At 54.9% G+C, this 56,739-nt stretch carries 55 protein-coding genes and 3 riboswitches (2 of these 58 cut by a window edge); of the genes, 24 read left to right on the top strand and 31 right to left on the bottom strand.

From position 1 onward, the window contains the following. The 6 genes from QMQ05_RS01890 to QMQ05_RS01865 all read left to right on the top strand — a co-directional run. A protein-coding gene (locus QMQ05_RS01890) for a DNA polymerase III subunit gamma and tau (RefSeq protein WP_345472538.1) crosses the window boundary here: on the top strand, window positions 1-3,252 show its 3' portion. Its footprint begins 291 nt before the window's first position; the window shows 3,252 of its 3,543 coding nt (coding positions 292-3,543); the start codon falls outside the window, past its left edge; it ends in the stop codon at window positions 3,250-3,252. A gap of 90 nt (window positions 3,253-3,342) precedes the next feature. Then, on the top strand, window positions 3,343-4,140 hold the full coding sequence (gene recR, locus QMQ05_RS01885) for a recombination mediator RecR (RefSeq protein ID WP_345472536.1): 798 nt from the start codon (window positions 3,343-3,345) through the stop codon (window positions 4,138-4,140). Between the two features lie 173 nt (window positions 4,141-4,313). After that, the gene (locus QMQ05_RS01880; RefSeq protein WP_345472534.1) at window positions 4,314-6,014 is read left to right on the top strand and encodes an MFS transporter; all 1,701 of its coding nucleotides are present in this window, start codon (window positions 4,314-4,316) and stop codon (window positions 6,012-6,014) included. Between the two features lie 10 nt (window positions 6,015-6,024). Then, window positions 6,025-6,501 (top strand): MarR family winged helix-turn-helix transcriptional regulator, encoded by a 477-nt coding sequence (locus tag QMQ05_RS01875; RefSeq protein WP_058256175.1) that lies wholly within the window; start codon window positions 6,025-6,027, stop codon window positions 6,499-6,501. 103 nt (window positions 6,502-6,604) lie between these two features. Continuing rightward, window positions 6,605-7,156, top strand: a complete 552-nt coding sequence (locus QMQ05_RS01870) for a hypothetical protein (RefSeq protein ID WP_345472530.1) — start codon at window positions 6,605-6,607, stop codon at window positions 7,154-7,156. Between the two features lie 172 nt (window positions 7,157-7,328). Further along, complete coding sequence (locus tag QMQ05_RS01865; protein WP_334121124.1) at window positions 7,329-8,615, top strand: aspartate kinase; 1,287 nt, start codon at window positions 7,329-7,331, stop codon at window positions 8,613-8,615. Between the two features lie 384 nt (window positions 8,616-8,999). Here the strand turns inward: QMQ05_RS01865 and QMQ05_RS01860 are convergent, their stop codons facing one another. The 6 genes from QMQ05_RS01860 to QMQ05_RS01835 form a co-directional block, all read right to left on the bottom strand. Beyond that, a complete protein-coding gene (locus tag QMQ05_RS01860) occupies window positions 9,000-9,158 on the bottom strand; it encodes a hypothetical protein (RefSeq protein WP_334121123.1) in 159 nt (52 codons plus the stop codon). A 302-nt stretch (window positions 9,159-9,460) separates the two neighbouring features. After that, window positions 9,461-9,853: a hypothetical protein gene (locus QMQ05_RS01855; protein WP_345472527.1), complete on the bottom strand. Its 393-nt coding sequence runs from the start codon at window positions 9,851-9,853 to the stop codon at window positions 9,461-9,463. A 296-nt stretch (window positions 9,854-10,149) separates the two neighbouring features. Then, window positions 10,150-11,760 (bottom strand): alkaline phosphatase D family protein, encoded by a 1,611-nt coding sequence (locus QMQ05_RS01850; RefSeq protein ID WP_345472525.1) that lies wholly within the window; start codon window positions 11,758-11,760, stop codon window positions 10,150-10,152. 246 nt (window positions 11,761-12,006) lie between these two features. Further along, entirely contained in the window at window positions 12,007-12,468 is a 462-nt protein-coding gene (locus QMQ05_RS01845) for a GNAT family N-acetyltransferase (protein WP_345472523.1), read from the bottom strand. A gap of 83 nt (window positions 12,469-12,551) precedes the next feature. Further along, the gene (locus QMQ05_RS01840; RefSeq protein ID WP_345472521.1) at window positions 12,552-13,124 is read right to left on the bottom strand and encodes a hypothetical protein; all 573 of its coding nucleotides are present in this window, start codon (window positions 13,122-13,124) and stop codon (window positions 12,552-12,554) included. A gap of 13 nt (window positions 13,125-13,137) precedes the next feature. Next, window positions 13,138-13,530 (bottom strand): PadR family transcriptional regulator, encoded by a 393-nt coding sequence (locus QMQ05_RS01835; protein ID WP_345472519.1) that lies wholly within the window; start codon window positions 13,528-13,530, stop codon window positions 13,138-13,140. Window positions 13,531-13,941: 411 nt separating this feature from the next. Between QMQ05_RS01835 and QMQ05_RS01830 the strand changes: the two genes are divergently transcribed. Both QMQ05_RS01830 and QMQ05_RS01825 read left to right on the top strand, forming a co-directional pair. Further along, window positions 13,942-14,067: a hypothetical protein gene (locus tag QMQ05_RS01830; protein ID WP_345472517.1), complete on the top strand. Its 126-nt coding sequence runs from the start codon at window positions 13,942-13,944 to the stop codon at window positions 14,065-14,067. 163 nt (window positions 14,068-14,230) lie between these two features. After that, a complete protein-coding gene (locus QMQ05_RS01825; protein ID WP_345472515.1) occupies window positions 14,231-14,986 on the top strand; it encodes an aminoglycoside 3'-phosphotransferase in 756 nt (251 codons plus the stop codon). Window positions 14,987-14,996: 10 nt separating this feature from the next. On the opposite strand, the gene QMQ05_RS01820 is transcribed toward QMQ05_RS01825, so the two are convergent. Both QMQ05_RS01820 and QMQ05_RS01815 read right to left on the bottom strand, forming a co-directional pair. Then, window positions 14,997-15,668 (bottom strand): response regulator, encoded by a 672-nt coding sequence (locus tag QMQ05_RS01820; RefSeq protein ID WP_345472513.1) that lies wholly within the window; start codon window positions 15,666-15,668, stop codon window positions 14,997-14,999. Window positions 15,669-15,670: 2 nt separating this feature from the next. Further along, window positions 15,671-17,359 carry a sensor histidine kinase gene (locus QMQ05_RS01815; protein ID WP_345472511.1) on the bottom strand — a complete coding sequence of 563 codons (1,689 nt, stop codon included), beginning with the start codon at window positions 17,357-17,359 and terminating at the stop codon, window positions 15,671-15,673. A gap of 186 nt (window positions 17,360-17,545) precedes the next feature. On the opposite strand from QMQ05_RS01815, the gene QMQ05_RS01810 reads away from it, so the two are divergent. Continuing rightward, window positions 17,546-18,970, top strand: a complete 1,425-nt coding sequence (locus tag QMQ05_RS01810; protein WP_334121114.1) for a CitMHS family transporter — start codon at window positions 17,546-17,548, stop codon at window positions 18,968-18,970. A gap of 80 nt (window positions 18,971-19,050) precedes the next feature. Here the strand turns inward: QMQ05_RS01810 and QMQ05_RS01805 are convergent, their stop codons facing one another. Both QMQ05_RS01805 and QMQ05_RS01800 read right to left on the bottom strand, forming a co-directional pair. Further along, complete coding sequence (locus QMQ05_RS01805; protein WP_334121113.1) at window positions 19,051-19,602, bottom strand: DUF664 domain-containing protein; 552 nt, start codon at window positions 19,600-19,602, stop codon at window positions 19,051-19,053. Window positions 19,603-19,699: 97 nt separating this feature from the next. Further along, on the bottom strand, window positions 19,700-21,067 hold the full coding sequence (locus QMQ05_RS01800; RefSeq protein WP_345472508.1) for a TIGR01777 family oxidoreductase: 1,368 nt from the start codon (window positions 21,065-21,067) through the stop codon (window positions 19,700-19,702). Between the two features lie 176 nt (window positions 21,068-21,243). On the opposite strand from QMQ05_RS01800, the gene QMQ05_RS01795 reads away from it, so the two are divergent. From QMQ05_RS01795 to QMQ05_RS01785, 3 genes are read left to right on the top strand one after another with little or no spacing between them, the layout of a single operon-like run. Next, a complete protein-coding gene (locus QMQ05_RS01795) occupies window positions 21,244-22,143 on the top strand; it encodes a 3-methyladenine DNA glycosylase (protein ID WP_345472506.1) in 900 nt (299 codons plus the stop codon). 17 nt (window positions 22,144-22,160) lie between these two features. Further along, the gene (locus QMQ05_RS01790) at window positions 22,161-22,604 is read left to right on the top strand and encodes a hypothetical protein (RefSeq protein WP_345472504.1); all 444 of its coding nucleotides are present in this window, start codon (window positions 22,161-22,163) and stop codon (window positions 22,602-22,604) included. A gap of 50 nt (window positions 22,605-22,654) precedes the next feature. Further along, window positions 22,655-24,232, top strand: coding sequence for a cation:proton antiporter (locus QMQ05_RS01785; RefSeq protein ID WP_345474593.1), 1,578 nt, complete (start codon window positions 22,655-22,657; stop codon window positions 24,230-24,232). On the opposite strand, the gene rlmC is transcribed toward QMQ05_RS01785, so the two are convergent. Then, complete coding sequence (gene rlmC, locus QMQ05_RS01780; RefSeq protein ID WP_345472502.1) at window positions 24,229-25,359, bottom strand: 23S rRNA (uracil(747)-C(5))-methyltransferase RlmC; 1,131 nt, start codon at window positions 25,357-25,359, stop codon at window positions 24,229-24,231. The two genes, QMQ05_RS01785 and rlmC, sit on opposite strands and share 4 nt — an antisense overlap. A gap of 179 nt (window positions 25,360-25,538) precedes the next feature. On the opposite strand from rlmC, the gene QMQ05_RS01775 reads away from it, so the two are divergent. Next, window positions 25,539-26,516, top strand: a complete 978-nt coding sequence (locus tag QMQ05_RS01775) for an ankyrin repeat domain-containing protein (RefSeq protein WP_345472501.1) — start codon at window positions 25,539-25,541, stop codon at window positions 26,514-26,516. 3 nt (window positions 26,517-26,519) lie between these two features. On the opposite strand, the gene QMQ05_RS01770 is transcribed toward QMQ05_RS01775, so the two are convergent. Continuing rightward, entirely contained in the window at window positions 26,520-26,930 is a 411-nt protein-coding gene (locus tag QMQ05_RS01770; RefSeq protein ID WP_345472500.1) for a YchJ family protein, read from the bottom strand. Between the two features lie 220 nt (window positions 26,931-27,150). Here QMQ05_RS01770 and purS point away from each other — a divergent pair, with 220 nt between their 5' ends. The 5 genes from purS to QMQ05_RS01745 all read left to right on the top strand — a co-directional run bounded on the left by purS (window position 27,151) and on the right by QMQ05_RS01745 (window position 32,371). After that, window positions 27,151-27,402: a phosphoribosylformylglycinamidine synthase subunit PurS gene (gene purS / locus QMQ05_RS01765; RefSeq protein ID WP_058256161.1), complete on the top strand. Its 252-nt coding sequence runs from the start codon at window positions 27,151-27,153 to the stop codon at window positions 27,400-27,402. Further along, a complete protein-coding gene (purQ, locus tag QMQ05_RS01760; protein WP_058256160.1) occupies window positions 27,402-28,154 on the top strand; it encodes a phosphoribosylformylglycinamidine synthase subunit PurQ in 753 nt (250 codons plus the stop codon). Before purS ends, purQ begins: the two co-directional genes overlap by 1 nt. Then, the gene (purL, locus tag QMQ05_RS01755) at window positions 28,151-30,466 is read left to right on the top strand and encodes a phosphoribosylformylglycinamidine synthase subunit PurL (RefSeq protein WP_345472497.1); all 2,316 of its coding nucleotides are present in this window, start codon (window positions 28,151-28,153) and stop codon (window positions 30,464-30,466) included. The genes purQ and purL overlap by 4 nt, the downstream gene beginning before the upstream one ends. A gap of 175 nt (window positions 30,467-30,641) precedes the next feature. Then, complete coding sequence (locus QMQ05_RS01750; protein ID WP_345472495.1) at window positions 30,642-31,700, top strand: LLM class flavin-dependent oxidoreductase; 1,059 nt, start codon at window positions 30,642-30,644, stop codon at window positions 31,698-31,700. A gap of 20 nt (window positions 31,701-31,720) precedes the next feature. Next, a complete protein-coding gene (locus tag QMQ05_RS01745) occupies window positions 31,721-32,371 on the top strand; it encodes an NADPH-dependent F420 reductase (RefSeq protein ID WP_345472493.1) in 651 nt (216 codons plus the stop codon). On the opposite strand, the gene QMQ05_RS01740 is transcribed toward QMQ05_RS01745, so the two are convergent. The 3 genes from QMQ05_RS01740 to QMQ05_RS01730 form a co-directional block, all read right to left on the bottom strand. Then, complete coding sequence (locus QMQ05_RS01740) at window positions 32,368-32,499, bottom strand: hypothetical protein (RefSeq protein WP_334121103.1); 132 nt, start codon at window positions 32,497-32,499, stop codon at window positions 32,368-32,370. The genes QMQ05_RS01745 and QMQ05_RS01740 overlap by 4 nt on opposite strands. Before the next feature lie 48 nt (window positions 32,500-32,547). Next, on the bottom strand, window positions 32,548-33,930 hold the full coding sequence (locus QMQ05_RS01735; protein ID WP_345472491.1) for an FAD-dependent oxidoreductase: 1,383 nt from the start codon (window positions 33,928-33,930) through the stop codon (window positions 32,548-32,550). Between the two features lie 157 nt (window positions 33,931-34,087). Beyond that, entirely contained in the window at window positions 34,088-34,435 is a 348-nt protein-coding gene (locus QMQ05_RS01730; RefSeq protein ID WP_334121101.1) for a zinc ribbon domain-containing protein YjdM, read from the bottom strand. Window positions 34,436-34,641: 206 nt separating this feature from the next. On the opposite strand from QMQ05_RS01730, the gene QMQ05_RS01725 reads away from it, so the two are divergent. Next, entirely contained in the window at window positions 34,642-35,808 is a 1,167-nt protein-coding gene (locus tag QMQ05_RS01725) for a siderophore-interacting protein (RefSeq protein WP_345472488.1), read from the top strand. Window positions 35,809-36,023: 215 nt separating this feature from the next. Beyond that, entirely contained in the window at window positions 36,024-37,055 is a 1,032-nt protein-coding gene (fepB, locus tag QMQ05_RS01720; protein WP_345472487.1) for a Fe2+-enterobactin ABC transporter substrate-binding protein, read from the top strand. Here fepB and QMQ05_RS01715 read toward each other — a convergent pair. From QMQ05_RS01715 to QMQ05_RS01705, 3 genes are all read right to left on the bottom strand, one after another. Then, window positions 37,052-38,380, bottom strand: a complete 1,329-nt coding sequence (locus QMQ05_RS01715) for an LLM class flavin-dependent oxidoreductase (RefSeq protein WP_345472485.1) — start codon at window positions 38,378-38,380, stop codon at window positions 37,052-37,054. The two genes, fepB and QMQ05_RS01715, sit on opposite strands and share 4 nt — an antisense overlap. Continuing rightward, window positions 38,377-39,177 carry a 3-oxoacyl-ACP reductase gene (locus tag QMQ05_RS01710; RefSeq protein ID WP_345472484.1) on the bottom strand — a complete coding sequence of 267 codons (801 nt, stop codon included), beginning with the start codon at window positions 39,175-39,177 and terminating at the stop codon, window positions 38,377-38,379. The genes QMQ05_RS01715 and QMQ05_RS01710 overlap by 4 nt, the downstream gene beginning before the upstream one ends. Before the next feature lie 80 nt (window positions 39,178-39,257). Then, window positions 39,258-39,351, bottom strand: a riboswitch (TPP riboswitch). 23 nt (window positions 39,352-39,374) lie between these two features. Beyond that, window positions 39,375-39,959 (bottom strand): hypothetical protein, encoded by a 585-nt coding sequence (locus QMQ05_RS01705; RefSeq protein WP_345472483.1) that lies wholly within the window; start codon window positions 39,957-39,959, stop codon window positions 39,375-39,377. A gap of 252 nt (window positions 39,960-40,211) precedes the next feature. On the opposite strand from QMQ05_RS01705, the gene QMQ05_RS01700 reads away from it, so the two are divergent. From QMQ05_RS01700 to QMQ05_RS01690, 3 genes are all read left to right on the top strand, one after another. Next, a complete protein-coding gene (locus QMQ05_RS01700; protein WP_334121095.1) occupies window positions 40,212-40,919 on the top strand; it encodes an HNH endonuclease family protein in 708 nt (235 codons plus the stop codon). Window positions 40,920-41,059: 140 nt separating this feature from the next. Continuing rightward, entirely contained in the window at window positions 41,060-41,269 is a 210-nt protein-coding gene (locus QMQ05_RS01695) for a hypothetical protein (RefSeq protein ID WP_334121094.1), read from the top strand. Window positions 41,270-41,441: 172 nt separating this feature from the next. Next, window positions 41,442-43,745 carry a bifunctional metallophosphatase/5'-nucleotidase gene (locus tag QMQ05_RS01690; protein WP_345472480.1) on the top strand — a complete coding sequence of 768 codons (2,304 nt, stop codon included), beginning with the start codon at window positions 41,442-41,444 and terminating at the stop codon, window positions 43,743-43,745. A 72-nt stretch (window positions 43,746-43,817) separates the two neighbouring features. Here the strand turns inward: QMQ05_RS01690 and QMQ05_RS01685 are convergent, their stop codons facing one another. From QMQ05_RS01685 to QMQ05_RS01650, 8 genes are all read right to left on the bottom strand, one after another. Further along, window positions 43,818-44,141, bottom strand: coding sequence for a putative quinol monooxygenase (locus tag QMQ05_RS01685; protein WP_334121092.1), 324 nt, complete (start codon window positions 44,139-44,141; stop codon window positions 43,818-43,820). A 4-nt stretch (window positions 44,142-44,145) separates the two neighbouring features. Beyond that, window positions 44,146-44,565 carry an MmcQ/YjbR family DNA-binding protein gene (locus QMQ05_RS01680; protein ID WP_345472478.1) on the bottom strand — a complete coding sequence of 140 codons (420 nt, stop codon included), beginning with the start codon at window positions 44,563-44,565 and terminating at the stop codon, window positions 44,146-44,148. 11 nt (window positions 44,566-44,576) lie between these two features. Continuing rightward, on the bottom strand, window positions 44,577-44,993 hold the full coding sequence (locus QMQ05_RS01675) for a CoA-binding protein (protein WP_345472476.1): 417 nt from the start codon (window positions 44,991-44,993) through the stop codon (window positions 44,577-44,579). 105 nt (window positions 44,994-45,098) lie between these two features. Further along, entirely contained in the window at window positions 45,099-46,517 is a 1,419-nt protein-coding gene (locus QMQ05_RS01670) for an NtaA/DmoA family FMN-dependent monooxygenase (protein ID WP_345472474.1), read from the bottom strand. Between the two features lie 2 nt (window positions 46,518-46,519). Then, window positions 46,520-47,737 (bottom strand): acyl-CoA dehydrogenase family protein, encoded by a 1,218-nt coding sequence (locus QMQ05_RS01665; protein ID WP_345472472.1) that lies wholly within the window; start codon window positions 47,735-47,737, stop codon window positions 46,520-46,522. Between the two features lie 94 nt (window positions 47,738-47,831). Beyond that, entirely contained in the window at window positions 47,832-48,704 is an 873-nt protein-coding gene (locus tag QMQ05_RS01660) for a MetQ/NlpA family ABC transporter substrate-binding protein (protein ID WP_345472470.1), read from the bottom strand. A 48-nt stretch (window positions 48,705-48,752) separates the two neighbouring features. After that, a complete protein-coding gene (locus QMQ05_RS01655; protein WP_345472468.1) occupies window positions 48,753-49,469 on the bottom strand; it encodes a methionine ABC transporter permease in 717 nt (238 codons plus the stop codon). A gap of 16 nt (window positions 49,470-49,485) precedes the next feature. Beyond that, window positions 49,486-50,292 (bottom strand): methionine ABC transporter ATP-binding protein, encoded by an 807-nt coding sequence (locus tag QMQ05_RS01650; protein WP_345472466.1) that lies wholly within the window; start codon window positions 50,290-50,292, stop codon window positions 49,486-49,488. A gap of 85 nt (window positions 50,293-50,377) precedes the next feature. Then, window positions 50,378-50,467, bottom strand: a riboswitch (SAM riboswitch). A gap of 287 nt (window positions 50,468-50,754) precedes the next feature. Between QMQ05_RS01650 and QMQ05_RS01645 the strand changes: the two genes are divergently transcribed. After that, window positions 50,755-51,618 (top strand): SDR family oxidoreductase, encoded by an 864-nt coding sequence (locus tag QMQ05_RS01645; protein ID WP_345472464.1) that lies wholly within the window; start codon window positions 50,755-50,757, stop codon window positions 51,616-51,618. A 92-nt stretch (window positions 51,619-51,710) separates the two neighbouring features. On the opposite strand, the gene QMQ05_RS01640 is transcribed toward QMQ05_RS01645, so the two are convergent. The 5 genes from QMQ05_RS01640 to QMQ05_RS01620 form a co-directional block, all read right to left on the bottom strand. After that, entirely contained in the window at window positions 51,711-52,622 is a 912-nt protein-coding gene (locus QMQ05_RS01640) for a MetQ/NlpA family ABC transporter substrate-binding protein (RefSeq protein WP_345472462.1), read from the bottom strand. A gap of 26 nt (window positions 52,623-52,648) precedes the next feature. Further along, window positions 52,649-53,344: a methionine ABC transporter permease gene (locus QMQ05_RS01635; protein WP_345472460.1), complete on the bottom strand. Its 696-nt coding sequence runs from the start codon at window positions 53,342-53,344 to the stop codon at window positions 52,649-52,651. Next, window positions 53,341-54,345 carry a methionine ABC transporter ATP-binding protein gene (locus tag QMQ05_RS01630; protein ID WP_345472458.1) on the bottom strand — a complete coding sequence of 335 codons (1,005 nt, stop codon included), beginning with the start codon at window positions 54,343-54,345 and terminating at the stop codon, window positions 53,341-53,343. The genes QMQ05_RS01635 and QMQ05_RS01630 overlap by 4 nt, the downstream gene beginning before the upstream one ends. 126 nt (window positions 54,346-54,471) lie before the next feature. Further along, a riboswitch (SAM riboswitch) is annotated at window positions 54,472-54,561 on the bottom strand. A gap of 260 nt (window positions 54,562-54,821) precedes the next feature. After that, window positions 54,822-55,841 (bottom strand): WxL protein peptidoglycan domain-containing protein, encoded by a 1,020-nt coding sequence (locus QMQ05_RS01625; protein ID WP_345472456.1) that lies wholly within the window; start codon window positions 55,839-55,841, stop codon window positions 54,822-54,824. A 79-nt stretch (window positions 55,842-55,920) separates the two neighbouring features. After that, a protein-coding gene (locus tag QMQ05_RS01620) for a hypothetical protein (protein WP_345472454.1) crosses the window boundary here: on the bottom strand, window positions 55,921-56,739 show its 3' portion. It continues 591 nt past the right edge of the window; 819 of the gene's 1,410 nt are visible here — the last part of the coding sequence; the start codon falls outside the window, past its right edge; it ends in the stop codon at window positions 55,921-55,923.

The raw sequence follows: 56,739 nt of genomic DNA, 5'->3' as shown, positions 1-56,739 counted from the left end.
AGCCACGGTGGTGTGGATGACGCCCGCGATCTGCGTGAGCGTGCGACCTTCGCTCCAACGCGTGATCGCTACAAGATCTTCATCATCGATGAGGCACACATGGTGACCGCGGCAGGATTTAACGCCCTGCTGAAGATCGTTGAAGAACCACCGGCACATATCAAATTCATTTTCGCGACCACGGAGCCCGAAAAGGTTATCGGGACTATTCGTTCCCGTACCCATCACTATCCGTTCCGGCTGGTTCCACCCGAGGCACTACTGGCCTACTTGCAGGTTTTGTGCGAACGCGAAAATGTGGCGGTGGCCGAAGGTGTTCTTCCACTGGTCATTCGTGCCGGAGGTGGTTCGGTTCGCGACACCCTTTCGGTCCTGGACCAGCTCATGGCCGGTGCTCGTGAAGGAACCCTGGACTACGAAACTGCCATTGCGTTACTGGGATACACCCACTCAACGCTCTTGGATGAAGTGACGTTGTCTCTTCACGAGTCTGATGGGGCCGGACTATTTGGCGCCATTGACCGCATTATTCAGACCGGCTTGGATCCACGACGCTTTGTTGAAGATATTCTTGAACGCTTCCGTGATCTGATCATCGCCAAGGCTATGCCAGAAGGTCTGGAAAAGATTCTTCGTGGCGTTCCCGAAGACCAGTTGGAGGCATTGCGTCTTCAAGCTGGACTGGTTGGTGCTGGAGAGCTTTCTCGATGGGCCGATGTCACTAATAAGGCGTTGAGCGAGATGACTGGCGCCACTTCCCCACGTTTGCATCTGGAACTGTTGGCTGCTCGACTGATGCTGCCAGGTTCCGAGAACTCAGTATCTTCTTTTGCTGCCCGCTTGGATCGTCTGGAACGCCATGCGATGACCGGCGGCGAGCTTCCAGCTCTTGAGCAGGACGAAGCTGCAAGTTCCTCTGCGTCATTGGGGGCAACGCCAAATCCTGGTGCTGCACGTCAGGGTGCTGCCGCGGTACGTGAAGCACTGGCAGCGGCTAAGGCACGCCGTGAGGGTGTAGCGGCTCCGGCTCCGGTTCAACAGTCCCCTGTTGATGAAGTTCAGGAACCGGTAGAACAGCAACCCTCGCAAGGAGATGAGCAGGCACAGGTTGTGCAAGAACAGCGTTCTGAACAGCCTCAGCAGACTCAGCCGGAACCAGTTCGGCAGGAGCAACAACCAACGACTGACGATCCAAATGCGCCTCTAGATCCAGATGCACAGTCTTCACTGAATACTGGTGAAGCTGCCGATTGGGGCGCGACTTGGGGTCCGAAGGATGACAGCTACTCGGTAACCACCAAGGTTGAGCCTGGTCCAAGTGTGCCAGCCGCCCGGCCTGAGGGTGTTGCGCCATTTAGCTTGGTGCCGGATCCATCTAGCGGTGAAGACCTGTCATTTGGTACCGGCGTCTCCATCGATGATGTGAAGCAGAATCCTGCCATGGCGGAGTTCGCACGTAAGGCGGCCGCTTCGCGTACCCAGCAGCCATCGGCTCCTGCACCGCAGCAGCAAGCGCCCGCCGCACCTTCTGCACCATCGCCACAGCCGAATCAAGCAGAGATTGATGCGCAGCGTCAGTCCGCGCTGCAGGCTCGGGCCCAGCAGGAACGTGAGCAGCAAGAGCAGGCACAACGTGAAGCCCAAGAACGTGCCGCTCGTGAACAGGCTCAGCGCGAACAAGCCGAACAGCGCGAAGCGCAAGAACGTGCCGCACGCGAGCAGGCCCAACGTGAAGCTCAAGAACGAGCTGCACGCGAACAAGCACAACGCGAACAAGCCGAACAGCGCGAAGCACAAGAACGAGCTGCACGCGAACAGGCCCAGCAACAGCAACAGCAACAGCAACAGCAACAGCAACAGGCTTCTCCACAGCAGTCTCAGCAAGCAAGTGCTGGTGCCCCTGTGCAGAAGTTCCAGCAAGCTTGGCCAATGATCCTGCAACAGCTACAGGGCAACTCCCGAGTGCTGCATTCCATGGTGGCAACCTATGGTTCTGTCGCAGGCTTTGATGGGCGCACGCTCACTTTGGCCTTCAGCAACGCTGGCCCGATCGTCAACCTGCGAAATCGTCCAGACTTGATGAACACCTTGACTGGGGTTGTCTCGCAGTTCGCTGGTTCACCGATAGAAGTTGTACTCACCGAAGGCGGTTCCAACCCGGCTGGCGGTGGTTCCCCAAAAGGTGAGCGCCGGCCACTACCGGCGCAAACCCCAGCACCAACCAAGTTCACTAAGCCTGTAACTTCTGCTGGGGTTGCTGCGCGGGCTGCCGCGCGCGCACAAGCCGCCGCTCCAGCACCTGTTTCCAATGCTTCAGGCCCAGCAAAGCCGTCTGTGGCTCCACCGGTTGCACCACATTCAGGGACCAACGATGGCTATGTCAGCTCGTATGATGACGTGCCCCCGCCCTATGATGAGCCGTTCATGGACGAGCCGCCATTCCCTGATGACCCGTACTATTCGTCTGAACCAGTTGCTGTGCGTGAACCGGAACGGCAGCCAGCTGCTGTGCAACCCAGCGAGTTTCCCGCGCCAACTGCACAGCCTGCTGTCGCCGCCACCGAGCCACAACGACCCAGTGCGCCACGAAGTTTTGGCGGCCCACCGGTAGCACCGAAACCTCGCATGACTGCTGGGCTCAGTGCCCGTCAGGCCGAGGTTGGCACGCCCAATATTCCTCGCCCAGTCTCGGACACGCCCCTGCACCCGCAGAGCACCACGGACTCATTCCAGAACTTGGCTGTGCCAGAAACTGAAGAGCCCAAGTCGCAGGTCCAAGAACCGGTAGCCCCACGGCCTTCGGCCGCCGCCGAACCCGTGGCAACACCGCAGCCTCAGGCTCCAACCGAGGCAGAGGTCCCAGTACGGCAAGCTCCAGAACAGAGCACCCCTACGCCCGAAGCAGCACCCAGCTGGGGAACACCGCAGCAAGAGACTGCTCCCCCAAGCCAGCCGGTGACGCCAGTTGCCGGTCAGCGCATGAGCCGCTATCAGCAGCTGATGAATCAGGCCAAGAGCTCCGAGAGCACACCGGCCCCACCTCAGGCTGCTGGCGGGTGGGGTGGCCCCTCGCAAGCTCCTGCCGTTGCACAAAATCAGGAACCAGAAGAATTCGTCCCGAGCGATGACGATATTGAGGTTGAGGATTCAGCACTCATCGGCGTTCCTGCAGTGGAGCGCTTGCTCGGTGGCATGGTCATCGAACAGCGCGACGTCAACGGGAATGTAGTGGAAATCAAGCGGAGTTTGTAGCTCAAGCCACGGCATCATGTCGGGGTGAGACACTAGGGTGTACCACGGAACAATTTCTCGGTATCACAGCAAGAAAGAAAGAAGGCGCACGTGTACGAAGGTGCTGTACAGGAACTGATCGACGAGCTCGGTCGCTTGCCTGGCATCGGCCCAAAGTCGGCTCAGCGCATTGCTTTTCATATTCTTGATGCCGACGCCGAAGACATGACACGACTGGCCGCGTCCATCCAACTGGTCAAGGAAAAGGTCAAGTTCTGCGAGATCTGCTTCAACATCTCGGAGCAAGAGATCTGTGCCATCTGCCGGGACGAACGTCGCGATGGAACCAAGATCTGCATCGTTGAAGAGTCCAAAGACGTGATGGCTATCGAGCGTACTCGTGCATTTGGTGGCAAGTACCACGTGCTTGGTGGCTCCATTAATCCGTTGGCTGGCATCGGCCCGGAGCAGCTACACATTCGTGAACTGGTCACTCGTCTGGCCGATGAGTCCATTACCGAACTGATTCTGGCGACCGATCCGAACCTTGAAGGTGAAGCTACGGCCGTGTATCTGGTTCGCGCGCTGGCACCTTTGGGCATCCGGATCACTCGCCTAGCTTCGGGCCTTCCGGTGGGTGGAGATCTGGAATATGCCGATGAAGTGACTTTGGCACGCGCCTTTGAAGGTCGACGTACTGCCGGTTCCAATGCGTCCAATGCCCGACGTCCGGCCGTTGCCTCTGAGGAGCCCGAGGCTTCGCAGAAACCTGAGACCCCGGAAAATCAGGCCGCAGCCACTAAGCCCAAACTCTTCAAGGCCGTGGATCCGGCACAGGCCCCCAAGGATGAGGCACAAAGCCCATCACATCCGGTGGTTCCCGAGATGGATAACCACCGCAGCCGATAAACGCTTTCGAGCGAGCCTCGCATTTCCCTGATCAAAGGGAGGTGCGGGGCTCGTTTTTTAATACATCGGTGTGCAATGGAACACTATAGTTGATGAACGTCAACTATCGGCGTATAGTTGATATCAATCAACCATTCAGGCGTTCTGACCTGAACCTAATTTTTGGAGCTTTAATGACCGCAATCGCACCGGTCGCCAAGCCCAAGATGACGCACCGTGAAATTCTCACCGCCCTCACCGGCATTCTCATGGGCATGTTCGTCTCGATCTTGGCCAACACCGTAGTATCTAGTTCACTGCCCGTAATCGTCTCCGATCTGCACGGCAGCCAAACCTCCTATACCTGGGTCGTTACCGCAACCCTGCTGGCAACCACCATCTCAACCCCGATCTGGGGCAAACTCGCCGACCTCGGCAACCGTAAACTACTGCTGCAGATTTCGCTGGCGATCTTCGTGCTCGCATCCGCTGCCGCAGGATTCTCGCAGACCACCGGCTTCTTGATCGCCATGCGCGTTGTTCAGGGGCTGGCCGGCGGTGGCGTTGGCGCCCTGGCACAGATCGTCATGGCCGACTTCCTCTCGCCACGTGAACGCGGCAAGTACATGGGCCTGTTTGGTGCTGTGATGGCCGTCGGTACCGTGGGTGGCCCATTGATCGGTGGTTTTGTCACCGACACCATCAACTGGCGTTGGAACTTCTTCATCGCACTACCCTTTGCCATCGCAGCAGTTGCTCTGATTCAGCGCACTTTGCATCTTCCAGCCATTGCCAAGCGCAAGGTGAAGATTGACTACTGGGGCATCCTATTGCTTTCTGGTGGCGTATCCTTGCTGCTCATCTGGATGTCTCTTGGTGGCTCCCAATTCGAGTGGGCTTCAAGCACCAGCTTGATGATGGTCGCTGGCGCAGTAATTCTTCTAGCCGCCTTCATCCTGGTTGAAATCAAGTCTCCTGAACCACTGTTGAGCATGTCGCTGTTCAAGAACCGCACCTTCACTTTCGCCGTGATCGCCTCGCTGGCTGTCGGCGTTTCGATGTTCGGTACTTCGGTCTTCCTAAGCCAGTACATGATCATGGCTCGTGGCGCGTCAGCCACCATGGCCGGACTGATGACCTTCCCACTGATGGGTGGCCTGCTGATCATCTCCACCATCGGTGGCCAGATCATCTCGCGTACCGGCAAGTGGAAGCCACTGGTGGTCACCGGCTCGGTACTGATCGTTATTGGACTGTTCTTGCTGGGAACCATTCACTACGACACCAACTACGCACTGGTTGCTACGTTCATGTTCATCCTGGGTGCCGGCATGGGTCTAGTCATGCAGAACATGGTCTTGGTCGTGCAGAACTCCGTGGATGTTAAGGAACTGGGTGTTGCGTCATCCTCGGTCAACTTCTTCCGTACCTTGGGTGGTACCGCTGGTACGGCAGGCCTAGGCGCCATCTTGGCAGCGACCATTCCTAATATGATTGCTGACCGCCAGGCCGACTTGATGCAAGCTATCGGGTCGCTGGGTGAAAAGGGTCAGGCCGTTGCTCAGGTACTCTCCTCGGGCAACCTGCCAACCATTTCCACCCTGCCAGAACCGGTACGTGTGATTTTCGAGTCCATCTATGGTGACGCGGTACCATCGCTGTTCACCTTCGCAGCTCCACTGTCGCTGATCGTAGTGATCGCTGTCTGCCTCATTCCTAACCAGGTTTTGACCACCCAGACCGCTACCGAGCGCATGCAGGATATCGAAGCCGAGACCGAAAGTGAGACCACGGCTGCGACTTCCGGCCAAGAAAATGTTGACGCAGCAAATCTAGAGCAAGCTAACGTCAGCGACCATGCGCCCAGAACGGCGATGAAGTCGGCAGACAACTAGGATAGTTCACGTGGATATCACCAAAACGGATGCTTCTGAGTGCACTAAGGATCGAACAGACCGCTATTCACTGGCGGAACAAGAACTGTTTTCCTTAATGGCAGTCACCGGACGGTTCAAGCGCGAGATGGCGCATCGGCTTAACGGTCAATTGACCCCAGCCTATTTGCCGGTCCTCGGACTCATCTTGCGCAATGGTCGCATCACACAATCCGAAATCTGCGAGAAGCTACTGACCGACAAGGCGACACTTTCTCGCATGACCGCCAAGCTCGAAAAGCTTGATCTGGTGGTTCGTGAGGTCAACGCCGAAGACCGCAGGGCCTTCGACTTGCTCCCCACGGAACATGCAAAGCAGCGGTGGCACAGCGGCTTTGAAGAGTGGCGTGGTGAGCTTCGGGCACGCATGACCAATTGGGATGACCACGATTTGGACACACTAGTAGAACTGCTAGGCCGACTAAATCTGGAAATTCAGGCGATCTAGTAAGTTTTTCCATTACGGTGCGATAGGCCGGGCGGTACGGGAATCATCCCGTGCCGCCCGGCCGTTTCCTGTCTAAAGTTGCTTTGTTGTTTAGACTTCGATCATGGGAACTAAGAGCAGCAACACTTCGGCCATTGCCAAGGCCACCGGCACCCCGTGGGAAACCTGGAGCGCACGATTAGAGAACGCTAAAGCGGACGAACTAACACATAAAGAAATCGCTGAACTCGCGTTCACGTTCATGCCACCGGCGTTGGAGAACCCAGGTTGGTGGGCTCAATCGGTGGCGGTCGCCTACGAGCAACAAATTGGTCGCCGCCTGCCGGGGCAAGCTCAAGATGGCACCTTCCAAGGTTCGGTGAGTACGACACTCGCTGAAGACCTCGACGGTGCGCTAGCCCGCTGGGAAAAACAGGTCAGCGGCCTAAAGCTTTTTAATGGTCAGACCCTTGTTGAACCAGCGCGTACCAGCGCCTCTGAACGCTGGCGTTATTGGCGTGCCAGTTTCAGTGACGGAACCAAGGCCCAAGTGGACATTGGCCTTAAGGTGGATAAATGCTCGATAGCCATTAACATTACTAAGGCTAAAACTCCAGATCAGGTGTCTGAATGGAAGAGCTTTTGGCGACAAATCTTGGCAGAAATCAAGGCATAGCCCGTGATTTTCAACAACTCCCACTAATCTTTCTAGGCAATATGACCAATGTTTACCGTCATAAGTAGGAGATGTTGGCCCGTAGCTGTCACAATATTTATTTGGTAGGTGCCTCGCGTTGTGCTTTGCGCCAATAACGAGACACAGCTTTCAACAGGTGGAGTGAGTGCCCATGGGCCTAATTGTTCAAAAATTTGGCGGTTCGTCAGTATCAGATGCCGAAGGCATCAAACGTGTGGCGCGTCGAATTATTGACACCAAATCTCAGGGCCACGATGTCGTTGTAGTTGTCTCCGCGATGGGTGATACCACCGATGATCTTCTAGATTTGGCTGGACAGCTCACCGACGATGCACCAGCACGAGAAATGGACATGTTGCTTTCCGCTGGAGAGCGCATCTCTATGTCGCTACTGGCCATGGCCATCGACCAATTTGGTGAACAGGCTGCTTCTTTCACCGGTTCGCAGGCAGGTCTGATCACCGACTCAACCCACGGCAAAGCGCGCATTATGGAGGTTTCCCCTCAGCGTATTCGCCGTGCCATTGACCGCGGCTTCATCGCGATTGTTGCTGGTTTCCAGGGTATGAGCAAGGAATCCAAAAACATCACGACCATGGGCCGTGGTGGTTCCGACACCACCGCAGTGGCGTTGGCCGCTGCTTTGGGCGCCGATGTCTGCGAAATTTACACTGACGTAGACGGCGTTTACACCGCTGATCCACGTGTAGTTGCTTCGGCTAAGAAGATCGATAAGATCACCAGCGAAGAAATGCTGGAAATGGCCGCCAGCGGATCCAAGATCCTGCACCTGCGCTGCGTGGAATACGCACGCCGTTTTGGCGTGCCACTGCATGTGCGCTCTTCATTCAGCACTCACGAGGGCACTTGGGTGCTCCCGAACCCCGACGACAAAATCAAAATTCAAGAGGGAGAACCCTTGGAACAGCCAATCATCTCAGGTGTCGCCCACGACCACTCCGAAGCCAAGGTCACCGTCATCGGCGTGCCAGATATCCCTGGCAAGGCAGCCCAGATCTTCGGTGTTATTGCCGCCGCTCAGGCCAATATCGACATGATTGTCCAGAACATCTCTACCCGCGGTTCGGGTAAGACCGATATCTCCTTCACCCTGCCAATGACCGAAACCAAGAACGTGCTCGGCGCATTGACCACCGCTCAGGGCGAAATCGGTTTTGAAGATATCGAGCACAACGACGAAGTCGGTAAGCTTTCGCTCATCGGTGCCGGCATGCGCTCGAATCCAGGTGTCTCATTCACTTTCTTCGAAGCCCTGCACAGCGCTGGCGTGAACGTAGATATGATCTCCACTTCCGAAATTCGTATCTCGGTGGTCACCGACGCTGACAAACTGAACGATGCCGTACGCGCAATCCACACCGCGTTTGATTTGGATACCGAAGTCGAAGCCACCGTTTACGGCGGCACCGGCCGCTAAGGTTTCGCTCTACTAAAGATCGTGCTTGCGACACTAGATTTCTAGTGTCGCAAGCACGATCTTTTTGTCTTTCAGTATTCGTCTACTTCGTCGGCTCTAAGGTCTTGGAATACACCGTCTCCCCCAGGCCATACCTTGTTAAAGGATCACTAGACCGTGGGACGTCACTGGAGACGATTAGGCCGCTTTGTAACCCTCGCGGTCCAGATCTCACGCATCGACAGCGGGATAGCGCTCGCCCTTTACACCGCCCACCGGCGCACCTTACTGATGGCATCATTTGGCTGGTGGATCGCAAGTACCCGACCAAGAGTGAGAGCGTCTACGGATGGGTGTACCGCGGGGTTCATTCATACCAAGACACATGAGAACCAGCTTGCCTTCCTAGATCGTATGGACCTGCAACTTGCCGGGCACCGTGACAGGCTCAGGATCCTGGCCCTTTTCCAGATAAATCTTTGCGGCACCATTGAGCTGGTGGGCTACCGGCGATAAGCGCCCAACCAAGGTTCCCAAAGCGCTGACCCATGACGTCAGATTCATGGATACACTGTCTACCAGCCGGTTGAAGGGCCCAGCTAATGTCGGGTGCTAGAAGGGGATTTCGTGCGCACAACACGCAGTGGCCGTCCTGCTAGCAAGCGTGCACTCAATGCTCAGGGGCTTTCATGCTTTGCCTGAGTTGTTCTCTGGGCTTTTCTATAAACCCCAGCAATGCAAAAGCCCGTTCGTCTACATCTAGATCTGTCGTGGTTTCTGCCACGAACAGGAAATCAGCCACCATAATAATTCTTAAGATGCGAGTAAACAGAATGGCCACAGTTCCTGTCTGTGGCCATTCTTAGTCATTCAGCTACTCTCGCCGTTTCATCAAATTTGATAGTGACAGTTTGAGTAGAGCCATCGCTCGTCAAGATGTCGATCTTCTTCACAAGAGTGCCCCAGCGTGCTGTGACTTGCACACTACCTACTTTGTCTAGGGTGATTGACCCACCTCCACCCGAAGAAGGGATTTTTGTTTCTTCGCCATTGACTGTCGCTGACAGTTCCGCGGGAATGGTTGCAGAGAAGCACTCATCCCCTGAGCAGACATCCATGACCGCCTCCACTGAGATGGTCGACTTTACTCCGGGGTTTGTACAAGCGGCCAGCACTAAAGCAAGAGAAGTAAGCGCTATGGCCCGCCCCCAATTGCCTCCTAGCATCGATAAGACCCTGCTTGACTTGATTTCTGCCATAGGCTGCTGCTCGTATTCCATGAGATTCCGATTGACGACTTACCTATACTAAAGCCTGTCAGCTTCGTGGAGTCCTGCATGTCAGGGTTGAGTGAGACCAGTCCTTCATAGCAGCACTATTCACCCTGACAAACATGGATGGTCCAACGCTCTCAAGAGAGACTGAATCAGAATCCAACTGAGCAACATTCTTGCGTCAGTTGCATGCCTTAATTCATATTTTCAAAGACACCCGCTAGAATCCTGACACGATTTCCTGCGGCCCAGGCACGATCTTTTTGTCTTTCAGAATTCGTCTACTTCGTCGGCTCTAAGGTCTTGGAATACACCGTCTCCCCCAAGCCATTACGCAAGCTGACCGTGAATCGATCATGCTCGTCGAGATCCACATGTCCAAAGAATTGGCTCTTTCCATCACGTGGCGACTGATTAGCGACGGTACCTGCTAATGCGAAATCTACGCGGGGCCCAAAGGTCCCATCCATCTCGTTGGGACCGAATGAGCCAGCGTTAACCGGGCCGGCCACGAATTCCCAGAACTCATTGAAGTCGGTGAAGGCTGCTCGTTCCGGGGAATAGTGGTGCGCCGCGCAATAATGCACATCAGCTGTTAAGAAGACGACGTTCTTTATACGGCGGTCCTTGATGGCCTTGAGCAGACGCGCCAGTTCCAGCTCACGGCCCAGTGGAGCGCCATGGTCAGCGTTAGAAATGGACTCTTGGGCTTTGCCATCAGGAACGATAATTCCTAAAGGAAGGTCGTTGAGGACAACTTTCCAAGTGGCCTTCGACTTTTCTAAGCCATCAACCAGCCAATTCAATTGCTCTTCGCCGAAAATCGCAGTTTCTTTGGATTCCAGTCCTTCAGTGTTTTCGGACTTAAAGGTACGCATGTCCAAAGCGAACAAGTCCAACGCCGGGCCGCGGGAGATCTTGCGGTAAACACGCGCCGCTTCAAAGCCGTTTCCACCTCGCATCGCACGGGGATCAGCGATAGGTTGATATTCCTGCCATGCTTGGCGTCCACGAGCCGCTAAAGTGTTGATGTCACGCACCGTGTAGCGTTCATCGGTGATGGTCTCGCCCGGCCACCAGTTATTGTGTGTTTCGTGGTCATCCCACTGAGCAATGACCGGCACTTCGGCATACAACGCTCGTACGTTGGTATCCATCATGTTGTAGCGATGGCGTCCACGGAACTCATCCAAAGTTTCGGCAACTTTGGAGACTTCTTCGGTCACCAGGTTGCGCCAAATCTGACCGTCAGCCTCTTCGACCTCGGCCAGGATTGGTCCATCGGCATAGATCGTGTCACCGCTATGGACAAAGAAGTCGGGGTTGGTGGCGTGCATTGCGGCGTAGGCCCGCATACCGCCGATGTCCTCGTTGATGCCCCACCCTTGCCCGGCAGTATCTCCAGACCACACGAAACTTTGAGCACGGGATGCCTCGTGATTGCGCCTGCCGGTGTTTGACGGAGCTGTGCTGAACCAGCCCTGCTGGGTTTGACCAAGAGTTCCGTTTTCATCTTCGAAACCGATACTGACCGAGAAGCGTGTCCCTGCTGGCAGATTCGCAGCGCTAATTTTTGCCGTGAAATCACTCGACTCGGAAGCATGGGCACCACGCAGGGTGCGGGCAAAAGATCCACGCCCACGAATGATCTGGCCTGCTTCATCAACTGCTCGCAGCTGTGCTCGCAGTCGTCCTTCTCCCGAGCTTCGAGCCCAGAGGACTGCACTGTTGGTGGACACATCTCCCATAGAAAAACCGCTAGTGAGCCCCAATCGTGAACGAACCAGGCGCGGGCTACTTGATGCCAGCGCTGCACCTGTGGGGCCAACAAGACCGAGGGCTCCGGCGCCCAGAGCACCAGTGAGCAAATTACGACGCGAAATATTAGTCATGGGGTTCAGTGTTCATGGCCAAATCAGACTCTTCCTTGAGCTGAGATGAATACCAAGAAAATTGATGCTCTACGCCCATCGCTACCTGGACTAGGGCAGCTCCAGAACGAAAACCTTACTAGTTGGTTTTCGGTAAAGACTTGTGTTTTTCGATGCTTGAAGATTCAGCGTTGTGGAAAGCTTCCAGAGCCAAGAGTTGAGGCCACGTAAACCGACGGTCATACAGTGCTATTGAGTTTCACGAGACTACTCGTTATCAGTTGATTCGAATCCCTGAGTTTTTAGTAGATGCAGGATCGGAAACGGACGGCCCTCTCCGTCAACTTCTGAGCGGCCTATTTTCACGAATCCCTTTGCCGCATAAAACTTCCGTCCCGACGGATTCTGTTCATTGACGTCGACTCGTACGGCTAGTCGGCCTTCGATAACTGCACTAAGCAAGGCGCTACCAATGCCCAGACCTTGCATAACGGCGTCAACGAAAAGCATCTCAATAGTGTCGTTTTCAATCGCGATAAAACCCGCCAGTTGTCCGTCTTTCTCGGCGACGCGTAAGTCCGACATCTGAGGTAAGTACGTCGCCACATCTTGCTCGATAGCATCAATGTCTTCTGGGGTTAAGAACTCGTGTGTTGTTTCAACTGAGCGACGCCAGATCTCAAGCAGCTCAGGAAAATCGACATCAACGGCAGCGCGGATAGAAATCATTGATTCAGTCTAATAGGCACCACAATGCAGGCTGCGCCGAAGCGCTAGTCACGTATGTATGGGGTCTGACGCTACTGCATTCATCACAGATGTTTGTCGCCTTGCCCTCGCCGACTCCCTAGCATTCGCCAAGCTCTACTCCCGGAGATAAAAGCTATGAAGGCAAGCATCAACGGGAACCACAGAGCAGCTCCGCCGGCCCATCCAATCCCTACACTTTCATTTTGGGAAAATGCCATCACCTCCACAAAGAAGAAATGAGCGCTGAATTCGCCACCAACCTGTGTGACCACGGCCAGCATCCCGAAGGTGTAAAGGCACAGAAAGACCCAATACACAAGAAGTATGCCTAATGCAGCCACCACTCCCACCGTCCACAGTGGTCGTGATCGATCAGTCCCTTCGGCGTAACTGCTCGCCAACTCGTTTGGTCTTCCCAGTCCTTCCAGAGCTTCGCTCAAGCTGGTTCTTCCCGCTTCGACATCAATGGCGTTGCGCAAGTCAGCAAGAATTTGCTTACGAGTTCGCGTCGGGACTCTTCCGTCGAGGTGAAGGTCCACCATGAAAAGATAGCGTTCCCTGGCGACCGAATCCCATATACCGAGATTCGACTTTTTGGTCCGAACTGCCTTTTGGTTTGGTTGAGGCTGAGCCATCGGATCAGGGTTCCTATTCTTGGTCTTCATCTTTAGATGCTCCGTTCCTGCTCACGTCTGGTTCACTGTCGTCGTCGGATAGTCCACGTTCGGCGACGGCAACAATTTCTTGCCACCGGCTAACCATGCCCAATCGAGCGCGTTCTCCTTTCTCAGTGAGCGCGTAGTACTTTCGCGGTGGCCCAGATACTGCTGGCTGCATATTGCTACTCAGCCAACCGTCACGTTCGAATCGGCTTAGCACCGGATATACAACGCCGGTGGCCAAGCCCGATAGTCCTAACGAGCGCAAGCGTTCCACCAACTCATATCCATAGGATTCTTGACGTTGAAGGAGAGTAAGTATGAGCATCGGCAACACCCCTCTAAGCAATTGAGGGTCGTGTGGAGCGATATCTTGTTCCATACGGCTATCATTCCACAACTATTAGTCGATGACTACTAGTTGCCGTTTGATACCAGCAATACGGCCCACCCATAAACCCCTAACAACACTTGCTCCAAAGGCTCATGTCAGGATGCCCGATCTTTCTCTGCAGAAAACGAAAATTGCAGGCAACAGGAATTCAGCTGGATGGTAATTACACCCGCAATACCGTGCAAACCTACCGTTATTGTTTGGCATTGTTTCGCAGATGATCCGTAAACTGTGGGCATGGAAAAGGAAGAGCCGTCGAATCGTGTACTAAAGATCTTTTGCGACTATGGGGCGGAATGGCCCCTATGGGAACACGGTCTTCAATACCCCAGTGATTATGGATTGTCGGAATCGCTCAGCAATAGGCTTGCTGAGTGGAACGATGAGTTTCAGCAGCACATGCATTGGGATCGGGGGTGGGCTCCAGGGTTCGATGAGGATGCATGGACCGAAACCGGCAAGAAGCTAGCCCACGACGTGCAGCAAGAAGTCGGAGATCGTATTGTTGTCCACTACGGAGTGTAAGCAACTTCGATCTAATACTGGAGGGCGTCGGTGCGCCGTTAAAGACGGCCAGTTGCCAACGAGAGCATGCGACGCTGATTCCAACAATGGCCAACTGGATTGCCGGGCATTCCAACGTTCTGATGGATGACCCCAGAGCAAAATTAACTGGCAGACTAGTGCAATGAGCTCACCTCAAGTTATTTCTGGACCGCCACCCGAGGATCTCCCCATACCAATCCGAGTGCGCGATGCGGCCGAGGGAAGCAAGATCGAAGGTATTTGGCTCAACGCGTTGGGTGGACTCACCTACAAAATCGGAACCGGCGACAACAGGCGCTTCGCTAAATTCTCGCCAGGAAACCCACCGGAAAGAGAAGCCGACCTCCTCATGGAAGCTCAGCGTATGCAGTGGGCTGGAGAATTTATCAACGTTCCCGTCGTACTTTCCTGCGAGCAATTCGAAGAAGGACAACTAATGCTCACCGCGGCGTTATATGGGCATAGTGCAGTGAGTGAACTCGGCAAGAGCAACCCTGAGCGTTCGGCTTATGCTCTCGGTCAAGGGCTACGTCAACTACATGATCTCCTGCCGGTAGACAGTTGCCCCTTCACGTGGGACCTGACTTCGCGCATCAGCGGCCTACCTCGTGATCAACAATCCGAACTGCTCTCCGATGCTCCACCGGTCGATCCCGTGGTCTGCCACGGAGATGCGTGCCTGCCCAATACACTATTGAATGCCAAGGGCGACTTCTTGGGTCATGTCGACATGGGGAATTTGGGGGTCGCTGACCGATGGGCCGATCTTGCCATTGCGGCCTGGAGCACCGAATGGAACTACGGCGCAGGTTATGAAGAACTGGTATATGCCGGTTACGGAATAGAGCCAGATCAGAAGAAAATCGAGTTCTACCGGCGGGTCTGGGACGCTACCTAAACGAGACTTTCTACCGTGCTACATAACGGTGCTCCGGGCGACCGCGGGTACCGTAACCCAACTGAAGTTCCAAAGCATCATTGGCCACCAGCGCAGCCAAATACCGCTGGGCCGTAGCCCTGGCAACACCCACAGCTTCTGCCACCTCAGCAACGCTTAGAGGTTCCGAAGCTTCCTTAACACAGCTGAGTACGGCCTGTTCCGTAGGGGCAGTTCCGACACTTGGCACCGTCTCTTCGCCACCTTGCAAAGCCTTAAAAAGTCGGTCAACGCCCTGCTGATTAAACTCAGTCACTCCGGTCAGTTGCCTGCGATACCTTGCCCATCCCTTGAGTTTAGAACTGAGCGTTTTAGCGTCAAAAGGCTTGATAATAAATGCCAGCGCACCGTGGCGAATAGCGTTGGAAATATTCTTCGGCTCGGTGGCTGCAGAGATCATAATCGCGTCCACATCTAATTCGCGCAGCAACTCAATGCCGCTGACATGTGGCAAGTACGCATCCAAGAGCAACAGGTCGGGTTTGAGAGAGGCGACGAGTTTAGGCACCATTCGCGGATCTTGGACTGGTTCCAGAGCTTGGAACCCCGGTATGGAATTGACCATGTCAGCGTGCAGTGCACCGACACGAAAGTCATCGTCGACGATCATCACTTGGTAATTTCCATTGGCACCTTCGCCCATGGTTACGCCCCTTCAATCTTGTTGTTTTCTGGGATGGCAGGTTCAACTAGGACGGCCGGCAAGCGGGCGGCAAATACCGCTCCCTCTGTTCCAGCGCCCGGGTCTGCGATCCACACATCCCCGCTTCGGGCCTGCGCTAATCGCTTGATCAGTGGCAGGCCAACCCCGCGACCATGTTCATTGCCTAGATGGGAACCCGTGCTGACATCGCGAGCAAAAATGTCTTCGGTAGTGGTGATGCCGGGTCCTGAATCAGCCACAGCAAGGTGCAACGTAGTTCCTTCGGAGAGCAAATCAATTTCCACCCAGGGCTTCCCGGTACCGCGCAAGGCTGCGGTAAAGGCATTGTCCAACAGATTGCCGAGTACCGCAGTGGCATCTTGAGCGTCATGAGCTGAGGCGATCTGCCCGTAAAGCATCGACTGGTTCGACACCCGTAGCTCGATACCCTGCTCATGGGCACGGACAGCTTTGGCTGAAATGAATGCCGCAAGGTAAGCATCTTGGATCGCTTCAAGCCCGGGGACTTGAGCGATCTTCGGCCCGGTTTCCATGACCTCACGCAGGTAGGCTTCGGCCTGCTCTATTTTGCCCAGGTCAATGAGTCCCAGTACTGCATGCATCCGATTAGCAAACTCATGGCGTTGTGCTCGCAGGGCATCTGCCATGTCTTGAACCGCATCCAATTTGGTACCAAGAGCTTCGATGGTAGTCACATCGTGCAGCAGTACCACCTGGCCCAGATCTAAACCGTCCCGGTTCACATCATTAACTCGGGCGATCAGTGAATTGCCGTTGACTTCCAGACGCACCGGCGCCGGGTCTCGCTCCTTGATAGCTTTAACCAGTCGCCGGTCCAGACCAGCAGATTCAAAATGCCGACCAACTACATCTTGCAACTCGGTGCGGTGTGGCAGACCCAAAAGTTGTCGAGCCGCCTTATTGCGCACGGTGATCCGATGATCAACACCGATACCCATCACACCTTCGGTGACACCGTACAGAACCGCCTGTTGGTCCCGCACCAGCTGGGCAATTTCGGTCGGTTCAAGACCTAAGGTCTGGCGCTTGAGTCGGCGCACGGTCACCCGGCCCGCCACGGTAGCTAACCCGGCAGCCAACAGGGCAAAGAGCACAATCCAACTAAAGGATTGCAAGAGTGCACCCGTGAGCGACTGAGTGGTCACACCCACCGAGACCTCACCGATCACCTGCCCGGCATCGTTGCGAACCGGCACCTTGGCACGTACCGACTCCCCGAGCGTGCCATGCTCTCTAGAGACAGCTTCAACACCATCTAAGCCCACCGGATCGGTAGAGACCATCTGCCCTAGTTCAGCGGGATTCGGATGGCTCAGGCGCAAGCCGCGGTCCTCGGTAATCACCACAAAGTAGGCTTGCTTCTGCTCCAGGATGGCGTTGGCCAAGCGTTGCAATTCCCCTGAAGCCAGCTCTTTCTCATCCAAATCTTCCATGGCAGCGTATCTTGTGACGTCACGGACCACTTCGGGCAGGACAGCCACAGATCGAGCGATGGTCAACGAGGTGTCTTCAGCGCGCGCATACACGCGGTCATAACTGGCATAGAGGGTTCCGGCGGTGACCAGCACGATGAGTACGCCGACAACGAGGAACTGCAAACGCATGATGCGGGATGCGAAATGCCTCGCGCGAGACCCAGAACGGAACATGACCTCCAGCATAGACTCACTGGCGACTCAACGCGATTTTAAAGAGCAAAAAGATGGTTATGAGCTTAACCCTTCAATAATCAGCACAAGGCGCGCAACGTGAGCCTCGCCACGTACCTTGAATGAGTGCCCTGAAGCTTTTGGGTGCCACAACGACGTACACTCACCGAAATGGAGGTCGGGGCAATGCTAGTTGCACTCGGATTCCTCATGGTCGCCACCTTTATGGCGCTGATCATGACCAAACGCATGACGCCACTACTGGCATTGATACTCGTCCCCACCATCTTCGGGCTGTTCACCGGCGCAGGCTTTGGACTGGGCGACATGATCATGGACGCCATCAAGGACATGTCCGGCACTGCAGCACTGCTGATGTTCGCCATCATGTACTTCGGCATCATGATCGATGTTGGACTCTTCGACCGTCTGGTCGCAGGCATTCAGAAGCTTGTGGGCAATGACCCAGCCAAAGTTGTTCTGGGCACCTCACTACTGACCGCCGTCATCTCACTGGATGGCGATGGCTCCACCACCTTCATCGTGGTCACCGCGGCACTGCTGCCGATCTACCAGCGTCTGGGCCTGAGCCCAGTGGTTCTGACCTGTGTGGCCGGTTTGACCAACGGTACGTTGAACATCGTGCCATGGGGCGGTCCTACCGCACGCGCTGCAGCAGCACTGCACGTTGAAGCTGCCGACGTCTTCGTCCCAATGCTCCCATCACTGGGTATCGCACTGGTGGTTATTGGTCTCTTCGCTTGGCAGCTGGGCATCTCCGAGCGTCGCCGCCTACAGCGCGAACGTCCCGAACTGTGGGGCACCGAACTCGGTGGTGGCAACATCACTTCGCCTTCCGGCGGTACCTCCCCAGCTGGCACCGCTCCGAAGGGTGGCCACCTGGCAGTCTTGGAAGCAGTTGCGCGTAAGGGCGATGGCACCGAAGCAGCCACCATGGACGGCACCGTGCTGGATCCGAACCGTGAGACCCTGCGTCCTAAGACTTTCTACTTCAACCTGGTACTGACCGTAGCGATCATGGTGTTGCTGGTTGTTGACGTACTTCCACTGTCCTACCTGTTCATGGTTGGTACCGCTATTGCCCTCGTGGTCAACTTCCCGAAGGTCTCCGACCAGGTCAAGATGATTGCAGCGCACTCCAGCGAAATCATCGCCGTGGTGTCCATGGTTCTGGGTGCTGCGGTACTCACCGGCGTACTCTCGGGTACCGGCATGGTTGATGCCATGAGCCAGTGGCTGGTAGCAATCATTCCTGACTCCATGGGTCCATTCATGGCAGTGATCACCGGTTTGATCTCCATCCCAGCCACCTTCTTGATGAGCAACGACGCCTTCTACTTCGGCATCTTGCCAGTACTCACCGAAGCCGGTGCACACTTCGGAGTTCCAGCCGTAGACATGGCTCGCGCTTCGATCACCGGTCAGCCGGTACACATGCAGTCTCCGCTCGTTCCAGCAATCCTGCTGCTGGTATCGCTCTCTCGTGTGGACTTGGGCGATCACCACAAGAAGGTACTGTGGCGTGCGTTGGTGGTCAGCCTGGTCATGCTCGCCTCGGGCGTGCTACTCGGCGCGATCTCCATGGGCTAACACCCAAAGACCTAACGGTCATTCGTCAACCTCATCCCGTGAGTCTCATACCGAGCCTCACGGGATGAGGCATTTAACCCCTAAATCCACATCGGCCGATAGTCGTGTGGAGGGTCCTCACCAACGCGCCCGTCAACGGCCTCACGCAACAGATCCGCATGCCCGGTATGCCGCCCATACTCTTCTATGAGGTCACAAATAATTCTGCGCACCGAAAGATGCTGACCCTCAAATTCCAGCCCCGAGGGTGTGTCCAATTTATTGTCATTGATGACCTGTTGTTGAATTGCGCGGCTCTTGAGAACCGCATTGTCATAGCGTTCGTATAGTTCCCCAGGACTCTGCTGTTCCTGAACAATGAAAGGGTCATTGTCTCGTTCAAGAAATTCGAGCAACACCTCAGGGCGTTCACGAGCAATAAAATAGCTGAACTTCTCATCTTCTACAGTTGCCAGATGCTGCAACAGACCTCCCAAGGACAACCCACTGGACGGTAGCCGAAACCGAAGCTGATTCAAATTCAAACCATCAGCCTTGTAGCGGAAAGTGACGCGGAGCCGGTCAAGCATGGCGACTAGATGTTCTGAGTCACTGGCGAACATTGGAGGCTCCCAAGGAGGGAAGGCATTCATGGCTAGCTCCTGTTGATTTGGATGTTGAAAAGTATGCCCGTTAACGTCACCGTTTTGGAAGCCATGCGGTGGGTACCGTTGGCACAGCGTCGTGGGGTTATTCTCTTGCGGTCCCGAGGCTGTGGACCAGCTCGGCATCAAGATGTTCGTTGCGGAAGCTATGACCCATTTCAAGTAGCTTGCCAGGGGCAATCCATTGGTCAGCCAGAGCCAGCAAACGAGCGCCCTCATCTCCAAGAACTACCTTGGGCGCAACCCCCGGCACCGGAATAACTGCAGGACGCTTAAGCGTCCGTGCCAGCACTTGAGTGAATTCAGCGTTAGTCACCGCGTTGGGAGCCACCGCATTCACCGGTCCGGAAAGTCGCTCGTCCCATAAAGCACGATGGTAAATATCGAGCAAATCATCAAGCCCGATCCACGAGAGTCGTTGCATGCCGCTGCCCAGCTTTCCGCCAAGCCCGGCAGTGAATAGCGGACGCATCACCGCAAGCATGCCACCTCGCGGGCTGAGCACCACGCCGGTTCTGACGCATACGGTTCGTAGGTGCTCTCCCCCGGCCTGCGCAGCATCCTCCCATTGCTGAACGACATCGGCCAGAAAATCTGCTGGTTCACCACTCACATCGGCAGACTCATCCAGTGCAACAGGTCCAGTATCGGTTCCGTAGATCCCAATAGCTGAAGCACTGATCAATGTGGACACCCCGCTACTAGCTGCCAGCTTGGCCAGGGCACGAGTTGGCTCGATTCGACTGTTGAGCACCGCTTGACGATGCGCATTGGTAAACCGACCAAAGATGCTGGCGCCTGCCAAATGGATGAGGGCATCGCAGCCTTGAAGTAACTGCGGTGCTGGATTATTTGGGTCCCATAAACGTTCGTCTGGCGCGGACGGGGTATGACGCACCAGCTTGATCACACGGTGACCGCCAGTGGACAGGAAAGCGCAGAGCGCCTGACCTACCAATCCGCTAGCCCCAGCCACGGCAATCACCTGTGGTTTCAGCCCGGCATCCGCAGCACGCTGGTGCGCAGTAAGGTCTGCAGCTAGTGCACGATGACGATAGTCGAGCATCGATCGTATTTGTCCTTTGGGCATATTCGATTCAATACGATCGATGACCAGGGTCTGGTCGGTGCCGTCGTCCTCAAACAGGTGCTCATGTCTCCAACGAACTGCCTTCAAAGGTAGGCCACGCAAACCTTCGGGTTCGAGCTTGTCAACAAATTTTCGGTTCTCGACAAACTCTGACGCTTGGTGTTGCGCGTTCCATCGTAAAGAGCCCGGCAATCCCAGCACAGCGGTGGAATCACGAAGCGATGCCGCTTCCTGGATGACTTTGACCGGAAGCCACGGCGGGAGTAATCGATGGATTGCCCCTGGCCGCGAAAACCATTCGAAGACCTCCGCAGAACTGGCGGGCACGTGGCTGGAGCGTTCAATCATCATAGGCTTCAGCATAGGGCTTTATCTCTTTTCTGCCCTTTGATCCGTGCCTCACTAGGGGAACTCACAGAATTTCTTTTGCTTCTAGGTTCTGGTGGCCTTGCAAGAGGGCCACGCTATTGCCCGACGAACCTGTGTGAGTTGAACTACCTAAGTGGTCTCGCGAGGCGATGAATTGAATAATAAAAGGTATGCCCGATACCGTCACCGTTTTGAAAGCCTCACAGTGGGTGCCTTTAGCCCACCGTCATGAGGCTCGTGCGCGTGCGTTCGGAGAACCCTTTGTAGAACGGCGCATGAAGGGTCGGAAGCATCCGATTGATGACTTCCTTTTCACCTATTACACCCAAAAACCCGGCCAACTCTATCGCTGGCATCCTGGGTTGAATGTTGTACTCACGGGAGAAGAAGGTACGCAACGCACCTCGTGGAAGTTCTATCGCCCAGTAGAGACTGCGCAGGGACTAGGCTACGAGTTTGATGCCCAAGGCTTCGTCGATTCCCGGGCACGGGCCATCGAATTTGCCCGCGTGATCCTTGCTGGGACCTCGCAACGTCCAGGAAATTTTGCCTGTTTTGGATTGCATGAATGGGCGATGGCCTACAAATCGGAACTCAACGGTATTCGCCACGAATACCTTCCGCTGCGACTGGGTGCCGAGGGTACCGATGCCGTGGTGGAATCCGAGAAGATTCGCTGCACCCATTTTGATGCGTTCCGCTTTTACACGCCACAGGCGGTTGAACTTAACGAATTGCAGCCAACCCGCGAAACGCAACGTGACCTGGAACAGCCAGGCTGCTTGCATGCCAACATGGATCTTTATAAGTGGGCCTATAAGCTCTCCCCCGCGGTGCCCAGCGACTTGGTGATGGATTGCTTTGAGCTTGCATGGGACATCCGGACCATGGACATGCAGGCTTCACCCTACGATCTTGGCGATTGGGGCCACGAACCGATTCGTATTGAGACACCTGCCGGCAAAGCTGAATATGTTCGATTGCAAAAACAGTTCGCTACCCGTGCCGATCAATTGCGATTGAAGCTGTTGGCTGTTGCTAATAGCCTGCCACTTTCACCCAAGGGCTAGTAGTCAATGATGGCTCAGTGCACAATAGCCGCATGGGCATCATTGGGAGTACACGTCGTGCAGTCACTGCCGGCGGCATACTGTTGCTAGTTGCGGTGACGTCCTCCTGCGCCGCGCAACCATCGGCAACGGCTCAGAGCACTTTAGAGATCACTATCAAGGCTGACGGAAGTAATATTTCGGCGCGCTACACGTTGGAATGTTTAAGCACTGAAGCCAGTCAGACAAGTACATTGCCCAACGCTCCAGAAGCCTGCGAAAAACTCGATCAACACCCTAACCTCGTTACTCCTACGCTAGATCCGAGTACCGCCTGCACCGAAATATACGGCGGACCACAACGCGCCGAAGTTTCCGGCGTCTTAAAGGGACAGGCAATTCATAGCGAATTCTCTCGCTCTAATGGCTGCCTGATCAGTCAATGGAATGATGCAGAATTCCTTTTCCCACGCGGACTTTGAGCGAAATAATGATCAATTTAGTTGGGTAAATCAACTACTATTAGATGACTATGGATTTTTTCCTGCTGATTATCGGATTACTGTTCGCTACTATTCTGATCGTTGGCGTAGGTGAACGCATCAAACTGCCGTACCCGATCCTCATGCTCATTTTCGCGACCCTGGCCGGTTTCTTGCCGTTCATGCCCGAAATGCATATCGAACCAGAATTAATCTTGCCCATCTTCTTGCCTCCGTTGCTTTTCGCGACGGCTCAACGAAGCAGTTGGTCAGTGTTCAGGTTCCGTTGGAAAGCTTTAATCCGTCTAGCGGTGGTCTTGATCGTGGTGACCGCCGGTACCGTAGCAGCTACGGCCTTGGCGTTTTCACCCATCGTCTCCATCCCACTGGCGCTGGCCTTGGGCGCCATCGTCGCACCACCTGACCCGGTAGCCGTGGATGCCATCGCCACCAAGGTGAACATGCCACGACGCCTGACTTCGTTGCTGGAGACCGAAGGCCTATTCAACGACGCCATGGCAATTGTGATCTTCCAGTTGGCTGTCCAGGCGACCGTGAATAATTCAGAAGTCGGGTTGGAAATCATCCCGCAGTTCCTGATCGGTGCAGCAGGCGCTGTTGTTCTCGGCCTAGCCATGGGTTGGGTGATCGGTGCACTAAACCGCTTTGTCCCTAACCTCGCAGCCCGTTGTGCAGCCACCCTCGTGGCACCCTACGCCGTGTACATGATCGCAGAAGAAGTCCACGTCTCCGGCGTGATCGCTGTAGTGGTGACCGCACTAGAAATGGTTCGCCGAGACCGCCCACAGGACTCCGCCGAGCGCCTAACGCGTCAAGCCTTCTGGGAAGTTCTCGAACTGTTGGCTACGGGTCTGGCCTTTGGTCTGATGGGCATCGAGATGAATCAGGTCATCCAGGAAGAGGGCAGTAACCTCATCGGCTATATCCCTGGCATCGCCGCGATTTGCTTCGTTGTCATTGCGGTTCGTGCCCTGTGGATGCTCGGGACCTACTACATGCCGAATCGTAATAAGCCAAAGATTCCTGCTCGCAAGGACGCATTGGTACTGACCTGGTGTGGCATGCGCGGATTGGCAACCTTGGCGCTGGCGCTAGCGCTCCCACATGTCACAGCCGATGGAACGGTCATCGAAGAACGCAACTTTGTCGTCGTGGCGGCCTGCTCCGTATTGCTGTGCACGCTAGTTGTACCGGGACTCACCCTGCCAGCACTGATGCGCGTATTGAAGCTGCGCAACAACGAACAGGACACCAAACGAGCCCGCCGTGCGCTAGCTCGTCGGGCCGAGGCGGTTGCACTCTCCGCGCTGCGTAAGAACGTTGAGTTGCAGGAACTTCCGGAGAACTACCAGCAAGCCGTCCGCCGCCGTATGAATTCTTTGCACTCAATTCTGGCCAAGGATCCAGATCCGCACGATGCAATTTCCGATGAGAAATACACCCAGATTCGTGCGGTCATCGCTAAGGCCGATTCGATTCAGGCCATCGCTTTGGAAGCGGCCCGCGATGAATTGCTCAAGGCCCGTCGAGAGCCAAATGTCGATCCGCACCTGGTCGATGAAATTGTCGGCCGCCTCGATCGACGCACTGCAACGCTGGACCGCTAAGCTGCTTTTCGCTCCAGCTTGACGATGACCTCGTAGTGGTCAGTCTGGGGGAACATGTCCATCACGCGTGCCAGTTGTGGTGTGTAGTTTCCCAGACGCTCGAGGTCCCGTGCTAAGGACTTTGCGTTACAGCTGGAGTAGATCACGTGCTGAATATCGGAATCATTGAGCCATGCTGAGAGCTCCGCAGAAATTCCGCGCCGTGGCGGATTGACGATGAGCGCGTCCGGAGCCCAGCCTGCGTTCAATGCGAATTCTGTAGCGTCTTGGGCCACAAAGTGCGCATCAACCAGATCCAGAGACTGCGCGCTAGTCTGTGCTGCTGCCACTGCTTCGCTGCTGGTTTCAATGCCATACACAGTACGATTTTCGCCGGCGCAATGGAGTGCAAAGCCGCCGACACCGCTGTACAGGTCCCACACGCTCTCCGGGTCAACATCATTGATCCATTGGCGAGCCTGACGATACAGTGCCGCTGCGATTTCGGTATTGGTTTGGAAGAACCCTTGCGGGCGCAGGTGCATGGGCACACCGTTCAGACCAAATTCCAAGGTCGTGCGACGAGTCAGAATAATTTCTTCCTCCCCTTCCAACACGGCCTTATGTTCGGGTAGGAAATTCACCGAGACAACGCTACGGTGTGGCAACTGTTCAAGAAATTGCGGGAGCGAATCACGCAGCGCAACAAAGTGTTTTTTGGTGCGCAGTACCCACCGAACCATCACGGCTCCGGTATCCGATAGCGTCAGGATCACATGCTTGAGTTCGCCTTTACGCTTCGGTACGTCGTAAGGGATCAGCTTTAGCTCTTTGATGAATCGCTCAATCACCGGCAACAGTGAACGCAGGGTGGGAGCAATGACGCCGCAATTGCGCAGGTCGATTCCGTGCCCTTCGGTATCCAAGATGCCGATGGTGGGATTTTCGGTTGTCCCGGAAATCACCATTTTGGCTTTATTGCGGAACCCTTGTTCGTTGCTTGCTTGGGCTGGAAGGAACTTCAGCGAATCAAAGTCGGAGAGCAGGTTCTGGCAATCCTCAACTTTTGCTTGTAACTGTCGGGCATAGGGAACCGTCATTTGTGTGCACGAACGGCAACGAGAGGCAGAAAAGTAGAGGCATTCCATGGTGTCTATGATTTTAGCGAAGTTATCTGACTTAGAACGCCAAGAACTCTTGACGCTGATTGACCGCAAATTTTCAGCTTAAACAGATAAGCTCACAATTGAAATCGAAAGTTTCCGAGCAAAACCCCAATTGGCTTTTGTCCCAAAGGGGTTAGGGTGTTGAAACCGCGAAAGGACAGATGGCACTTCGTACCGGGCACTCCACGCACCGTCGTGGCATCGCGTTAATAGCGCTTCCGTTAGCCGCCGCAATCGGCGCTTGCACTAGCTGCGCAGCTTCCTCACCCGAAGCCCTCGAAGCTCCGAGTAGTAGTCCTGCCGCAAGTAGTGCAACCAAAACCACCACTGCAGCTACGCCAAAGTCTTCTGCTTCGCAGGCGTCAACTGCGCCAGAATCAACTGTTGATTCCTCAGCAACCGACACGACCACTCCCGCAACCGGCACTACATCAAGCGCATCCCCGAGTACTTCTGCTTCCCAGTCCACGCTCTCGCCATTAGCTTCCGGCGCAGCCTCTGGTGCCTCGCTTCAGGCGGTACCTTCCGCTACTTCTGAACTTCCAGCTGCTTCACGCAAACTGTTCACTGCCATCGACGCCGGCAACCTCAAAGACGTCAAGAGCGCGTTAAAGGACGGGGCGGATCTGAGCGTCACCGACGATGCCGGTAGAACCCCGCTCATGCGCGCAGTCATCGTCAAGAATGAACAAATCGCCAAAACACTTTTGGATGCCGGCTCTGACCCGAATGTTAAAGACGATTACCAGGAATCCCCATTCCTGCGAGCCAGCGCCAACGGCTCAACCAATGCATTGCAAGCCTTCATTAAAGCGGGGGCCAATATTCATCAGGTCAACCGCATGGGCGGAACCGCTTTGACGGTTGCTAGCGAAAATTCTCAGGTCGCTGCCGTGCGGATACTGCTGCGTACAGACATCAACATTGATCAAGTCAATGATCTTGGGTGGACGGCACTGCACGAAACGATTGTGCTGGGTCAGGGCACCAACACCTCGGTGAATATCGCCCAGATGCTCATCACCAATGGCGCAGACCCACGGTTGAAAGACCGCACGGGAGCTGATGCTTTTAAGCTGGCCCGGGAACGCCAGCAGAGTCAAATGCTCAACATGCTGCAGGCAGCCAGCAACCGCTAATTTTTACAGCGCATCAAGATAAAACCAGGCACCATCTTCACGCACAAACGTGCTGACCTCATGTTGCTGAGCCTCGCGTTGCCCATCGAGATAGTGCGCCGCAAATTCCACCACACCACGCCTCGCTTGCGGGCCACCGCTACGAGTCTTAATGATTTCCAACCCAATCCAGCGCATCTGCGGATCAAGTTCTAACTCTTGAGGCCGAGTACTCTCATGCCAGGTTTCCAGCAAATATGGTGCCAAACCTTCAACGAAGGCACTGTAGCGAGAACGCATCAACTGTTCAGCTGTTTCTGGAAGCACCGATTGATCTGCGCGGCCGTCATGAAAGGGTTGGCAGCATTCTTGGTAGCTGAGCTTCACTGAGTCCAGTTCCCGGCAAGAACAGGTTGTTTGACTAGAGTTTTTCACGCTTTCAGAATACTCGTCTAAGAGCATCAGGCACCCCGTGAGCCAAAGATCACATGACTTATAACCCGCGATATCGGTGCTATCGAGCACAGGCACGTCTGGCCCATCACATTCACGGGTAGACTGGTAGGGCAAGCTCGCGGAGCGCCATATCCCCCTGGTGTGAGACGGCATCTCCGTGTGGCATTTAACTTAACCTCGCCAACAGGAGATATGCCGGATGCCCCGCATCGTTGTAGATGTCATGCTCAAGCCAGAAATCCTTGACCCTCAGGGCAAGGCCATCGCGGGAGCACTTCCCCGCCTAGGCTTCACCTCCTTCGAAGCTGTCCGCCAGGGCAAGCGCTTTGAACTCACCGTGGACGGCGAGGTGACCGACGAAATCCTCGCCCAGGCTCGCGAGGCAGCAGAAACCCTGCTTTCCAACCCGGTGATCGAAGATGTCGTCAACGTCGAGGTAGTCGAAGACTAATGAGCACCGAACTCCCCCTGATTGGCGACTACTCAACGCCATCGACTGAACTTTCAGGAGCACGCATTGGCGTGGTGACCTTCCCGGGCACCCTCGATGACCGTGATGCTGCCCGCGCTGTGCGCGCAGCGGGCGCCGAGGCCGTGTCCCTGTGGCACGCCGACACCGACCTGCAGGACGTTGACGCCGTGGTAATCCCCGGTGGCTTCTCCTACGGCGACTACCTGCGCGCTGGTGCGATCTCCCGCTTCGCACCGATGATGTCAAAAATCGCTGACGCTGCGAACTCCGATGCCAAGTTGCCTGTTCTGGGTATTTGCAACGGTTTCCAGATCCTCACCGAATCGCACCTGCTGCCTGGCTCGATGATCAAGAACGATCACTTGAAGTTCATCTGCCGCGACCAGCTGTTGCGCGTGGAAAACAACCAGACCGCGTGGACCAATGGTTTTGACGCTGGTCAGGAAATCACCATCGTGCTCAAGAACCAGGACGGCCAGTACGTGGCTGATGAAAAGACCCTGGATGAGCTTGAAGCAGAGAACCGCATTGCGTTCTCCTACGTGGGCTGGAACCCGAATGGTTCGCGCCGTTCGATCGCAGGCGTGAGCAACAAGGCTGGCAACGTGGTGGGTCTTATGCCTCACCCGGAGCATGCCATTGAGGTCGGCTTTGGCCCGGATGCCCGTGGCACCGATGGCCTGACCTTCTTCACCAGCGTTCTGAGCCACCTTGTTGGAGGAAAAAAGTGAGCCAGGAAGTCACCAAAGAATTCAACATCGACACCGTCGATAACGCCGCAAGCACCCCGGATGTAGAACTGCCTTGGGCAGAACTGGGTCTGAAGGACAACGAATTCGCCGAGATCGTGAAGATCTTGGGCCGTCGTCCCACCGCTGCAGAGTTGGCAATGTACTCGGTGATGTGGTCTGAGCACTGCTCCTACAAGTCCACCAAGAACCACCTGCGCCAGTTTGGGCAGAAGGTTACCGATGAGATGAAGAAGGACCTGATGGTCGGCATGGGCGAAAACGCCGGTGTCACCGATTTGGGCGACGGCTGGGCCGTGACCTTCAAGATCGAATCGCACAACTCGCCTTCCTACGTTGAGCCCTACCAGGGTGCTGCCACCGGCATCGGTGGCATCGTGCGTGACATCATCTCCATGGGCGCCCGCCCGATCGCTGTAATGGATCCACTGCGTTTCGGCGCAATCGACCACGAAGATTCTCAGCGTGTGGTGCACGGTGTCGTCTCCGGCATCGGTGGCTACGGCAACTCGCTGGGTCTGCCAAACATCGGTGGCGAAACCGTGTTCGACCCGATCTACCAGGGCAATCCACTGGTCAACGCGCTGGCTGTTGGCGCACTGCGTCACGAAGACCTACGCCTGGCTAACGCTTCGGGCGTGGGCAATAAGGTCGTGCTCTTCGGTGCACGCACCGGTGGCGATGGCATCGGTGGCGCTTCGGTGCTGGCTTCCGAATCCTTCGATGACACCAAGCCTTCCAAGCGCCCTGCAGTGCAGGTCGGTGACCCCTTCGCTGAGAAGGTCCTGATCGAGTGCTGCTTGGAGCTGTTCAAGGCTTCGCTGGTTGAGGGTATCCAGGATCTGGGCGCCGCAGGTATTTCTTGCGCTACCAGTGAGCTGGCTTCCAACGGTGAAGGCGGCATGCAGGTCGAGCTGACCGACGTACTGCTGCGCGACTCCACCCTGACCCCGGGTGAAATCCTGATGTCGGAGTCCCAGGAACGCATGATGGCCGTGGTCACTCCCGAGAACGTTGAAGCGTTCGAGGCAGTCATGGCCAAGTGGAACGTGGAATACTCCTGGCTGGGCGAGGTGACCGACACCGACCGCTTGATCATCACCTGGAAGGGTGAGGTCATCGTGGATGTGGATCCGAAGACCGTCGCTCACGACGGCCCGGTCTACGATCGCCCGTACGCTCGCCCAGAATGGCAGGATGCCCTGCAGGCTGATAACTTCAAGTCCTCGGCGGCCGGCCAGAACTTGCCAGCTACTGGAGATGAGCTCAAGGCTGCCGTGCTTGAGCTGATGGCTAGCCCGAATATGTGCGACAAGTCCTGGATCACCAACCAGTACGACCGTTATGTTGGCGGCAACACCGCTTTGGCGGCGCCGGATGATTCCGGTGTGGTCCGTATCGACGAGTCCACCGGTTTGGGCGTGGCCATCGCTACCGATGCCAACGGTCGTTACACCTACTTGGACCCATACGCCGGTGCCCAGTTGGCTCTGGCCGAGTCCTACCGTAACGTTGCCACCTCCGGCGCCATCCCAGCAGCGGTCTCTGACTGCCTGAACTACGGTTCCCCTGAGGATCCAGATGTCATGTGGCAGCTGGCCGAGGGTATCCGCGGCCTCTCCGATGCTTGCATGGAGCTTGGTGTTCCGGTGACCGGCGGTAACGTTTCGCTGTACAACCAGACCGGCGACAAGGCGATCCACCCAACCCCAGTGGTTGCCACCCTGGGTAAGTTCGATGACGTCGCTCGCCGCACCCCTTCGGGATGGCGTGAAGAAGCTGACGGTCAGGCGATCTACCTGATCGGTACCACCAAGGATGAGTTGGATGGCTCCGAGTTCGCTAACCTGCGTGGTCACCTCGGTGGCGTTCCACCAGTAGTTGACCTGGCTGCTGAAAAGGAACTGGGCGCGATCTTGATCAACGCCAGCCGCGACGGCATGATCGACGCTGCCCACGATCTCTCCGAAGGCGGCCTGGCGGCAGCCCTGTCCGAGATGGTTCTGCGCTTTGGCGTTGGCGCTCGCGTGGCACTGGATGAGATCAAGGATCGTGACGGTGTTGATTCCTTCACCGCACTGTTCTCCGAGACTCAGGCTCGCGCAGTGGTTGCAGTTCCACGCAGCGAAGAGGTTCGTTTCAACGATATGACCAGCGCTCGCGGTGTCACCGTGGCTCGCCTGGGTATCGTTGATGCACAGTCCGGTTCGTTGGAGGTTCAGGGCGAATTCACCGTTTCGGTGCAGGAGCTTCGCGAAGCCAACGAAGGCACCATGAAGAAGTACTTCGGCTAAGCACTAAGTCAAGCTAAAACGGTGGTTCTCCTCGATGAGGAGGGCCACCGTTTTTGTGTCTTCGATTCATCGGCAGGGTTTCATCCGTTAGTTAACCCATCCCCAATATAGTTGACACGTCAACATAAGTGAGTCATGATTGACGCATCAGCTTAATTTATTGGAGGCAGTGGTCATGACCGCCATCGAGAATATCGAATTTGGTATCGACACTTTTGGCGATGTACCCAGCTCAGCGGGACACTTAGTAACTCAGGCACAAGCAATCCGCGCCACCGTGCAAGAAGCGATCGTCGCAGACCAGGCAGGTGTAGACGTCATTGCAGTTGGTGAACACCATCGTCCCGAGTATGCGATTTCCAGCCCCGAAACGGTGTTGGCGGGCATTGCCACCGCTACCGAAAACATCCGTCTCAGCTCCGGGGTGACAGTATTATCCTCAGACGATCCGGTACGCGTCTACCAGCGCTTCGCTACTGTTGATGCACTTTCCAATGGACGTGCCGAAGTCATGCTGGGGCGTGGTTCTTTCACCGAATCTTTCCCACTTTTCGGTTATGACATGTCCGACTACGAAATACTCTTTGACGAGAAAATTGACCTGTTCCACAAGCTGCTCGATGAGAAACCTGTAACGTGGCACGGCAGCAAACGTGCCAGCTTAGTGGACATGAATGTCTTTCCGAAGACTGAGTCCGGACGGCTTCGCACGTGGGTCGGCGTTGGAGGATCCCCGCAATCAGTCATCCGTACAGCACACTATGGCTTCCGCATGATGCTGGCCGTGATCGGTGGCTCACCAGAACGCTTTGCACCGTATATAGACCTTTACCGCCGGGCCAATGAACAGTTCGGCCATCAAAGCACTCCGGTAGGCCTGCACTCCCCCGGTTTCGTAGCCGACACTGATGAGCTCGCTCGCAAGTACATGTTTGATGCTTACAAGGCCCAGCGCGATCGGATCGGCGCAACGCGCGGATGGCCTGCGATGAGCCGTGAAGAGTTTGAACACGAAGCCAGTGAAGGTTCGCTCTATATTGGCTCCCCGGAAACTGTCGCCCGCAAGATTGCTCAGACCATCAAAACCTTGGATATCGGCCGCTTTGATCTGATCTACACTGGCGGCGCAGTAGAAGCTGGCGCGCGACTGCATGCCGTTGAGCTTTACGGAAACAAGGTCATTCCACTGGTAAGAGAAATGCTCGCCGAGCAGACCGCCACCGCAACGCGATAAGCACCCACGAAGGAAAGATCATGGAACAGCTGACAATAGGCATTCTTGGCGCCGGAAAAATTGGTACCGCGCTGGCACGGCTAGCTATCAAGGCAGGCCACGAGGTTCTCATCGCAGGATCTGGTGATCCCAGCGCCATTGCGTTGACTATCGAGATCCTGACCCCGGGTGCCGTGGCAGTTGATGCAATGACAGCTGCCAGTGAAGCGGACATCGTCATCTTGGCCCTGCCTTTAGGTAAGTATCAGAGCATTCCTACTGAGCAATTGTCGGGCAAGCTGGTAATTGATGCGATGAACTATTGGTGGGAGACCGATGGGATTCGTGAAGATCTCAATGGACCGGCAGTCTCCACCAGCGAACTCATTCAGGATTTCCTTCCAGCATCACGTGTCGTCAAGGCGTTCAACCACATGGGTTATCACGACCTAGAGGAAGAAGCTCGCCCAGCCGGTGCCGCACGCAAGGCCATTGCGGTGGCCGGGAACGATGTCGCAGACGTACAGCAGGTTGCTGCTCTCATCGATGCCTTCGGTTTTGATCCATTAGTCATTGGCAGCCTCGCCGAAGGCATGCGCCTGCAGCCAGGGCAACCAGCTTTTGGCGCGAACCAGCCGCGGGCACAGCTGGCCGAACTGATCAGTTCGGCCAGCGTAACCACCTCTGCTTAGGCAGTAGTGCGACCACGTGCCGCAGATTCAATGAGGTTATCCCCCGCCAAGGAAGTGCCTGATTCCACGGCAGTCTCCCACTGATCACTCGGTGCAACAGCGGCCCAGTTGGAGTTCAAAACAGCCATGAGTGTTTCGTGCACCTGACGAGCAGGAATCGAGCCTGCAGCTTCGCCCTACCGCAGCTCGCCGAGCACCTCGTTGATCGCTTCCGTAGAGGATGGATGGGTGAAGATCTGGTCTTTCAATTGGGTTGCGGTCATTTTTACCCTGATAGCCATTGCCACCAGGTTGATCACTTCCTGGGAATCGACATGCATGAGTGCCGCACCCAGGATCTGGTCGCTGTGCGCGTCGACCACAAATTTGATGATGCCTCGCGGGTCACCAACGATCTTAGGACGCGGCATTGCGGCAACGGCCGCGGCCTTCTTCACTGCGATCTTGATATCCCGACCTTCAGCCCGTGCCTGATCTTCGCTCAGCCCTACCCTTGACAGCGGCGGTGTGCAGAAAATCGTATAGGGCACGGCTTCTCGATCTCGAATGCTACGAGTTCCATCGCCCAGTAGATGGTTGGCCAGCACTCGGTGGTCATCAAGGGAGACGTAGGTAAACTGCTGGCCGCCTCTCACGTCGCCCAGCGCGTAAATTCCTTCAACGTTCGTGGCTAAGAATTCATCCACCACGATTTCGCCTCGCTCACCAGTCTGAACTCCGGCGGCCTGCAGGTTCAGTCCATCAGTTGCTGGAGTGCGCCCCAAAGCTACGAGTACGGCCTCAGCAGAAAGTTGCTGGCGTTCTCCATCCACTTCAAAACTGACTGTTGCCGAAGAATCATCTTGGGAAATCTCGTTCACCTGCGCATGGCTAAGGATCGTTACGTTGGCGTCTTCAAGGCAGGACTGCACTTCGGCGGCCACGTCGGCATCTTCTTTGGATAGCGCCCGTTGCCCGCGATCTAGCACCGTGACTTTACTGCCAAACTGGCCAAACATTGAAGCGAACTCGACACCTACGTATCCGCCACCCACAACAATAAGGGAGGCAGGCAATGGCGCATGCTGAATGCTAGTGGAATCATGGACTCGGCCGGTGATCTGCGCACCCTCAATTTTCGGAATGGCAGGTTGTGCTCCGGTATTAATAATGATGCGTTCCGCGCTCAGTTCTAGCTCTTCTTGTTCGGTGCGCACCACGATAGTTTTAGGGTCAATAAAGCTAGCATGCCCGGTAATTACCAGCGTCGATTCCAGGTCATTGAGCATCGAATAATTTTTGGCTCGCAGCATCGCGGTCAGATCATCTCGACGCTGCACGGCACGTTCAAATCGTTGAGGATCTGGCTCGCCACCACCGACTTGCTCAGCATCATGAATCAGCGTCTTGGTGGGAACACATCCAATATTGATACAGGTGCCGCCATACATTTGTGCGGACTGTTCAACGATGGCTACCTTTTCGCCAGCACGTGCCAAAACACCTGCCAGTGTTTTGCCGCCTTTGCCCCAACCGATGACGATGGTGTCGAGCTTGTCAATTGCCTTATCAGTGCCCACGTTCGTCCCCTCGCTGGTGTCATACCGTCCAAGTTGAGTCTGCCCCTTATTAAAGGCGCAAGTCAATCACGAACTGCGCGGTCACACGTGGCTTTAAGTCAGAAACAGCCCGCCTCCTTATAGAGAGCGGGCTGCAGTTAGCAATTAGCTTTATTGATTAGATCTTCTTGACGATAGAAGACTTCAGTTCCATCTGTCCGAAGCCGTCGACCTTGGCCGCGATATCGTGATCACCAGAGCCAGGAGTCAAACGAATATTGCGCACCTTGGTGCCGGCCTTCAAGGCGCTCTGTGCGCCCTTGACCTTCATGGTCTTGGTGATGCTCACGGTATCACCATCCTGCAGGACGTTGCCGACGGCATCCTTGATGACGGTTTCGCTCGGTTCCGACGCTTCGGCTTCTGCGTTCCATTCATGAGCGCATTCTGGGCAGACCAACAAAGCATCGAGTTCATAGGTGTACTCGCTGGAGCACTGAGGGCACGGCGGCAAAGAATCAGACATGCGGCTAATTTTAGTTACTCCTCACTGACATTGTCGAATGAATCGAATATCGAATAGCCTCCACGAAAATCAGTCAAGCACTCTGCCTTCCACCTCTTCCACAAACCCAGTAGCTTGCTTTAAAACCACTTGTTTTGCTCGCCCTGTTTCGCCCATACTCAGGCTAAAGAGCTGATTCTCACGACAGCGAAGCTAAGGGGCAAACCATGTCTAAGCACCACAAGCACCGCGGCTACGGAGCACAGTTCTCTGCCTCTCCAAAAGAAGGCCTCGTATTAGAAGTTTTAGCCATGGCCGAGAAGGCGGGAGCGAAAGCTGGGTACGCAGCGGCCAAGGAAGAACTGTATCGAACCATCGGATCCGGCCAATTCCTCAATGAGCAAGAAACCGATGAACTACTGGCCGCCGCACAACGCGCTGGTTCAGCAGCCGCACTGGTTGCTGCGCGCAAAGTTTTAGATAAAACACTCCGCACATCCTTCGCTCATCACCATCATGCATCAGGCTCATCTTCACCAACGATGCCTCCGGCCCTACCGCCGACCGTCACTGAAGAACCACTGACAAAGTACTCGCCAGCACTAGGATTGTTGGATACGCCGCGCACCAAGGTTGAGCAGCATATATTGACCATCACGAGGGTAGAACGGCTCAACGACCAAATGGTGCGGCTCATCGCCAGCGCTCCGAATCTTGATGGATATCGCTCCAACGCTGCCCTCGATGAGTACGTCAAAGTTGTCGTCGCTGACCCCGCGTTGGGCCTCGTCCCACCTTATGATCTGCGAGCCCTGCGCCATCGTTTGCCTCGAGAACAGATGCCTCGCTCAAAGTCCTATACCATTCGCTGGGTCGACCCCACACTTAATGAGCTGGCCATAGATTTTGTCATCCATGGGTCGCCAGGAACCGTTGGACATTGGGCAGGAAATGCACAGCCAGGAGACCCGATAGTGATCTCACCGGCGCGTAGCAAATCTTCGCTCTCGCTCACTGCCAGCTATTACGTTCTTGCCGCCGATGAAGCGGGGCTTCCTGCCATCGCCAAAATTTTGGAGGCCTTACCGTCAAGCGCCTCGGGCGTAGCACTGTTGGAAGTGGCCGACGAAAACGCAATGTTTGACGTGAAACATCCAGAAGGCGTTGTTTTACGGTGGCTCCCTCGTGATCAAGTCCCCGCTGGCAAAAGCAACGTGCTTCCCGTTGCGCTCCAAGCGCTCCCACTTCCAGCAGGGCAAGTGGGAGTCATTGCCCATGCCGAAAGATCCACGATTAAAGCTATTCACCGGATCACCGAATACTGGCACCTAAACAAGCATGCATCACATATCTCCTCATACTGGACCTTGCGAGAAAACAGGTTGCACAGCTAGACCCATTGGTCCTGAAGTAAGGGGCTCAACAAAGCTAGAACGGCACTCATCGTTGCTTCTTTTCGATGATCTCCAGCACGTATTCGGCAGTTTTCCGCCAAAACATAACCAAGTCAGCCGTAAATTTCGCGTTGAAGCGTAGTTAGCATTCCCCTAAGGATCTGAAATAGTCTGGATCAGTTCGTGAAATGAGCCTGCCCTAGGAGAAACTCTCAGTGCGTCCAAGCAAGCCGAAAATCGTGGCCTCCATGCTGATTTGTCTTCTGACATTTTCGTTGGGCGCCTGCAATTCAACGGCAAATCCGGAAGCACGTGAAGTCAGCACTGCCACCGTTGAGAGTAACGACTGGCCGCGAGTGGTCACCGACGAGACCGGGGATCTCATCAAGATCCCAGCCAAGCCTCAGCGCATCGTCTCAACTTCAGTATCGGCGACAGGATCCTTGCTGGCCCTTAACGCCCCAGTTATCGCCACGGCAGTAGCGCCGCAAAGCCCTGCTACGGAAAAGCACGGTTACTTGAGTCAATGGGCCAAAGTTGCTTCAAAACGCTCGGTGGACGCACTCTACGAAATTGGAAATTTTGATCTTGAAGCTATCCGCGACAGCAAGCCTGATTTGATCATTGTCTCGGCCTCAGGCGCCGATTCCGCATTGGTTCATCTTGAACAGCTGAAGGACATCGCACCAACGTTATTGGTCGATTACACCGAAGAGAAGTGGACAGCACTCAGCGCAGATCTAGCCAAAGCCACTGGCACAGAGGAAGCTGCCGCAAGCAATAACGCCATCATCAACCGGCGTGTAGCCGGCTTGAAACGTTCCTTGTCGATCCCGGCCGGCACCACAGCATCAATCCTTTCCTACCATCAAGGAAATATCTCTCCGATAGCCCAAAGCACCGGTCCACACGCACAACTTTTCGAGGCGCTGGGCTTCACCGTTGCGGATCCGCCCAAAGAATTTGATACTTCCGCCCAAGAACGAGAAGACTTCGCGTTCACCAGTTACGCCGGGCTAGCAAAGTCCGTGTCAGGAGATGTGGCCTTCTTGCTCGCTTCGGATTCCGAAGCCGTTGAACAGTTCACCACAGATACTTCGCTTGGACTGTTGCCGTCCATTCGCGGCGGCAATGTGTTTGCACTACAAGAGTCATTTCTCTTAGATTTCTATTCCACACAAAAGATTCTGGATTACTTTGAAAATGACTTCCCCGGTTTAATTCCGGCAGCACAACCGCAAAATTAGCTAGGCGCAAGCACCGTTTCTTGCGGAACAGTCAGACCAAGATTGCCACGCAACGTAGTTGATTCGTAACGGGTACGGAATCGTCCACGCCGCTGTAGTTCTGGAATCACTAAGTCAATAAAGTCTTCTAAAGATCCAGGCAGAGAAGGCGGCATCAGGTTAAACCCATCTGCAGCCCCACTGTCTAGCCAATCTTCCATCTCGTCCACAATCATTTCCGGGGTCCCCACCATCGTGCAGTGTCCTCCCCCAGCGGCCAACAAGCCCAAGAGCTCTCGAACGGTAGGTTGATGCAATTCGATGAGTCGCAAGATCGTGGTGTACCGCCCTGCCGGTCCGGTGAATTCTGCCAAGGGTGGCAGCGCTGGAACAGGCTCATCGAGTGGCCACAGGCTCGTGTCTTGTTGCAGGAATACGCCAAGCTGGCGTAATGCATCCTCAACCGGCAGTAACTCGTTGAGCTCACGTTGTTTTGCTTTGGCTTCTTCGAGCGTACGCCCCACATAAGTCACCAATCCCGGCATGATCAATGCCCGCGACCTCTGGTTGCCCAAAGCACTGGTGCGTTCAGAAATATCCTGAGCAAATTCTGCAGCCATCTGCTGATCCGCGGCTACTGAATATATTGCCTCGGCATGAGTCGCTGCCAATTCACGTCCCGCGGGCGAAGATCCTGCCTGGAAAAGGACTGGTTCTCCGTGTTCAGAGTTAGGCATGTTTAACGGTCCGCGCACCGAGAAGTGCTGACCTTCATGATTGATCTCTTGAAGTTGATTCGCGATTGTGAAATCGCCAGCCCGGTCAATCTGAACTGCTTGGTGCGGATAAGATTCCCACAGCTGACGTAAGACATCGATGAACTCGGTAGCTCTGGCATAACGTTGAGCGTGGGCCGGCAATTCCGTCAGCGAATGGTTCTGAGCTTCGGTGTCCCACATGCTCGTCGCCACGTTAATCCCGGCCCGCCCTTGGGAGAGATGTTGCAGGCTTCCGAGCATACGCGCGGCATGAAAAGGTGAATAAAAGCTCGCAGAAATGGTGCAGACCAACCCGATGTTCCTCGTGCATTGGCTGATCGCCGACAACAGGGTCACAGGTTCAAAGAACCAGGTGGGTCCTGCTTGCGCTGCTTCGGGCGACACAGCTTGCCCATCTGCAAAGAACACTGCATCCAGCAAACCCTGCTCAGCGATCTGAGCAAGATTGATGTAGTACTGGGCTTCGGAGAGCTTTTCGGCAGCCGACTCTTCGGCTCGCCAAGCGGCCTGGTGGTGGCCTGTGCCGTAAATAAATAGATTCAGGTGAACTTGTTTCTTCTGGCTCAACCTTTCACCAACCCGCCATCAACAATCAGGTTCTGTCCCGTCACACCACGAGAGAGCGGGGAAGCAAAGAACAGCACGGCATCGGATAATTCTTCGGGAGTGGTCACTCGACGCAAGGGGGTTCCTGAAGCAATCAGGTCAAATACTGCTTCCGGAGTCGCTGCTGAAGCATCCGTGGTACGCAATAGTCCACCGGAGACCATGTTGACGTTGATTCCTTCCGGCCCAAGGTCATCGGCAAAGGTTCGCGTCAAGGACAATAACGCTGCCTTGGTAGCCGTGTAGTCATGGTAGGGAACCACTGGGTGCTGGAACAGATTGGTTCCGATATTGATGATGCGTCCAAAACCAACTTCACGCATTCCTGGAAGTACGGATTGAATGGCGGCCACCGGGGCCAGCACCGAGCCAGCAAATTGTGCACTGAGTTCCTCGGACGAAATGGCGTCCGCGGTGGAACGGGCATCTCCATTAAAGGAGAAATCTACCAAGGCGTTATTCACCAGTGTTGTTACTGGCGCGTCGAAGTGTTCCTTCGCTTCAGCAACCATTGCCTTCAGTCCTGCTTCGTCACGGACATCGGCCTGAATAGCGAGGGCATGCTGCGGATAACGCGCAACGAGCTCTTCAGCGGCCTGCGCCGAGGTGTTGTAGTTGATTACAACTTTCGCGCCAGCACCGAGGAAAGCATTGCTGATGGCTGCGCCAAGTCCCCGGGCACCGCCGGTGATCAGAACTACTTGTTCTTCCAATGGCAGGGAAATAGGGTGGGTCGTTGTTTGAGTGTCCGTGCTCATCGTGTGAACTCCTTGGCGTCTGTTGGCGAAGGAGAAGTAGCCAAAGACGCGAACGGTTCGCCCTGTAAAGGTACACGCGTACGCAGAATCTATGACATTCCCTTCGCCAGTACTAACTGGATCAGGTTCAACGGGTGTTCTCTCAGCCGCCGTGCGGCACCCCGTGTCACTGTTCCCATTAGTAGCACACTTCAGGCTTAGCTGTAGATCATTACTTCATAGATCCCACGAGTATCTGAGCTTGGTTCCTGGACAACCCAAACATCGCCACCTTGGGCTATGGTGAATTCCATGCTCAATTCTGTGGCCGGTATCGAACAGTCCAGAGATTTTTCTGCCACAGTTTCTCCGTCTTTTTCAGCACGGATGAGAACACTTCCTACGCCTTGGCATGCAACCAGCACCAGATTTTTCTGCCCCGCCACGCTCGTAAACACCATATGCTCACCTTGGGGATTGCCTTCGTCATCCACCCGATAGGTATTTACCGAACCCGCACCAGAGATAAACCCATTTTTGTCAAAGAAATCAACTTCGGGATCCCGCATGGATTCCGCAAGTCCATCGTGGTTCATGATCTTAGAGCCGAAGGCAATCATTGGAGGGAAGTAATCAAGGATGTCGTCGAAGCCGCCCTCTGACTCTTCAGTGGTTTCGTCTGTGAGGACTTCGGAATTGATCGCGGTGGGAGTCTGCTCTGGAAGCTTCAATTGAGAAACCGGGGTAGTGCAGGAACAAACCCCAAGGACTAAAGCTAGGGACAGAGGCAGCGCCCGTTTCATGTGCACTCCAATACGAGGATGAGTGAAGGTGATTTATTGACCTTATGACATGAATCTGAGTTAAACAATACATGTCAAACCACATGAACGCGATTGTTATGAAATCTTGAAATGGCTGACCAAATGGACTCACACGGATCTCACACCAACACACGGCGTCACCAGAGCTAAAGCGTCCGCAGCACTTCATATAGTTCTCTAAGGGTCTTATCCCATCGCCAATGAATTCTTCCCAAGGAGTAGAACTACCGCATGCGCCTGCTGCGTCGCACCGCCTCAATAGCACTCATCGCCGGTTCTCTTGTCCTCACCGGATGCTCAACCCTCGATTCCATCGAGCAAGATCGCATTCCAGACGCACAGGCTGACACCACCCATAACAGCGCGGAGCAACGCGCCACCTATGCGGACTCGCTTAAACTTCTCGCCGACATCGATATCAAGGGTCGCGCCCCGAAGACTGGTTATGAACGAGAAAAGTTCAGCAAGGGCTGGAAAGATCCGGACCACAATGGTTGCGACGCCCGCAACGACATTTTGGCCCGTGACTTAGAAAACGTGAAGTACAAGTCAGCGTCAAAACCATGCGTGGTACTTAGCGGAACTTTCCATGACCCGTACACCAACACCACCATCAAGTTTGTTCGAGGCCAGAAAACCAGCACCGCGGTTCAGATTGACCATGTTGTTGCACTCTCGGATGCATGGCAAAAGGGAGCACAAAGCTGGGATCAGGAAACCCGTTTGGAATTTGCCAACGACCCGCTAAATCTCATGGCTTCGGACGGGCCGACCAATGCAGCTAAGGGCGACAAGGACGCTGCTTCTTGGCTTCCTCCCAACAAGAATTTCCGCTGCGAATACGTATCGCGCCAGACGCAGGTCAAGGCAAAGTATGGCGCCTGGATGACCAAAGCCGAACACGACGCCATTGAGCGCATCCTGAAAGCTTGCGCATAGTTCGCCCAAAGTCGTAGCGAAAAATCCTCCTTAAGGCCTATCGTCAAGTTGATGGATTTGTGGCAATATAGATGTTAATCAACCTAATTGTCATTATTCGTAGTGACTGTTTACAAAAATCTCTGGCGCGAAGGCTAACAATGAAGACACGGTTATCGGGAGTTCTCCTGTTGCTTACCAGCGTGTGCCTCTTTGGTTTTGCACTAAATGCCGCACATCGAGACACCGCAACAGCTTGCTGGGTTCTGTCCACAATCTTTTTCATCGCGGCGGCTATGCTCATGCTCGGCGCCATCGTAGGTGCTACCAAAGTCACCGTGACCAAAACCCGCAAAAAGCAGCAGCTCTAAATACATCAAGTCTTTTCGAAGCAACGCATCAACCAAGATCAGATGCGTTGCTTCGTACTTTAACGACAAGTTCTTATTGGTCTACACAACGATTTAACCTGCAAGCATCGACAGGTTCACCTAGATGCGATAGACATATATTTTGTCACACTCGTCACTTTTAGGAGTACCTATGTCTGCATTTAGGCAGATGAGAAAACTCAGCCTCGCCTCCTTGGCTACGCTCTCACTGGCGGCCACCGGCGCCACCATGGCTCAGGCAACGCCTACCGCCGAGCCCACTAGCACTACTTCCCCAGCTGCAGCAGATTCAGTGACCCTGGATCTTGTCGGCATTAATGACTTCCACGGTCGCATTGCCGCGGATCGATCATCAGCTGGCGCAGCCGTTCTGGCCGGTGCAGTTGACCAGTTGCGCTCCGAGAATGAAAACACGCTGTTCCTCTCGGCCGGCGATAATATCGGTGCTTCGACCTTTGCTTCCGCTTCTCAAGAGGATGCTCCAACCATCGATGCACTCGGCGCAGCTGGCCTCGATGTTTCGGTCGTAGGTAACCACGAGTTCGATAAGGGCTTCGACGACCTGACCTCTCGGGTCATCGACCGCTACGCTTCAGCCACCGGCCAGGCCGGTGAAGATTTTGCACTAGGCGCCAACGTCTACAAGGCAGGCACCAAAACTCCTGCACTCAAGGAGTACGCAATTCGTGAAGTCGGCGGACTCTCCGTAGGCTTTATCGGCACCGTCACCGAAGACGTTCCATCCTTGGTCTCCCCTAGCGGAATCTCCGGTTTGGACTTCGGTAGTGAAGTTGAGGCTGCAAATCGCGTGGCAGATCAGCTCAGCGACGGCGACGACTCAAACGGCGAAGCCGATGTCATCGTACTGCTCACCCACAATGGCTCAGCCAGCACCGACTGCTCAGCCATCGCATCAGAAACCACCGCTTACGGCGACTTGATTCGCAAGGCCAGCGGTAACATCGACGCGATCTTCTCCGGTCACACCCACTCTACTTACGACTGCGCTATTGCCGGTCCTGACGGCGAGCGCCCAGTGATCCAGTCGCATCAGTACGGAACCACCCTGGGCAAGGTTAGCCTCGAAGTTGACCCAAGCACTGGTGATGTCATTCAGGCTTCCAGCGAGCGCCTGCCACTTGCTAACGAATCAGCAGACGGCGAGTGGACCGCGAATTACGAAGCAAACCCAACCGTGGCAAAGATTGTCGATGAGGCTGAAAAAGAAGCCGAAGTTGTCGGCAGCGTCAAGGTTGGCGAGATCTCCGAAGATATCTTGCGCGGTGGCGACACCCCAGGTTCTGACCGTGGTGTTGAATCGACCCTGGGCAATACCGTCGCAGATATCCACCTGTGGGCAACCTCCAATGAAGACTTCGCTGGCGAACCAGCTCAGATTGCGTTCATGAACGCCGGCGGCCTGCGCGCTGACCTGCTCTACGGCGAAGATGGAACGGTCACTTATCAGTCTGCAGCAGAGGTCCAGCCTTTCGCTAACACGCTGATCACTTTCAACCTCACCGGCGCCCAGATCCGCGAAGCACTTGAGCAGCAGTGGCAGCCAGCAGGTTCGGAGCGTAGCAAGCTACAGCTTGGTGTTTCTGAAGGCCTGTCCTACACCTACATCGACGATGCACCAGCGGGTAAGCACATTCAGGAGATCACCTTCAACGGTGAGCCGTTGGATGAGTCAGCTACCTTCCGCGTTGCTGCCAATGCCTTCTTGGCTACCGGTGGCGATAACTTCACCGCCTTTGGTGAGGGCACCGACCACACCGATTCGGGTCAGGTTGACCTGGATGCGACCGTGAACTTCTTCAAGGCTCACGACGTAGTCTCACCATCCCCACTGGGTCGCGCAATCGTTGCCGGCACTGACTGGGCCACCGTAGAACTGGATGCCACTGAGGTCAAGGCCGGCGATACCGTGGGTGTCACGGTTTCCGGTTTGGAAGAAGGAGCACAGATTTCGGCTTCCGCATTTGACGGCGCAGTTGAGGTCACCGACGTGCCTGCAGCAGATGCTTCGGGCACCACGACCTTCCAGCTACCAGTGGATAGCTCGGTAGAGCCTGGTGACTACCAGCTGGTGATCTCGCAGGTACAGCGCGAAGATATTGCCACGGACTTCTCGGTTATCGCCGCTGATTCTGAGGAACCAGTTCCATCGCCTACCGAAGACGATCAGTCGCCATCCGCTGAGCCTTCTGAGTCGGAGTCCGAGTCAGAATCCCCAGCACCAACCACTGATTCGGATCCAAGCACCTCCCCGACTGCAGATTCTGACGATGATTCAAAGGACAATTCCTCAGATGATTCGAAGCAGCAGGATAACGAAAACTTGGCAGACACCGGTTTCAGCGCCAGCTGGATCGGTATCGCTGCAGGCATCGTTGTTCTCGCCGGAATCGTCTTGCTTCTGATTCGCCGTTTCGGCAACAAGGCCGGTCACTAGCCTGAGGGCATGAAATAAAGGAAGGAACCGTGAGAATTTTCTCGCGGTTCCTTCCTTTATTTGCGTTGGATACTAGTCGATCACGAGCTCGCCCATGGTGTCCCAGTCTTCGCCGTCCACCTTGCGTGAGACGATCTTCGGGGTGGAAACCAACAACGGACGCATGGATTCAATACCAGCGGCGAAGTGTGCGGAGTTTACGTGGGCAGCAGCTGCCTCGTCATCGCGGAAGGCTTCAACGAGTACGAACTCATTAGGGTCTTCCACGCTCACGGACCAATCGAACCAGAGGTTCCCTTCTTCGGCACGGGTGGCCTGGGTGAACTCTGCAACGTGGTCCATGAAGTTTTCGGTGTTTTCTGGCTTTACCTGATATTTAACAACGATGAAGTACATGCTTCTAGTCTAGGACGGCTTGGCTAATAGTGTCTTGCAAACGAATGTATTCTTTATCCCGTCGAGGCATGCCCTCAACCACAAGATCATAAGAATCTTCAACCAGCTCTCGCAGAAAATCCTGGTCGAGTCCCGCACGGATCGAGTTCCAGTGCTTTTTGTTCATGTGATAACCCGGCGTGATTTCCGGATGTTCGCTACGCTGCTGATCTGCCAATGCTGGTTCACACTTCAGATTAAGAACCAGCTCGCCTCGAACATTCATGAGTAGGCCGAACATCTTGGACTTGCTCTTGTCCTTACCGTGGACCTTAAAGACTGTACTCTCTGGTCCGAAAGGATAATCTGCAAAAGAGCAGGGCATACTCAAGCACAATTGTGCCCATTGTTGCTCTAGTGTTTCTTGGCTGTCGTGGTTAGTCATGCTCGCCTCGGTTACCGAAATGGGTATTCAATTTTCGGGCAGGTATTCATCACTACATCCAACCCAGCGTCTTTGGCACGTTGCGCGGCTTCCTGATCGATGACGCCCAATTGCATCCACACTGCCTTGGCCCCAATGTTGATGGCTTGATCAACAATGTCGCCAACTTTTGAAGAATTCACAAAACAGTCAACCACATCGATGGGACCAGGAATGTCGGCCAACTGCGCGTACCCCTGCTCCCCCATGACACTCTGCGCATCCAGTGACACCGGAATGATCTGCATGGAGAGTTCGTCACGGAGGAATCGGGCAATACTCGGTGCCACACGCATTGGATTATTGGTCAGGCCCACTACGGCCCAACGCCCCGGGGTGATCAAAAGACGACGAATCACCTGCGGATCATTGACGTGATTGTTCTCCATGCTCGACACCTTACCCGGATTTAGACCCCGATGGATTGCTCGCGCAGGAGCTGCTAAGGGCGGTGGAGGTCACTGACCTCCACCGCCCTTATCAAAATCGGTTCACTAGCTTTGCAGTTGAGCCGCGGCCTCAGTATTCGCTGCGCTCAGCTGAGAAAAAGCACCCCGGTATTGGGACGCCGGATGATTCTCTGGCAGGTAATCCCCTCGCCCAAAGACCTTCTGACGCAGGCTTCCCTGCTCGTATTCGCTTTGCGCCAGCCCACGGCGACGCAGTTCTGGAAGTACACCCTCGATGAAGTTGTCATAAGATCCTGGCAACACGTGATTCATGATGTTCAAGCCATCAATTCCCGCATCCTGCCACTGTTCTAATTCATCTACGATGCTTTCCGGGGTACCCACGATCTGTTGAGCTTTCGCGCGATAGTGGGCCAGATCCTTCAGCGTCGGGTTGCCGCCAGGGACCGAAGCCTTAACAGCTTCAAGTACACCCTGAGCACCCTCGGTGTGAATCTGCCCCAATGGGGTATCTAGATCCAAGCCACCAAGATCAACACCCAGCCCACCACCGATGTGCGCAATAATCGCATCCAGGTCCAGATATTCGTCGTATTCTGCCTCCAACGCCTTAGCTTCAGCCTCGGTGGATCCCACGACAAAGGACAAACCAGCAAAGACCTTGATGTCTTCACGGTTGCGTCCCGCGGCAGCTAGGTTCTCGATCAGCTGCGCATTCTTCTTGGCAACATACTGTGCATGCGGAGCAAAGAGGAAAGTCGCCTCGGCATGGGTTGCCGCGAATTGCGAACCACGTGCCGAAGAGCCTGCTTGGAAGAGGAACGGAGTACGTTGCGCGCTAGGTAGAGCAAGGTGTGGCCCGTCGATGGAATAGAAGTCCCCACGATGGTTGATCTTATTGACCTTGCTCGGATCCGCATAAACACCAGACTGTTTATCTGCAAGCAGGGCGTCGTCTTCCCACGACCCTTCCCAAAGTTTGTAAGCGGCTTCAACATATTCTTCGGCCCAACCATAACGATCATCGTGGGCAACTAAGTCTTTGCCACCAAAATTACGGTGAGCGTTTTCCAGCACGCTGGTGACGATATTCCATGCCACACGACCCTGTGACAGGTGATCGAGGGTAGAAATCTGTCGTGCAAACTGGAATGGGTGGCTCTGAATGACGGAGCTGGTCATGGCCAATCCAATGTCCTTGGTTCCAGCCGCCAGTGCGGATAGCAGGACCAGCGGGTCATGGCTAGGAACCTGTAATCCCTTGCGCACATGCGAGGCCCAACCACCTTCATGGTCTCCATACAGGCCAACAACATCGGCAAAGAACAACGCATCAAATTTTGCGTCTTCTAGTTTTTTCGCCAGATCCACCCACAAGCCCAGTTCATTAAAACGGTGCTGTTGGGCTTCGGGATGACGCCACATTCCGCCAAGGATATGGCTAGAGGTGTTCATCAAGAATGCTGAGAGCAGCAAACGTGGACGTTCTTGGAAAGTTGCCATGATTATTTGCCTGCCTTCGCTTCACCGATGGAATTCAGTCCTGTCGGGATGGTGCCGTTGATGAAGTAGTCACCCACGGAGCGAGCTTTGAAAGCCACCGGGTTGTGGGTGGCGACCGTTCGTGCGTTGCGCCAGAACCGGTCCAATGATTTCGAGGTTGACACCGCTGAAGCTCCGGTGACGTCAAATAGCTCACTGGTAGCATCCAAGATCAACTTGGGCGTAGCCACGTGGGCTTGCTGGACTGCGAGCTCTGCCCGCAAATAAGCGGCGTCCGGGTCCAGTCCCAGCTGCGGATCAAGGGCCGCATCAAGTTCGCGGGCAGCGGTGATAACGATGGATTCGGCGGCGAAGACGTTCGCAGCTAGACGCCCTACCAGTTCTTGAATCTGCGGGTCATCTTTGAACAGAGAACCTGAACCGGTGTTAAACGTGCGGGTTCTCTGCGCAACAATACTTGCCGCTTCATTTCGGGCTGCCTTGCCGATGCCGACCAGCACCGAAAGCAGGCACAGTTGGAAGAAGGCAGGTTCAAGGGTGGATGCGACCTTGCGCTGAATAATGTTCTCTGACTCCACCGGCACATCGGTGAAAATGGCGGTTCCGGTACCGGTCAGTGGCTGACCAAAACCGTCCCAGTCATCAAGAATCTGCACCCCTGGGGCATTGCGGTCAACGATCGCGTACTGGCGACCTTCAACGCCTTCGGTCGTTGCCATCACCACGACCCAGTCAGCAAAAATCGAGCCGGTGGTGTAGTACTTTTCGCCACGCAGAACCCAGCCGTCGTCCGTCTTCACCAGCTTGGTATTGGTGGTGCCCAAGGCATTGCCACCACGTTCAGTCGCAGCATTACCGAAGATCTGTCCTTGCAGCACTTTCGGGAACCAGCGATCCTGGAATTCTTGTGGCTGCAGGGAGATCGTTTCAACAAAGGAGAAGTGACTACGCAACAGGTGGGCAACGTTTGAATCTGCCGCAGCAAGCTCAATGAGCGAACGGAATAGGTGCTCGTGGCTGATCGGGGTTCCACCATGGCTTTCTGGCACTCGCAGGGTCGTGAATCCTGCCTCTTTAAGCCACTGCACCTGTTCGAAGGGCAGAATGCGGTTTTGTTCGCGTTCGCGGGCGCCTTCAGCAATCTTGGCGAAGACTGAACCGAAGCGATCTAGAAGTTCCTGATATCGGCTTTCGGTTGCTGCCGTAGCAATAGTCGTCATTGGTTCTCCTTACAGGGCGTCACTATTCGAGTAAAAGGACAAGGAAAGCGGCTGCCCCACGACACTAAATATCTGTGTCATGGGGCCAAGCCAATTACTTGTTCCAGGTCGCGAAATCCGCTTCTAGGTCGCGATCCCACGGGGTGCCCAAAGCGCCATCAAGGTAGTTTGCATACCATTCACGCACCTCATCAGAGTGGTACGCCTCTTCAAGGGCTTTACCCTTTTCGGTGTCGGTGAATCCGGGCTTTGCACCGATGATGTTGATGTAAGGAAGGGCGTCTTCTTCCTCTTCGAACAGCAACGCGTCACTGGGGTTGAGCCCAATTTCGGCTCCAAGGCGGGCGAAGAGGAATCCTGCGTCTACGTCGGGGAGAGTCTTGGACAATGACTGCTGATCTACTTCAACAAATTTGAAGTTCTTCGGGTTCTCCAGAATGTCATTCTGCGACAAGTGGATCACGCTCTTGCCCTCGGTCACTTTCAACACCCCAGCTTTGTCCAGCAAAGCCAAAGCGCGGCCGTTGTTTGCAGTGTCAACTGGCAGGGCGATGGTGGCACCATCGGGCAAGTCTTTGATGTCATCGTATTTCTTCGAGTAGACGCCTGCTGGTGAGCTGTACATGTAGAAGGCAGGCTCCACATCCACGTTCTGGTCCTTCTTGAACTGTTCAAGGTAGGCGCCGTGCTGGAAGAAGTTGGCATCGTATTCGCCGTTGGACACTACGTGGTTTGGCTGCACGATGTCGGTGACGTAAGTGGCTTCAAGAGTCCAGCCCTTTTCTGCCAGAAGCTTCTGCGCGATTTTGGTTGGTTCCTGCGACGGGGCGGACTCGGTAACAATAACCTTGATGGTCTTGTCGTCTGAGCCAGCGGCTTGGCCACCAGCAAGGCCGCAAGATGTCAGCGCCAGGATTGCCGCGGAGCCGGCAGTGAAGCTTAAGAAGGTACGACGAGATAGTGCCATGGTGTTTGTCCTTTGATGATGAGTTGCGAGTTGAATAAGATTTGGTGTTTAGCGCTTGTCAGCGGCGCGCGATAGCCGGGTGCCAATGAATTGCACAGCATGAACCAGCAAGATCATCAGAACAATAGCCAGCAACATGACTCCGGTTTCGTATCGGTAGTAGCCGTAGCGGATGGCGAAGTCACCGATACCACCACCACCGACCAGACCGGCCATGGCTGAGTACGAGATGAAGCTGACGGTCATGATGGTGATGGAAGACAGCAACGCAGGTTTAGCTTCAACCAAGAGCACTTCCCGGATGATCTGACCTCGGCTCGCGCCCATCGCCTGAGCTGCTTCAACCACGCCGTTGCCCAACTGGCTAATGTTCTGTTCAACAAAGCGAGCGAAATATGGGATCGCGTTGATGGTCAGTGGCACGATCACCGCAGCCGTACCAATAGTTGTGCCCACCACAAATCGGGTGAACGGAATGATAGCAATGAGCAGGATGAGGAAAGGGAAGGAACGGATCGTATTGACTAGCCCGTCAACGATTCGGTGCACACGTGGTCGTGGACGCAAACCGTTGGGAGACATTGAATAGAGCCAGATGCCCAGTGGGGTTCCCAAGAGAATGGCTATAGGGATCGCCACCAACAACATCGCGAAAGTCTGAGCCATAGCCACCCAGATTTCTGGGGCTAGTTCGACGATCCGGTCAAAATTGAAAGTTGCTGCGCTGCCGTTGCTCGTGGCTAGCACTACTGAAGTGAAGTTCATTGGTAATCCAGGTTCTCTATACGCGCGCTACGTCGGCAACGAGGTTTGGGGTCTGCTTGGGTGCTCGATTGAGCGTGATTTCATCGCTGATGAGATAGCGGCCGATAGGCGTAATTGGTTCGAAGCTTGGTTCTTGCAGTGAGCTCAAAGCAAACTCTTCAACTACTGCCCCGTCTTCCATCACCGAGACGTTATCGGCAATAGCCTTAATGACGTTCATCTCGTGGGTCACGATGACAGTGGTGATGCCAAGGCTGGCATTGATATCGCTCAGGTACTGCAGCACCGAGGTAGTGGTTCGTGGATCCACGGCGCTAGTTGGCTCGTCGCACAATAGGACCTTAGGTTCGGTGACCAGCGCACGAGCAATGGAAATACGTTGTTTCTGCCCGCCAGAGAGCTGGCCCGGATAGGCGCTAGCTTTATCTGCGAGATCCACAATTGCTAGCGCTTCAAGTGCACGTTCGCGGCGTTCCTTCTTAGGCACACCAGCGAATTTCAGGTTCAGCTCCACATTCTGTTGTGCAGTGCGATTATTCAGCAGGTTAAAGTGCTGGAAGATCATGCCTATTTCATGTCGTTGCTTGCGTAGCTCGCTTTCGCTCAGACCGGTAAGTTCGACGCCATCAACAAAGACCTGCCCCGAGGTGGGGCGCTGCAATAAATTGATGTTGCGTAGCAACGTGGATTTGCCGGCCCCGGAAAAACCGATAATGCCGTGAATGCTTCCAGCCTTAATTTCTAGAGAGACATCTTTGACGGCAGTGAACTGGTCTTGGCCTTTGCCGAAGGTTGTTGTTAGGTTCTCAAGACGAATCATCATCGCTCCTTTAGTGCTTGGTTATGCGGAGCGCACTTCGCTAACAAATATCTGTCTTGACAGATTTTTTGTACGGCGAAGTGAAGGTACTCCATCGGTCCTGGCTGTAGCACCGCTCCCTGTCGGGTGGTTGCTGCGACGTCGTTGAGCCAGATCTCTCAGTCGCTCTGGATGGTGTGGTGTTCGGATGTACCGCCCGAACAATTCAAGTTTGTCTTCCAAGGCCACGGCCCGACAAAAGTTACGTTAATCAGCGTCATCAAGACATAAATCAGCGGGCCAAGCATGAGATTGGGGCAATATTCCACGTAATGATCCGACACATTTCTCAGCTCTTACGCTTTAAGACGCGAAAGCTTGAGATTTCAGTGAGCTATGAATTTAATGCCACGACGAAATATAGTTCGGGAATTCTGCAGTGACTGCGTCGGTTGTAATGGATTGCAGTTTAAACGAGAGGACAAGATGAATATTGCAATTGCCGGAGCCACCGGACAGCTAGGTCAGTTAGTTATCGACGCATTGCTGAAGCGCGGCGCCGATCCAGCACAGCTCATCGCCATTGGTCGTTCCCCAGAGAAGTTAGAGCCGCTGGCCGGCAAGGGTCTTCAGACTCGCGTCGCTGACTACAACGCGGAAGCCAGCTTGGTGACCGCTTTGGAAGGTGTCGATAAGTTGCTGTTGATTTCCGGCAGCGAAGTGGGTCAGCGGACCACGCAGCATGAAAATGTCATCACTGCTGCCCAACGTGTCAACGTAAAGCTCATCGCCTATACCTCCATTGCCAATGCCCTGACCGGCAACATGAAACTGGCGCAGGAACATATCGCCACCGAACACCTGCTGGCAGGATCAGGTATCGACTATGTCCTGCTACGCAATGGCTGGTACACGGAAAACTACACTGATCAGCTACTGGGTTACTTGAACAGTGGTGTTGTTCTCGGTGCTGCCGGCGATGGCAAAATCAGTGCTGCTACCCGCGCGGACTATGCCGAGGCAGCAGCTGCAGTCTTACTTTCGGATTCGGATCAGGCAGGAAAAATCTACGAGTTGGGCGGTGACAAGCCTTTCACCTTGAGTCAGTTGGCCGGTGCCGTCGGCGCTGCAGCAGGCCAGGATGTCACCTATCAGGAAATGGATCCTGCCAAGCTAGTGGAGATCTACACTGATTCGGGTGTTCCAGCCATTTTTGCTGACATCTTGGTAGATACTGATCTGCGTATTCGTGAAGGTGCTCTAGAAGTGAACTCCGGGGATTTGGCAAAGCTCATCGGTCGCGCACCAACTTCGCTTGGCAAAGCCATCAAGGATGCGCTCGCTGCCTAAAACGCGAAAACCATAACAGCCTAAGAGGCAACCAGCATGAAAAGAATTTCTTGCTGGTTGCCTCTAGCTTTTCTCCACGTAAAGGCCTGGTTCTAGCTATCAGAAACCTTGGTGAGGACGCCTTGGACCAGTGGGTCATCTGTCGTCTCCAAATATTCCTGCAAGCGAGGATCCGAGAACACTTCAATCAGTTTCTTTGCGTCAGCAGTTTCTGCAAAATCAGAGGCCATGATCAGCCGTGAAGCGAAGGTTTTAGGTGGCTCTGGGAACAAGATTCCCTTATCTCGACTAACCTTTCCGGCATCGAACTGCGAGACGTAGCCGATGGCGACATCAACGTCATCTAGCATTCGAGGCATCGCCAACAAGTCGGCTTCCTTCAAAACGAATTCATGCGGGTTTTCAACGACATCAGACATTTTTGCTGTGCGAGGTTCAATATCTGGATTGAGTTTCAGGAAGCCTTCGCGCTGTAGCAGCCACAGAGCCTGTCCTTGGTTAGCAACGTCGTTTGGCAACAACAGTGTTGAGCCCTTGGGCAGCGCTTCTACGGAGTCATACTTGGTCGAGTACATGCCAAAGCCCCATTGGTAGAGCTCAACGGTGGGCGTTAGTTTCACCCCGGCGGCTTCTGCCGACTGCTCCATGTACCACTGGTGTTCAAAGATCGTCGCATCAAACTGACCGCTGGCCACTGCTTGATTGGCTTGGATTGGGTCTTGCAGACCGGTTTTCTCAATCTCTACACCGTAGTCTGGGGCGATACTCTGTGCGACGTAGTCCAGAATTTTTTCTTCGCCAGCCATCGCCGGTTCAAAGTGAACGACGAACTTCGTTTGGGTTCCGTCTGCTGCCGCAACCGCCGGCAAGGTTCGTTGCTGTCCGAGCATCACGGCTAGGACTATAGCCAGAACAGAAGCGATCGCTGCGATACTCCAAGGAAGTACATTCCTGCTCTTACGCAAGGTAAAGCCATGGTCATGGCCTGAAAGTGGTGAAGTCATTTTTAAGCTCGTTAATGTTGATGCGATTATGGGCGGGCCAACGCATGGGCAATGCGGTCACCGAGGAATTGGACAATTTGAACTGTCAGGATCAGTGCGACGATGGTGGCCAACATGACGTTCATATCGAATCTCTGGTACCCGTAGGTCACCGCGAGATAGCCGATACCGCCAGCGCCAATCGTGCCTGCAATAGCCGAATACTCGATCATAGAAATGGTGTTCAGCGTGATCGCTGAGGCCAGCGCCGGCAGGGCTTCCCTGATCTGGGTGGCGCCAATGATCTGTGTTGCCGAACCTCCGGTGACTAGACCAACGGCGAGGTTTTCCTTCGGCAAGTCATTAAGCGCGTTCTGAACCAAACGTGCGAAGAAGGGAATGCCGGCGATGGTCATGGGTACCGCCGCTGCAGCGATACCAATGGTGGTTCCCGTGATCCATTTGGTGAAAGGAATGATCGCGGCCATCAACACCAGAAACGGCAGTGAGCGTCCCATGTTTGCAATCCAGCTGAGTACGCCATGCACCTTTGGTCGTGGGAACAAGCCATGCCGGTCGGTGTTGTACAGCGCGATCCCCATCAAGCCACCAATGCTGATCACTAGGGCCATCACGATTCCGACCATGGCCCAGGTCTGCCCATACGCAGGCAGTAACAGGGCGAGCAGTTCATTCCACGGGGTGTCTGTTCCAACCGCTGCGCTTTCAAATGGGAGTCTCATACGCCAACCTCTTCACGAACATGTTCTTCAACGGTGGCTTGCAGGCCCCACGATGCCAGGATCTGTGTGACCTGTTCAGGCAGTGCCCCGTCCACGCCGATGCTGACTCGTCCTAGCGTTCCGTCGTGGTGTGCTTCAACTGAGCCTCCAAGCAATGCCACGCGAATTCCATGTTCAATGCCCAATCTTGAGATCCATGCTGGATCAACACGATCGTTGAGATAGGCGACGGTCATGGAATAAGAGAACCCAGCCGGGAGTGCCTCTGCACGCAATGGCAAGAGTTTGGAACCGGCTTCGGAGTTCGGATTAGCCACCAGCTCGTGGAGCTTGCCGTATTCTGCGATACGACCACCGTCGAGTTGTGCAACGTTATCGGCAACATGGCGGACAACATCCATCTCGTGGGTGATCAGGATGATGGCAAGCCCGAGATCTGTTCGCAGTGATTCAAGGAGAGTGAGAACCTGCTGCGTTGATTCCGGATCCAGGCCCGAGGTTGATTCATCGGAGAGCAACAGCCGCGGCCGCAAGGCCAAGGCGCGTGCAATACCTACACGTTGCCGCTGGCCACCGGATAGTTGACCAGGATAGGAATTTGCCCGGTCCAGTAGTCCTACACGTTCAAGGAGTTCAGCTACTCGGCTAGTCATCTCCTCGTGTACCACGCCTAGGTTCCGCAGAGGCAAGGCAATGTTCTCGGCCACTGTCATCCTGCGAAGCAGGGCCGAATTTTGGAAGATCGTTCCAATAGCGCGACGCTCAGCGCGAAGCTTTTTGCCCGATAGATTCGTCAGGTTCTTGCCATCGATGAGAATCTGCCCGCTGCTTGGTTTTTCTAGCAGAGAGATGCAGTGGGACAAAGTAGATTTACCGGCGCCTGAGGGCCCAACCACTGCAGTGATCGAACCAGACTCAACGCTCAGGTTGATGCCTTTGAGCACCTCGACGCGCCCTTGGGCAGAGTCGTAATGTTTATGGAGGTTTTCAATCTCAATCACGAGACGTTTCCTCCTTGGAAGTACGAGTACATGTTCTCTCCTTGGCGATGGCACCTAGAAGCGCGGTCAACTCACTGGGACGCGTGCGAAAAACACCGCGCGCGACATCAGAGAATCACTGTGAATGCTCCATCGGCTCTGGCCTTAGCACCGGCCTCACAGAGGTGGTTGCTGCGACGTCTTCGAGCCAGATCTCTCGGTCGCTCTGGATGGTTGGGTGTCCTGCATGATCGCTAGGACTCCTCAAGTCTGTAACTTGTGACTGATCAGCTGCAAGCGTTACGTAGTAAATCCGTCATGTCACGAACTTCAAATGCTCACCGCCCGAAAGCTCGTAATATTCACGGTCATAAAGAGCCTTAAGCCGTCATAAGAAGCAAGAAAAACACACATATTTGGCTTGCCATGCACGCATGGTTTATTGCCTTTAAATGCACCAAGCCCCAGCGATAACGCTGGGGCTTGGAAGCAGATGACTACTCGCTGCTGACCGACGCCAAGGGTGCTTCCACCTCGTCTTCATCCTCGTAGACGTACTCGTACCGGCGGCTGCGAACCACCGCGACAATCACAATCGCGATGATGATCAGCAGAAGAATTCCCACCCATCCGGCGGGGAAAGTCCATAACGTTCCACTGGCAAGGACCGGCTCCCCGGCGACTGAATCGATTCCTTCAGGAACCATACTCACTTCATACTGTTGCCAGATCAATGGCCACAGCCCTGAGACTTGTGAAGTCAGATCCACGCTGGCACCGGGAAGCATTTCTTCAAGTGCAACAGTTTGCGTGGTGCTTCCCAAACCAAACACTCCAGAGATCTTCACCGTGTAGTTTCCACGGGCCCGCAAGGTCCCCTCGTTATTGACCTGCGCTGCGAAATCTGCCGAAACCGGCGCAAACGGATTCCACGCAATCGGTGCACTCACATCAATATTGTCCATTCCCAAGACCAGGCTACCCTCGCCACCAACATGTAGCGCCAGCTGGGTTGCCAGTCGTTGGTCAACTGCCACAGCAGTACCCGCACTGGAGTCGATATATGAGGAAATCATGCCGCCAACGTAGTCACCCGGTGCGGTGTCCTCGGGAATGCTCAGCGTAAAAGCCACATCTGCTTCTTCACCGGGATCTAGGGTGAGCTTAGATTCGCTCACACTAATCCATGCCCCGACCTCTTGTGATGGTTCTGATGCTGGCAAGAGTTCGAGTGCGCCGTTAGCCGATGTCTGGCCGTCGGCACCATAGACCGAAAGTTCCAGTGGCTTTACGCCGTAGTTCGTTATCTGAAAACTATCGTCAACGCTATCGCCGGGTTCAAGCTCGTAGGAGAAGCTAGAACGTTGCTCTTCCCCGCCGGGGTTAATGCCCCACGAAATATCATCCGCGCGCGCATCTGGTACTGCCACAAAGGTTGTGACAATGAGTGCGGCACCTATGACGCCCATGATGCGTCGCGTATTTGGGGAGCTAGTGGCTCGACGGTTCGAGAGCATGATTTCCTTGTAAATGAAACGGTGTGGTGTCCGGCTAACCTAAGGTCGGCCGGACACCACGAGGTACTACTGGCCGAATCTACTTTTGAATAGCGGTAACGGTCAGCGTTGAGGTGTAGTCACCGGCAGGTGCATCAGTAGGTGCCAACAGGTGAACACCAGTATTGAGCTTCGCCGTAGAAGCACCGGTTGCGCTAGCCATGGTTGAAGTTGCCGACAGGCCATTGGTGCTCCCCGGGACAACGTATTCACCAAGGGTTACAACGCCCTCAGTTCCTGAACCGGTAGGTGCCCAGCCCAGGCCGTTGCCACCGAAGGTGTTAGCACCGTCCTTGAATGCGGTGGTCTTACCGGTCACGGTCCATCCCTTTGATGCTTCGCGGGTATCGCTGACCGTGATTTCGGGAAGCGTACCGCTAGCAACAAACCCGATGGACTGCTGCTTTGCAGTACCCAGGCTCAAGCTATCGCCAGCAATGTTCCATTTGAAGACCTTCTCTTCGGGTTCTACCGGCTGCTTCGGCACCGTCACGTCAAGCTCGACGTTTTTGGAGTCGGAATTTTCAGGATTCTCTGGCTCTTCCGGATCTACTGGGCCGGTGAAGTCAGCTTCCCATGCCACGTTCAACGAGGTTACTGGCTTACGCGGATCAGCGGCTCCGCCAGAGGAGTACCAGTACGACTGGGTTCCGGTCTTACCCTGGAACTCAACGAAGTCAGCGGGGAACGAACCCCAGTTATCACCAGTTTTAACCTGGCTTACGCTCGCTGGCGCATCGACGCCAAGGTAGGCAGGGGTTGCACTGAACCCGTCTTTGGTCAGTTCGACGCCCGACAAGTTAGCGAGGGTGATCTCTTCGCCTGGGATAGGAATCCACTTGCTGGTGTCATTCATGTC

Origin of the sequence: Glutamicibacter sp. B1 (genome assembly GCF_039602135.1) — a bacterium.
GTDB lineage: Bacteria > Actinomycetota > Actinomycetes > Actinomycetales > Micrococcaceae > Glutamicibacter > Glutamicibacter ectropisis.
Note: the sequence above shows the minus strand (reverse complement) of the source record. Positions and strands in the feature narration are given on the sequence as shown.

What these genes read in the sequence shown, in the direction of transcription:
- QMQ05_RS01625 (WP_345472456.1), bottom strand. Translation starts at nt 55,841, where the DNA reads ATGCTCTCGAACCGTCGAGCCACTAGCTCCCCAAATACGCGACGCATC.
- rlmC (WP_345472502.1), bottom strand. Translation starts at nt 25,359, where the DNA reads ATGGAATGCCTCTACTTTTCTGCCTCTCGTTGCCGTTCGTGCACACAA.
- QMQ05_RS01740 (WP_334121103.1), bottom strand. Translation starts at nt 32,499, where the DNA reads ATGGCTGTTTTGAACTCCAACTGGGCCGCTGTTGCACCGAGTGATCAG.
- QMQ05_RS01870 (WP_345472530.1), top strand. Translation starts at nt 6,605, where the DNA reads ATGGGAACTAAGAGCAGCAACACTTCGGCCATTGCCAAGGCCACCGGC.
- QMQ05_RS01880 (WP_345472534.1), top strand. Translation starts at nt 4,314, where the DNA reads ATGACCGCAATCGCACCGGTCGCCAAGCCCAAGATGACGCACCGTGAA.
- QMQ05_RS01775 (WP_345472501.1), top strand. Translation starts at nt 25,539, where the DNA reads ATGGCACTTCGTACCGGGCACTCCACGCACCGTCGTGGCATCGCGTTA.
- QMQ05_RS01685 (WP_334121092.1), bottom strand. Translation starts at nt 44,141, where the DNA reads ATGTACTTCATCGTTGTTAAATATCAGGTAAAGCCAGAAAACACCGAA.
- QMQ05_RS01805 (WP_334121113.1), bottom strand. Translation starts at nt 19,602, where the DNA reads ATGAATGCCTTCCCTCCTTGGGAGCCTCCAATGTTCGCCAGTGACTCA.
- QMQ05_RS01855 (WP_345472527.1), bottom strand. Translation starts at nt 9,853, where the DNA reads ATGGCAGAAATCAAGTCAAGCAGGGTCTTATCGATGCTAGGAGGCAAT.
- QMQ05_RS01865 (WP_334121124.1), top strand. Translation starts at nt 7,329, where the DNA reads ATGGGCCTAATTGTTCAAAAATTTGGCGGTTCGTCAGTATCAGATGCC.
- QMQ05_RS01695 (WP_334121094.1), top strand. Translation starts at nt 41,060, where the DNA reads ATGAAGACACGGTTATCGGGAGTTCTCCTGTTGCTTACCAGCGTGTGC.
- QMQ05_RS01810 (WP_334121114.1), top strand. Translation starts at nt 17,546, where the DNA reads ATGCTAGTTGCACTCGGATTCCTCATGGTCGCCACCTTTATGGCGCTG.
- QMQ05_RS01705 (WP_345472483.1), bottom strand. Translation starts at nt 39,959, where the DNA reads ATGAAACGGGCGCTGCCTCTGTCCCTAGCTTTAGTCCTTGGGGTTTGT.
- QMQ05_RS01655 (WP_345472468.1), bottom strand. Translation starts at nt 49,469, where the DNA reads ATGAACTTCACTTCAGTAGTGCTAGCCACGAGCAACGGCAGCGCAGCA.
- QMQ05_RS01830 (WP_345472517.1), top strand. Translation starts at nt 13,942, where the DNA reads ATGCATTGGGATCGGGGGTGGGCTCCAGGGTTCGATGAGGATGCATGG.
- QMQ05_RS01785 (WP_345474593.1), top strand. Translation starts at nt 22,655, where the DNA reads ATGGATTTTTTCCTGCTGATTATCGGATTACTGTTCGCTACTATTCTG.
- QMQ05_RS01640 (WP_345472462.1), bottom strand. Translation starts at nt 52,622, where the DNA reads ATGACTTCACCACTTTCAGGCCATGACCATGGCTTTACCTTGCGTAAG.
- QMQ05_RS01635 (WP_345472460.1), bottom strand. Translation starts at nt 53,344, where the DNA reads ATGAGACTCCCATTTGAAAGCGCAGCGGTTGGAACAGACACCCCGTGG.
- QMQ05_RS01670 (WP_345472474.1), bottom strand. Translation starts at nt 46,517, where the DNA reads ATGGCAACTTTCCAAGAACGTCCACGTTTGCTGCTCTCAGCATTCTTG.
- QMQ05_RS01730 (WP_334121101.1), bottom strand. Translation starts at nt 34,435, where the DNA reads ATGTCTGATTCTTTGCCGCCGTGCCCTCAGTGCTCCAGCGAGTACACC.
- QMQ05_RS01725 (WP_345472488.1), top strand. Translation starts at nt 34,642, where the DNA reads ATGTCTAAGCACCACAAGCACCGCGGCTACGGAGCACAGTTCTCTGCC.
- QMQ05_RS01835 (WP_345472519.1), bottom strand. Translation starts at nt 13,530, where the DNA reads ATGGAACAAGATATCGCTCCACACGACCCTCAATTGCTTAGAGGGGTG.
- QMQ05_RS01845 (WP_345472523.1), bottom strand. Translation starts at nt 12,468, where the DNA reads ATGATTTCTATCCGCGCTGCCGTTGATGTCGATTTTCCTGAGCTGCTT.
- QMQ05_RS01850 (WP_345472525.1), bottom strand. Translation starts at nt 11,760, where the DNA reads ATGACTAATATTTCGCGTCGTAATTTGCTCACTGGTGCTCTGGGCGCC.
- QMQ05_RS01745 (WP_345472493.1), top strand. Translation starts at nt 31,721, where the DNA reads ATGGAACAGCTGACAATAGGCATTCTTGGCGCCGGAAAAATTGGTACC.
- QMQ05_RS01815 (WP_345472511.1), bottom strand. Translation starts at nt 17,359, where the DNA reads ATGTTCCGTTCTGGGTCTCGCGCGAGGCATTTCGCATCCCGCATCATG.
- QMQ05_RS01860 (WP_334121123.1), bottom strand. Translation starts at nt 9,158, where the DNA reads ATGAATCTGACGTCATGGGTCAGCGCTTTGGGAACCTTGGTTGGGCGC.
- QMQ05_RS01650 (WP_345472466.1), bottom strand. Translation starts at nt 50,292, where the DNA reads ATGATGATTCGTCTTGAGAACCTAACAACAACCTTCGGCAAAGGCCAA.
- QMQ05_RS01690 (WP_345472480.1), top strand. Translation starts at nt 41,442, where the DNA reads ATGTCTGCATTTAGGCAGATGAGAAAACTCAGCCTCGCCTCCTTGGCT.
- QMQ05_RS01840 (WP_345472521.1), bottom strand. Translation starts at nt 13,124, where the DNA reads ATGGCTCAGCCTCAACCAAACCAAAAGGCAGTTCGGACCAAAAAGTCG.
- QMQ05_RS01795 (WP_345472506.1), top strand. Translation starts at nt 21,244, where the DNA reads ATGCCCGATACCGTCACCGTTTTGAAAGCCTCACAGTGGGTGCCTTTA.
- QMQ05_RS01660 (WP_345472470.1), bottom strand. Translation starts at nt 48,704, where the DNA reads ATGGCACTATCTCGTCGTACCTTCTTAAGCTTCACTGCCGGCTCCGCG.
- QMQ05_RS01675 (WP_345472476.1), bottom strand. Translation starts at nt 44,993, where the DNA reads ATGGAGAACAATCACGTCAATGATCCGCAGGTGATTCGTCGTCTTTTG.
- QMQ05_RS01710 (WP_345472484.1), bottom strand. Translation starts at nt 39,177, where the DNA reads ATGAGCACGGACACTCAAACAACGACCCACCCTATTTCCCTGCCATTG.
- QMQ05_RS01680 (WP_345472478.1), bottom strand. Translation starts at nt 44,565, where the DNA reads ATGACTAACCACGACAGCCAAGAAACACTAGAGCAACAATGGGCACAA.
- QMQ05_RS01800 (WP_345472508.1), bottom strand. Translation starts at nt 21,067, where the DNA reads ATGCTGAAGCCTATGATGATTGAACGCTCCAGCCACGTGCCCGCCAGT.
- QMQ05_RS01825 (WP_345472515.1), top strand. Translation starts at nt 14,231, where the DNA reads ATGAGCTCACCTCAAGTTATTTCTGGACCGCCACCCGAGGATCTCCCC.
- purS (WP_058256161.1), top strand. Translation starts at nt 27,151, where the DNA reads ATGCCCCGCATCGTTGTAGATGTCATGCTCAAGCCAGAAATCCTTGAC.
- QMQ05_RS01700 (WP_334121095.1), top strand. Translation starts at nt 40,212, where the DNA reads ATGCGCCTGCTGCGTCGCACCGCCTCAATAGCACTCATCGCCGGTTCT.
- QMQ05_RS01820 (WP_345472513.1), bottom strand. Translation starts at nt 15,668, where the DNA reads ATGGGCGAAGGTGCCAATGGAAATTACCAAGTGATGATCGTCGACGAT.
- QMQ05_RS01645 (WP_345472464.1), top strand. Translation starts at nt 50,755, where the DNA reads ATGAATATTGCAATTGCCGGAGCCACCGGACAGCTAGGTCAGTTAGTT.
- purQ (WP_058256160.1), top strand. Translation starts at nt 27,402, where the DNA reads ATGAGCACCGAACTCCCCCTGATTGGCGACTACTCAACGCCATCGACT.
- QMQ05_RS01750 (WP_345472495.1), top strand. Translation starts at nt 30,642, where the DNA reads ATGACCGCCATCGAGAATATCGAATTTGGTATCGACACTTTTGGCGAT.
- QMQ05_RS01665 (WP_345472472.1), bottom strand. Translation starts at nt 47,737, where the DNA reads ATGACGACTATTGCTACGGCAGCAACCGAAAGCCGATATCAGGAACTT.